The organism is Paenibacillus terrisolis (genome assembly GCF_056171975.1).
Genome location: NZ_JBKFGG010000027.1, coordinates 1 through 57,671, shown reverse-complemented (window position 1 = coordinate 57,671; position 57,671 = coordinate 1). Strand labels below are relative to the sequence as shown.

Genomic DNA, 57,671 nt, shown 5'->3' with positions numbered 1-57,671 from the left:
CAATTCTTTCCACGGGAGTTTTCCGAGGTCCTTTTCGGCATAGATCGGAATTTCCAAGCCATTTACGATCAAGCTGTTATCGCTATAATCAATTTTTTCGGCATAATGTCCTTGCGTTGTATCGTGCTTTAGCAAATGCGCCAGCATTTTAGGGCTCGTAAGATCATTGATGGCCGCAATGCGAAATCCTTCCATATCAAAAAGCTGCCGAAACGCCAGCCTCCCGATTCTGCCAAAACCGTTAATTGCAATATTGATCTCCATCCTGATATAACCACCTTTCTTTGTTTTCGTCCTTATTATATCCCTGTGGTTTTTGTGATACACTGTCATAAAAGAAGTATTTGACTATACTATCTGTCAGGTGAAAATCATGCCGCAAGTGGATCGCCACAAAAAAAGAACGCTGAAAATCGAATTTGTCGCCGCCGAGGATTTTGAGTCTCTTCCCTATCCGGAGCGGTTTACTTTAATCTTTATTACGTCCGGAAGCATATCCGGCTCGCTTAATGAGCGCCCGATATCCGTTTCTGCCCCGGGGATTCTTTGTTTGTCCAAAGACGATAAGCTGCAGATTTCCGATAAACATAACGTCTTCGCGCAATCGTTTAGCTATCATCCTGATTTTCTGAACACCATCCGGATTTCCGAAACGGAAGATTATTTTCCGGCTAATCTCAAAATACAATCGGGCCTTTCGCTTTTTCAAGGCGGCTCTACTCGCACCGCAGTACCACATGTAACCGAAGAAGCCTATCCGAAATTATTTGAATGGTTTTTTGTGCTCGGAACGGAAGTCTATGCGCAAAGCGATGCGCGCTGGGTGTGCAGAATCAAAAAATACCTCATTCAAATACTGGGTTTGCTTGAGGATTTGAACCGCCAAAGCGAACAATCGCCTGTGGATTTGGTTTTGGAATATATACACACCCATTATCCCGATAAAATTATTTTGCAAGATTTAACGAATTGTGCGCATTTGAACCGCGTGTCTCTCAACAAAATGTTTCAGGAAAGATGCGGGAGCACGGCGATGGGCTACTTGCTGTCGCACCGCTTGAAGGTTGCGGGGGATCTTCTCTCTCATACAGACATGAGCTTAAATGACATTGCGCGTTCCACCGGATTTGAGTATGACACTTATTTCATCAAACAATTCACGGCTAAAAGAGGACTGTCTCCTACAGCCTATCGGAATATTTCCCGCAAGTTCTCTACGGCCCAATAAGGGTTAAAGGAGAGCCGATCAAGCGGCCCGGAATAAACGAAAAGAGGATATCCAAAAGTCATCTATGCTGGCTTTTGGATATCCTCTAAAATTTATCACAAACAACAGAGCAGAAATCCCCTGCCAGATCGAAGCCAGATTCCGGACCGACTTCGAGGATTTGCGTCAGAACAAATGGTCTGCTCTGGTCAACGATCCCCAAACGAAGCATCCCTGCGACACTCAAAATAGCAGTCTTATATGGCCTTATTTCCACTGAGAGGCCTCATTCTGAATGAATAGCGCCGTTTTATGGCTTTATTTCTTCAGAAGAGTTCCTTTTCCCCTCGCTTTTGGATGTTTTCCCGAAATACGACCATTTTGTACTGCTATTTTCGGGAAAATGCGGTTTTCGAGAAACCGCCGCGCGCGGACCTGCGCACCGTGCATCATGGGCTATTCGTTTAATTCCCTTGGCTCCCTCTTCTGGAACCTCCCGGCCTTATCCAAAAGGTTCATCAGCGCCGGGAACAAAATCGGCAGCATGATCAAGCTCAGAAGCGCCAGCCCGATGATTACTCCAATGGCCACTTCGATTAATGTGACCACGCCGGACGGCATCAGCGCCGCAAAGGTTCCGCCCAAAATCACGGCCGCGGAGATGACGACTCCTCCGATGTTTCTCGAGGCCATCGTAATGGCGTGCGTGGGGCTTCCCTCAATCTCCCGGTACCGCATCATCAGGAAGATGCTGTAATCCACGCCGAGCGTGATGATCATAATGAAGGTAAAGAACGGTACGTTCCAGCTTAAGCTGTCGACGCTTAGCGGCGTGGTGGCGATCAGTTCATTGACGCCAAGCGCGATGTGATAGGTCAGATATAAAGAGCCGATGATGAATACCGGCGGCCAGAAGGAACGCGTAATGAGAATCAGCATGATCCCGATCCCGATCAGCATGATGGCGGATGTTCGATCGAAGTCTCCCCCGGCAATGTCCTGCAGATCCAGGTTTTGCTGCGTTACTCCTCCCAACGCGAGTCTGGCATCCGCGAGCTCCGTCCCCTTCAAAGCGGAATCCAGTTGGGCGTTCAAATGATTAACCGTATCCATGGCTTCTCTGGAATAAGGGTTCGATTCCAAAATGATGGTGATTTCTGCGGTTTTCCGGTCTTTCGACATATACGTATCCAGCGACTGCTGAAAATCCTTGCCCTTCAATACATCTTCGGGGATATAAAAGCTTTGGGATGCCGCGGATTGACTCAGGTTATCCAGGTAATCCGACGCCGAATCCAGCCCTTCCGAAATGCTGGCAAGTCCTTCCGTGCTTTGGCCCAGCCCCTTTTTCAGCTCATTCATTTTGCCTTGCAGGCCTTGCAAGCCGTCATACAATTGCTGTTGGCCGCTGCCGATTTTCTCGAGCCCCGCTTCGACATCCGAGGTTTTGGCGGCAATTTGGCCAGAACCTTTGGCCCCGCTGGCTAACCCCGTTTGCAGCTTGTCGGCTCCAGCCTGAAGCTGATCTACGCCGGCAGTGACCTGCGTCAATCCTCCGCTGATCTCCGCCAAAGAGGTATTCGCTTCTTTAAAACGGTCCATTGCCGAAGCATATTGAGCCGTCAGCGGATCCATCTGCGTATACAGCTCGTTTAGCTGCTTCTGGGCCGCCGCGGCAATGCCGAGCACTTTTTGTACATCGGCGTCGCTCGCCACAGACGGATTGTTGCGTACGACATTCGTCATACTAGCCTCAATTTGCTCGTAGCCGTCCATGGCGCCTTTGATCGAGGTTTTCATAGTCGCGAACAATTCACTATATGAACCAAGGCCCTGCTGGAGTTTGCCGTAACCTTGCTCCAATTGCCGGGTTCCGGCAGATAAAACTTGAATTTTTTCCTTTAATGTCATTAATCCTTCCGAAAGGGATGCCGCTCCGGACGTACCGCTGTGAAGCCCGGCCGTCACTTGGTTCATCGCTTTTTCCAAGGCAGAAACGCCGGTTTTCAGCTCGGCGGTTCCATCGATCAACTGCTCTACATTGCTTAGATCCTCCGTGGATTTAAGCTGGTCGGTAACCGATGACAGTCCGTTTTTGATCGTCCCGACTCCCTCATTTGCTTGCCCAACCCCGTCGCCTACTTTACCGGATTGATCGTTAATGTACAATTCGTCGATTTTCTCCCCGGTTGGACGGGTAGCGCTGTACACCTTGGAAATCCCGTCCGATTTGGAAATTTTACCGGTCAGTTCGTCTAGCGCCTTAAGGGTTTCCTGATTATCGAGCGGACGATCCGCTTGAAGCACCAGGGTGACCGGCGCAGAGAAGCCGGCGGCAAAATGTTGGTCGATCACGTTAATCCCCTGCTTGGATGGATAGGAATCTCCGACTTCAGCCAGGTCGTCATAAGCGAGCTGCTTGCTGTAGCTAAGGAAAAACGGAACACTTAAAGCTCCGACAAGAACGATTGCGACAAACGGCCGCAGCACCGACTGGCGAGACAGGAAGCTCCACAAGCGATTATCCGCATGTCCGGTGAATTTTTTGGACGGCCAAAACATCTTTTTGCCAAGCAAAGTCATGAAAAAGGGATTCAGCGTATTCAGCACAATAATCAGAATGGCGACCCCGAAAGCTACGGCCGAGGTGGCTTGATACAATCTGAATTTGGCCAGCAGCAGGACCAAAAAGCCTATAAATACGGCAAGCCCGCTGTACAAGACCGTTTTGCCGGCCGTTTTGAACGTCACTTTTACGGCGGACAATACGTTATCTTGTCTGTTCAACTCTTCTTTAAACCTGGTGTATAGCAAGATGTTGTAGTCCGTGCCTACCCCAAACAATACGACGACCATAAACACCTGCGTAAAGTTGGAGAACGGATAATCGAAGCTTCCGACCATATGTCCGATGATAAATAAAGATACCAGATACGACACGCCAACCGTTAACAACGAAATAAGCGGAATGATCGGGGAACGGAAAACGATGACCAAAATAACCAAAATGAACAGGACGGCAATGACCTCGGTTTTTTGGACTCCGGTCTTAATGGAATCGCTAAAGTCACTGACGACCAATGAAGCCCCGGTCAAATACGTATGAACCTCGGGAATTTTGATGATTTTGTTGAGATCCTCCGCGACTTTATTAACCGGTCTGTTCTCGTCTCTCGTTATGGTGATATTCGCCAGAATTGTCGTCTTGTCCTCGGAGACCAGGCGTTTGGCCTGCTCCTCCCCGTCCAGATAAGTAACGATCTCATTTAAGCGCAGCTCCGATTGTTTGGCTTTCAGGTCCTCAAGCACCCGGTTGATTTCATCCTTTTGCGAATCGCTGAGCGCCTGCTTGCTGCCGCTGTTAAAGACCAGAACAATGGATTGCTCCTCTTTTCCGCTTTCGCTCATTTGCTTGATCATGGAGGATGCGGCGCTGCTCTCCGCCGTTCCCGGCAAAGAGATTTGTCCCTTATCTCTCACCAATTGGTCGAAATCGGGCATATTCAGTAAAGCGACTACCGTGACGAGACACCAGACAATAAAAGAAAGAGTTCGGGCATTCAATAGCTTTTTCAATGTTCACGACCACCTTGATGTAAGTTAGGAATGAATATTCATTCCGTATATAATAAAGATCAATGTAAATTGATCGAATCGTCGAGGGTATTCACTTCCTCATAGGGGAATGAATATTCATTCCTCCTACGCTATAGATCCAGGTTATTGGATCCTTACCGCATTCCAGCAGCAGTCTTCGAGCTCACTAACGAGCTCCGGAGTTTCCACCAGTATACCTTTGCGAAAAATCTCGGACATTTGAAGAAAAGCGCCAAACACGATGGAAATCAGCGCCGGCGTCGGGAGCGAACGAACTTGCCCCTCCTGCTGTCCTCTGGCAATGGTAGCTTCAATACCGGATAGAAAAGTGCTCATAAGCGATTTGTTCTTCTCATCGAAATATAGCTCGTTTCCGGTTGTGCAAATAAACTTCAGTCGATATGGGTCCGCTTGGCCAAACCGAAACAGACCGCTGAATAGATGATGGAAGTCTTCTCGAACCGATCTGCCGGAATCAGGTTTCCCCAGTTCCAGGGCCTCCGAAAATTCAAGCATGCACTTTTGAAATAAACTGTTGAGCAAGACTTCCTTGCTCTCAAAGTAACGGTAAATCGTGCCTGCCCCCACTCCCGCCAAATCGCTGATCATCGGCATGGTAGTCGCGTCAAACCCGCGCTCGGCAAACAGCTTTAAGGCCGCATCAAGGATTGCGTCTTTCTTGCTCACGGTCGCCATATGGTTACACCCCTCAAACGGAATGACTATTCATTCCGCAACTAAACCCATTATATATCGTCAAGTTTAAAAATCAAGCCCTTCAGAGAATGTCGGCAAAAAATCGGGAATGCAACCGGTAGTACACATATACCAGCGCAAACGCGATGAGATAAGATACCAGCGTCCACCCGACATTCCAACCGTTTCCGTATTCAATCCGCCCCAGGCTGACAATGCAAAATTCAATGCCGGTCAAGATCATGGCAAACAGGATCACCTGAAACAAATCGTTGAGACGGAAACGTTTGATGCAAAAGATCATCAGACTGGCCACAATCGGGTAAAGTCCGAGATTAAAGGGAATGGTCGTGACAGATTCCAAGTTTTTGGGATGCAAAATCCACCAATGCTTATAGATGCCGATATCGTTAAACAAAAGCGACAGCAGCCCGGCAACCGGGAATACCGTTACCATCGTCGTTTTGTCGTATTTTATCAAAAAGAATCCGGCGATCCAGGGAATCAAAAATCCGGCTACGATATTAAACAGCAAAATGCCTCACCTCAAATAGCAGTATGCCCTCCTATCCATATGGCGATAACCGGCGTTTTCACAAGTTTATTGGCTTTTGACAATTTCCGATACTGAAGCTTAAAATAAAAAGTGAACGAATAGTCTTTATTTTTTGGAGGAGATTCACATTCGCAAAGGAGAAAAAACCAAGCAATTCGTCATCGAAAAAACGTCTTTGCTATTCAACCAGCACGGATATTTGTCTACCTCTCTTGCCCAAATCACGGATGCGACCGGCCTGCAGAAAGGCGGATTATATAATCATTTCAAAGACAAAGAAGATTTGATGATGGAATCTTTCAATTATTCCTGCGCTTCGGTGAGTGAGCAGATTGAGGCGTCCCTGGCTTCAAAGCCAACCTCCCTCGAAAAGCTGCTTGCGTTTATCGATCTCTATACCGATCTCGATTATCCCGGCGGTTGTCCGATCGTTAACGCCACAGTCGAAGCGGACAACGTTTCGGGCCCTCTTTTCCGAATGGCCCAGGAAGCCATGAATCGCCTGCTGGCGAGACTTGAAGGGATTATAACCACAGGGATCAGCAATAGCGAATTTCGCTCCGAGGTCAACGCAAAAGACGCCGCGTTATTTATTCTTTCCGCCGTCGAAGGCGGACTGATCATGCGAAAGCTGTTCCCCTCCTCCTCACCCATCGAAACCGTCAAGAATCAGTTGTTCCAATACGTTAAGGCGCTTCAATAAAAATGGGCTTGAAACGAATAAAGCCGGCCCCCCCTAAGAGGGGACGCTCGGCTTTGCTGCGATGTTAGCTCATTCGGCAATCAGGGAACCCTTCTCCCATTCCTTAACTTCCTCGATTCTCCGGCTTAAAGCATCGCGAATGCCGTAAGTAGCAGTCGCACCGACCGGAAAATGAAGCGGCGGCTGCTCACTGTTGACCATGGCGATGATGGCTTCAACCGCTTTGCTTTGGTCCCCTTTTTTCACTTGTTCATAACCTTGATAGAAGGCATCATACACTGGGGTGTATTCCGGTTTGGGATTTGACGTTTTTCTGGATTGCCCCATAAACTCGGTCTGAAAAACGCCGGGTTCTACGATCGTTGTCTTGATGCCAAAAGGCGCAAGTTCCGCTGCCATGGCCTCGGAGAAGCCTTCCACCGCGAATTTGGAGGCGGCATAGACGCTGAAGGCGGGGATCGCCCAAACGCCAAAGACGGACGAGAGGTTCACGTAGTGCCCCGATCCCTGGCGTTTGAAGAACGGCAAGGTTTCGCGGATCACGTCAAGCATCCCAAAAACATTAACGTCGAATTGGTTGTGAATCTGCTCGTCCGTATATTCCTCCAGCATGCCAAATAACCCGTAACCGGCATTGTTGACGACGATGTCGATTTTTCCGAACCGTTCTACGGCCTCCTGAACCGCGGCTTGAATTTGCCCTTTATTCGTAACGTCCAATGCGGCGATATGTACCCGCTCGGGCGCTCTTTCCTTCAGATCGGCAATGGAATCGATATTGCGCGCCGTGGCCACGATTCGATCCTCCGTTTCCATCAGCTGCTCTACGAATTGGCGACCAAAGCCGGATGATGTTCCGGTGATAAACCAAACTTTGCTCATCGAACCCACTCCTCACAAATTTAGATTGTAACTTCTATTCTTTCAAAAAAAGACAGACCGTTCATTTTTATTATATATATAGGATATCCTGCCGTCAACTTGATGCATGAAACTTCCAAATAAAAAACCGCTCAGGGTCGATTCGGAACCTGGAGCGGTTTTAACTTAAAGATTGCAATCGGAATCCTTTAGGAATGGGGCGATCATGTCGGCGCTCGAAAGAATCGGCTGTTCAACCGGAAAGCGGACGGCGAGTTCAGGATCGTTGTGCGCTATAGCGCGTTGAGGTCGGGATCAAAGTAATTTCGAATATTTCATGCCATTAAGAAAAAACTCTTTTCTCAAATTGCTTACTGTGCAGATCTTTATAAACCCCGTTCCGGGATAAAAGCTCCTCATGCCGCCCTTCCTCTACGATGGCTCCGTCCTGCACGACGAGAATTTTCTCCGCAGCCATAATCGTCGATAGCCGGTGCGCGATCACAAGGCTTGTCTTGTTCTTCAGGAGCAGGTTCATCGCCTGCTGAATATAGAACTCCGACGCGGTATCCAGCGACGAGGTCGCCTCGTCCATGATGATGATCGCCGGATCTTTGAGCAGCACCCTTGCGATGGAGATACGCTGTTTCTCTCCGCCGGACAGCTTGATCCCGCGATTGCCGACCACCGTGTCGTACCCGTCCGGGAACTCCATAATGAAATCGTGAATATATGCCGCTTTGCACGCCGCCACCATTTCATCGTAGCTGGCGCCGCTTTTCGCGTACAGTAAATTCTCGCGGATCGTGCCGTTAAACAGATAGCTGTCCTGAGTCACAAGCCCGATCTGGGAGCGCAGCGATTCCAGCGTCATGTCGCGGATATCGGTGCCGCCGATCCGGATCCTGCCCGAATCCATCTCGTAGAGACGCGGAATCAGGTTGGTGATCGTCGTTTTCCCCGCCCCGCTGGGGCCGACGAGCGCCGTCATAGTACCTGCGGCGGCGTTAAACGAGATGTTGCGGAGGATTGGTTTATCTTTTTGATAATAAAAATGGACGTCTTCAAATACGATATCCTGCTGCGCCAAATCCTTAGGACGAGCTTCCAGACGATTCACGATAAGCGGTTCCATATCGAAATAATCGAAGATCCGTTCAAAAAGCGCCGCCGACCGGTTGATCTCTACGTATAGATTCGTGAGCTGGTTAAACGGACCGTAAATCCGTCCCAAGAGCGCTACGAAGCTGATGATCGCCCCTACCGAAATTTCACCGTGAATGAAGAGGTATCCGCCGTACAGGTAAATCATCATGGGGCCTACGCTTGTAAAGGTCGACAGCAGCATGAGGAACCAGCGTCCCGCCATCGATTCCCGGATTTGAAGCCGAGTCGACTCCGCGTTGACTTTTTGGAAGCCGGCGTATTCCTCTTTTTCCCGGGTGAACAGCTTCATCAGCAGATAGCCGCTAAGACTCAGCGTTTCCTGGATGATTTGGTTTTGCTCCGACATTTTCTCTTGCGTTTCCTTGGCGATTTTCCAGCGCACCCTGGCCATTCGGCGGGTCGGTACAATGCTGAGCGGCACGATAATAATGCCGAGCAGCGCCAGCTTCCAGTTCATATACATGAGGGTCGCCACCGTGGTGGAGAGCACGAACACATTGTTGGCAAAACTGACGACCGTGCCGCTGAACACGCTTTGAATTCCGGAGATGTCCCCGGTCATTCTTGTAATGACCTCCCCCTGCTTCACGGCCGTAAAAAATTGCAAGGGCATCTGCTGCAAATGGCGGTACATCTGGTTCTTCAGATCATAAACGATGCTTTGCGAGATATACGAATTCAGGTAGCTTTGCAGAACGCCGAACAGGCTTGCGGCGAGTGTCGTCCCGAGCGATGTGAGCACGAGGATCGTAAGCAGGCGCAAGTTTTTATCCGGGAGCGCATGATCGACGATTTGCTGGATGAAGATCGGGGGCAGCAGTCCGAGGACCGAAGTAACCAGCAATATGAGCAGCACCAACACGGTTTGCCGCCAATATGGCTTGAAATAGCGGAAAATACGCATCAGCATCGCTTTGGAGATGTCGGGCTTTTGCGCCCCTTCATCGAATTTTATCCGGCCGAAGCCGGGAGAGCCGTACATTCTTGCCATCAGGATCACCCTTTACGTCATCTTCCGAGATAGGTATTTTTCATAAATGCGAAAGCAATTTCTGGTGCAATGACAGAAGAGAATCGATTTCTTCCGGTGAAAAATGCCGCAAAGAAGCGGCCAGCGCCTGAATGGACAAGGTCTCCCGGCCGTGGCGCGAATACAGCTCTTCCCCTGCCGGAGACAGGTACAGCTTCGTTTCTCTGCGGTCCTGTTCGGAAATTTGCCGGATCACAAGTCCTTTATCGACAAGCGCGTCGATCTGCAGACTGACCCGGCTTTTGGCGAACACCAGCCGCTCCGTGATTTCCTTTTGCGTCTGGCCCGGCTTCTCCCGTACCGCTCCCATAATCAAGAGCTGATTGACGGTCAGTCCGATATCGGCCGCGCTTTGCTGAGCCAGCTTCGTAAGATGCCGGGTAACGGCGAAAAAGGAATGGTAAACCTCCTTAATTTGCTGTTTGTCAGCCATAGGAAAATACCGCCTTAATTAGTTTCTATCGTGAACTGTTCCTAACGATAACTAATTATAGCGGCACTTCAGTTAAAGATCAAGATTTGGATCTGCGAGCGGTTCCACCAGCATCTCGCTCCGCAGTGTCTCCCGCTCAAGAAAGGGATGCATATCCTCGACCGGCCGGTTGACGGCGAGTTTGGGGACGACCGTCGTATCCCTTTCCAAATCAACGTTGACAAGCGCGCTTCCCGGGATGGTCAGCGCCGTCGCCAGCTTTTCCCTGGCCCCCTCCCAGCCCCGTATCCGCAGTGCCGGAATGCCGTACGCCTCAGCCAAGCGGACGAAATCGGGACAACTATAGCCATCTACCGTTGATTGCTGACGCCCGTTCATGTACAAATCCTGAAATTGCCGGACCATACCTAGATGGCGGTTGTTCATGACGATAATTTTGATCGGCAGCTTAAGCCGGACAAGGCTTTGCAGCTCCTGGATATTGACCTGGAAACCGCCGTCTCCGGCGATGACGATCACTCTTCGCGGGGGATCGGATAACGCCGCCCCGATTGCCGCAGGCAAAGCGAAGCCCATCGCCCCCATGCCGCCCGAATTGATCAGCCGCCCGCCTTCTTTAAGCCGCAGCGACTGACTGGCCCACATCTGATGCTGACCGACGTCGAGCACGACCGTATCCTTTTCTCCGAGAAAATCGGAAATAAACTCCATGAAGCGGTTAGGTTCGATAACGCTGCTTCCCGGCCGCGGAATTCCGCCGCTTGGATACCTGGCTTTGGCGTTCGCAATCCGCTCCCGCCAGACTGCGTAATCGGGCAGCGCAGACTCGGACTCCGCCAGTTCAATCATGAGACCGAGCAGAAACTCCTTAACGTCCATACGAACAGGCAGCTCGATGTTCATTTTATTCTCGATTCCGGTGTCTTCGATATCGACGTGGATTTTTACGGCTCCGCGAGCAAAGGTGTCCGGCCTTGTTCCCGTTTGCCGGGTATCCAGCCGGGAGCCGAGAATAAGCAGAACATCGCAGTTGGCTGCCGCAAGGTTGCTGTAACGGTTGCCGTATGAGCCGATCAGGCCGGCGTTTAAGGCATGTTCGCCGGGCAGCAGGTCGAGCCCCATCAGCGAGCCAACCATCGGGATGCCGGTTATTTCGATGAACCGGCGCAGTTCTTCCTCGGCATGAGCGGCCCGGATTCCGCCTCCGGCAAGGATGATTGGCCGCTCCGCCGTCCGAAGCAGCGCAAGAACCCGGCGCAGAATGTCGGACTTCGCGGTCTCTCCTTCACTGCCTGAACCGTCGTTGGCCGCATCAGCCTCTTCCGTGTAGCCGACCAGCTGCTCGGGATCGATTTCGGCACGCTGAACATTCATCGGAATGTCCAGCAGCACCGGACCCGGCCGACCGTGACCGGCCAGGAACACCGCCTTCTCCAGCTGGTAACGGATTTGCCCCGGGTTAAGCACCATTTCGGCATATTTCGTAATCGGCTTGACGATGCTGACGATATCCGTCTCCTGAAAGCCCTGCTGACGGATCGGCTTATCGAATTTGTATTCGTACGTATTTACCTGCCCTGTGATGAAAAGGCAAGGAACGGAATCGAAATAACAGCTGCCGATCCCGGTCAGCATGTTCAGTGCCCCCGGCCCGCTTGTGGCCATGGCCACGCCAAAAGCGCCGCCCGCCCGGCTGTAGCCCTCCGCCGCAAAGGCGGCCGCCTGCTCATGATGCAGAGAAACGCAGCGGATGTCCTCTCTTCCGTAAGTCGAATCCAATAGATGCACGATCGCGCCGCCGGCCATTTCGAAGATATGGTTCACTCCCTTCCGGCTCAAAAAATCAATAACGTAATCCGAAAGTTTCACGGTTCTCCTCCTTCCAGCTTATACGTTTTTTCTCCCGGTATTTATTTAATGTCATTAAATTCATTTTCCGCATACTCGCGAATCTGCCGCAAACAAACTTCCTTCATATCCGCACCGCCTGTAAAGGCCAGGTACCATTCGACCGTCCGCCGCAGCGCTTCCTCGACATCCCACTTGGGCCGCCAGCCGAGCCGATTGCGCGCTTTGGAACTGTCCAGCTTGAGAATTCCGGCCTCATGCGGTTTCGGACCGCCGTCGACGCGGATCCTGATCTTTTGCCCGCATAAGCCGTTGAGCTCTTCCGCGATCCACTTCACATTTCGGGTGCTTTCCTCATTCGGGCCGAAGTTCCAGCCCTCCGCGAACTCGTCTCCGCGCTCCAGCATCGCCCGGGCCAGCAGCAAATAGCCATGCAGCGGCTCAAGCACGTGCTGCCAGGGGCGAACCGCTTCCGGGCTGCGTAAAACAACATCTTCGCCAGCCAGCACGGATCGCATCAGGTCCGGGACGAGCCGGTCTTTGGACCAGTCTCCTCCGCCGATCACGTTACCCGCCCGTGCCGTGGCCAAGGTAAGTCCATGCTCTGCGAGCTTCTCCGGCGGGAAAAAGCTGCTGCGGTATCCCGCCACCGCCAGTTCCGCGCAGGCTTTGCTGCTCGAATACGGATCATGCCCGCCAAGCGGGTCATTTTCCCGGTAACCCCAAATCCATTCACGGTTTTCGTAACACTTGTCCGTCGTCACCGTCAGCAGTCCGCGCACGTGCCTGCCGTTGAGCCGATTTAGACGGACGGCCTCCAGCACGTTGACTGTTCCCTGCACATTAACCTCGTAGGTTTCCGCCGGAAATTCATAGCTGGATCTCACCAGAGGCTGAGCGGCCATATGAATAACGATTTCCGGCTGCTGCTCCTCGATCGTGTGCCGCAAATGCTCCCGGTCGCGAATGTCGCCCATGATCGACGTCATCGACTTTTGCAGTCCGCTGAGTTCAAAAAGATTCGGCACCCCGGTCGGCGGAAGTGCATACCCGGCCACATGGGCCCCAAGCTCCTGCAGCCAAAGGCACAGCCAGCCGCCCTTAAAACCCGTATGACCGGTGATCAATACCTTTTTGCCCCGCCAAAAGGACGAATCCGTCAGCATCAGCTCCCCTCCTTCTTCCAAGGGGCTTTGCCGGACTGCCACAAGCTTTCCAAATAATTGCGATCGCGCAGCGTATCCATCGGATGCCAGAAACCGCGGTGATGATAAGCCATCAGCTCGCCGGATGCGGCCAGGCTTTCCAGCGGCTGCTGCTCCCAAACCACCGAATCCGCTTCGATCAAGTCGAATACTTCGGGCTGAAGCACGAAAAATCCGCCGTTTACCCAGCCTCCATCCCCGTGGGGTTTCTCCTCGAAGCCGTGTACCTTGCCGTCTTCCGCCAACTGCAGCGCTCCGAACCGTCCCATCGGCTGGACCGCCGTGATGGTGGCCTGTTTGCCATGGGACTCATGAAACCGGACCAGTTCGCCGATATCGATGTCCGCCAACCCGTCGCCGTAGGTCAGCATGAACGGCTCGTCGCCGACATATTTGCGGATGCGGCGGATTCTTCCGCCGGTCATGCTGTCTTTGCCGGTATCGACCAGCGTGACCTTCCAGGCATCGTGATAACGGTTATGAACCGTAAAATCCTTGGTTCCCGAGCCGAAATCGAAGGTCACGTCCGAGCCGAACAGATGATAATGCGCGAAATATTCTTTGATTGCGTTCCCTTTGTAGCCCAGGCAAATGATAAATTCCCGGTACCCCTGCGAGGCGTAAATGTTCATGATATGCCATAAAATCGGCTGATCCCCGATCTCGATCATCGGCTTGGGCCGAAGCGCCGTCTCTTCGCTGATACGCGTGCCGTAGCCTCCGGCCAAAATGACTACCTTCATATCGCTCCTTCCTTTCTCAGCAACCGGTGAAGCGTATCCGCGGCGTAGGCCAGCATCTCCTCCGTTAAACCGGGGTATACACCGATCCAGAACGTGTTTTCCATGATGATATCGCTGTTCGCGAGTTCCCCGACGACCCGGCAATGAATTCCTTTATAAGCGGGCTGGCGCAAAAGATTGCCGGCGAACAGCAGGCGCGTACCGATCCGGCCGCGTTCCAGCTCCTGCACCAATTCGTTGCGGGTGAGCGGCGAATTGGCCCGTACGGTAATCGGGAAGCCGAACCAGCTTGGATCGCTGCCGGGCGTCGCCTCCGGAAGAATTAGCGTATCCTCCAGCGGCCGCAGCGCGTTCTTAAGGTATGCAAAGTTGTGCTTGCGCCGCTCGATGAACTCCGGCAGCTTGCTTAGCTGGGCTACGCCGATGGCCGCCTGCATGTCGGTGACCTTCAGGTTATAGCCGATATGGCTGTACGTGTATTTATGGTCATAACCAGCGGGAAGATCTCCGAACTGCATGCCGAATCGTCTGCCGCAGGTATTGTCCTTACCCGGAGCGCACCAGCAGTCCCGACCCCAATCGCGAAACGATTCGACGATTTTTTTGAGCCGAGGCGAAGAGGTCAATACGGCTCCGCCTTCCCCCATCGTAATATGGTGCGCCGGATAAAAACTGACGGTAGCCAGATCTCCGAAGCTTCCGGCTTTCCGTCCGTGGTATAAGCTGCCAACCGCATCGCAGGCGTCCTCGATCAGCCACAACCCGTATTTGTCCGCAATTTGCCGAATCTCCTCGGCCGGAAAAGGATTGCCCAGCGTGTGGGCGATGATGATCGCTTTGGTCTTGTCGCTGACGGCGGACTCGACCCGCGCCGGATCTACATTGTATGTTGGAATCTCAACATCCACGAAAACCGGTACAAGCCCGTTTTGAAGAATCGGGTTTACGGTTGTCGGGAAACCGGACGCTACCGTAATGACCTCGTCCCCGGATTGTAGTCTTCGTGCCCCAAGCTGAGGCGAAGTCAAGGCGGATAAGGCTAACAGGTTGGCGCTGGAACCGGAATTGGTCAATATGGCGTAACGGTGATCCATGAACCGGGCGAATTCCTGCTCGAACCGCCTGGCGTACCGGTCTGCCGTTAAATGAAAATCAAGCGAGGCATCAATCAGATTGATCAACTCTTCGCTGTCCGTTACTTTGCCGCTGACAGGGACATAATCGATTCCCGGGCGGTAGGATGCGGACGGCTGCTTCTCCGAGTGATATAATGCCGCAAGGTCCAAAATCTGCTTTCTTCGTTCTCCTTCTGAAATCGTCATCCGCTGCGTGCCTCCTATTAACGTAAAACTATTTTTATATCAGCATATGTTGTCTCTCATTCCATGTTCGGACTCAGTAGAATCATTTCCGAACGGATATCTTCTTCCGTCAGTCCTTTCCCAAGGAAAAGGCGCAGCATGGACTCGCAGCCCTTCAGGGCTGCTTTCCCAAGACGGAATCCGTCCGGCTCGTTATTCTCTTCGATAAACAGACTTCGGTTCACCACGCAAAATTTAGGGTTGAACGCCGCGAGGATGGCATACTGCAGATATATCAGGTTAAGCGAAGCATCATCGGGGAATAATTCGAGCTGCTCTACTTGTGAGAGACTCTCCCTTTGCAAGATAATTCCTGATAAACGGGTGGACATTAGGGGAGATGCTTTCAGAAAAGCGCGTATTCCTTCGTCCGTATATTCCTGTCCGTCGTTATTACGGGCTTGAATATGAATAATTCCGCAGTCGCGGTGGCTCCGCACGGCTTCAGTCAGCGCCAACAGCGCTTCCGGCGTGAAGGCATCTCCGTCGGCTTGCAGCATGACGAACTCGCCTGCGGCAAGCCGCATCGCATGGCGGATGTTTTGAACCGTCCCGATATTTTCGGGATTACGGAAGTATTTTAAGGCGGGATACCTGTCCAGATAAAACTTCATCACTTCCGGAGTCCGGTCGGTTGAAGCATCGTCGCACACCAGCACTTCGATCGCGGATTCGTTTCCAAGCTGGCTAAAAATGGAACTTAAACAGCGGTCAAGGAGCTCGCCGCGATTATAGGCCGGGATACAGATGGCCAAAAGCGGCGAATGGCCTTTCCGTTTTAGAACGTCTGGCGCTTTGCCCGTGTCGACCCATCTGCCCAGAGCCGGAACGTAAACCTGAGTTATCCTTGCCGGAACCCCGTCGACGGCGCAGAAATCGGGAACATCCGATTCAACGACGCTGCCCTGGCGTACGATGCTGCCCTTTCCGATGCGGATGCTGCCGGCTATGATCGCGCCGTCTCCGATTTGCGCGAAGTCCCCGATTTTGACCTCCCCGGTGGAACCGATGATTCCTTGGGTCGTAACCGGCTTACCGGTATTGCGGTATTCATGATCCGTGTCGGAAATACAAACACGCCTGCCTACGGAGACGTTCGCGCCGATTTCGATCCGGTTCACGGCGGACAGGATCAGGCCTTCCCCGAAGCTGCAGCCGCTGCTGATCGCAATTTTCGGCGCAGCTCCCGTTCCTTTGGCGATGATATTAAGCCAGTATGGTGCCCGCATCGTAACGCCGCTGCCTACGGATATTTCCTCCGGATAAAGGAACTGGCCTCCCTCTTCAAGCAAAGTGTTCGCGCCGAATTGAAAAAAACGGGAAGCGGTTTGCGAGTGGATGGATATCGGCATAAGCTAGCCTCGCTCCTTTCTCAACATTTGCCGATGTCTGATGGATATGATCGCTTCCAGGGCCTCGGCAAAATAGGGCTCGTCATGATAGCACTCCACAAAAATTTGCTCAAATCCGGCCGTATCCGATAGAACTCCGGGCTCAGTGATCCGTCTGAACCAGGGAATAATGTAGCCGAAGAGGGTGCGCTTTTTCTCCCGGCTTAAATCCTCTTCCGTGAGCCCTCTACCGATGAAGTAGCGTAAAATGGACTGAAAGCTGCGGAAAACGACCTCTCCAAAATTGTATTTGTCCGTGGAATTGCCGGCGTACGTAAACATGCTGTTGTTCATGATGCAAAACCGCGGGTTGCGCGCCAGAATCGCGTACTGCAAATACAAATGATTGTAGCAGGACGAAAGAAACTTATCGGGCTCTTCAACTTGTTCCAGATCCGTACGGCGAAAAATCGTCGAAGTGATAAACGTTCCGTAAATGGACGTTGCTTCAACATACGCCTGAAGTCCGCTCTGAACGCTGATTTGGCCGTTTCCGTTCAACACATTGATATGGATAACGCCGCAATCCGCATGGGAATGCACGAGATTAAGCAGCGGGAGAAGCGTTCCGTCCACATAAAAATCGTCATCTCCCTGCAGCTTGACGAATCTCCCGCGGGCCAAATTCATGACATGATAAATATTCGGATCGGCTCCTACGTTGGTCTCGTTTCGGCTGTACCTCAGATTGGAAAATATATCGGCATACCGCCCGGCTACCTCCGAAGTCGCATCGGTAGACGCATTGTCCGACACGATTACCTCGATCAAACTGCAATCGCCGATCTGCGAATAAATCGAATCCAGCAGGTGCTGCAAATGCGGCGCCCGATTGTAAGTCGGGATGCAAATCGACATCAACGGACAGGCACGCCGTTCGGCCAGCATGGCCCTGGCTTCGTCTTCGCAAGGCACGTCTTTCCACTGTCCTGAAGCGGGTTCATAGATTTGCACGATCGTCGCCGGAGCTCCCGAAACAACGCAATAATCCGGGACGTCGGAAAATACGACGCTGTTCGGTTTAACCACGCTGCCCATGCCTACGTTCACATTCCCCATCAATACGGCATTGGCGCCGACCCAAGCTCCTTCTTCAATGACGATCCCTTGGCGTTCCGCGTTTGGGGAAGTTTCCGGCAGCGGAATTCCGACAGAAAGAAAGTCTTCGGCTTGAATCTTGTCGCTCATATAAACATGCGGACCGATCAGGACGTTTCGTTTCAAATGGACGCGGTATTCGGCGAAAATTCGGAGTCCCGGATTGATTTGGCAGCCGTCGCCAATCGTAATGACGGGTATTTTTAAGCCTGCTTGAGCTCTCGCCTCCAAACGATAGGGTGAACGAATGAAAATATCGTGGCCGAAAGCTATTCTCTCCGGACCGATAAACTCTCCATGGTCCTGGATGTAGGTTCGTTCGCCAAAGCGCAAAAACTGTCCCGCCAGCTCCGGCGTAATGTAGGAAATCATGGCGAATCTCCCTTCTCTTTTAATAGATTCGATAAATCATAGTATTCAAAAGCATCGAAAAAGTACGGGCATTCCCGCGTAAAGGGCAAGGCTGCGAATGGAATGGCCCTTTCTATGCAAAAGAGCCTACGGCGAATGAGATGCCGCAGACTCTTTTAAGCTGAAGAGAAGGTTATCTGTTGTCTTCGATTGAAGCGAGACTGTTGTTCTCCGACAACGTCGTCGTCGGATCGTAGGGCGCTCCCGTCACCGTGCCGACAAGCAGCGCGATGTCCGTTGCGTTTTCCGGAATTCCCCAGGAATTGCCCGAGAAGACAAAGATCGCACGGTCCACTACATATCCGCGAGTGTTATAAACTGTATTGTTCACGATATGGCCCGTCGAATTCGGATTTAAATACGCCGACTGTCTGAGTGAAAAGAAAATGTTGTCCTGGACGATCAGGTTCATCACATTTCCCTGCGTGAGAAAGCCGCGATTAACGACCCAGGTATCCGAAGGTCCGGCTTGCGGCGGCCCGAAAATGACATTGTCCAGGAGTTTGTGGTTGCTGCCCGCAAGCTGAATAAACTCTACGGCAAAAGGCGCACTGCTGGTTATTCTGAAGCCTTCCATGGTAATGCCGCTGGTCGTGATCAAAAAGGCGATAACGGCGGCTTGCAACTGTATGACCGTATTCGGATAGCCTTTTAACGTGATGCCCGTTTTGTTGACCGCGATGGTTGTCGTCACGGGGTAGGTTCCTCCAAGCACATGAACGGTACCGGTCGGCTGCACCGCCGCAATCCCTTGCTGAATGGTGCCGAATGGAGCTTCCTGAGTTCCGTCTCCGCCGGTCGCTCCGGCAAGAACGAAGACATCAAACGGATTGGGCTCAAAAGTTCCGGTAGGACCTGTCAGGCCGGTTGCCCCGGTAACTCCCGTTGCTCCTGTGGGTCCTGTTGAACCCGTAGCACCCGTTGGACCGGTCGCTCCAGTGCCGGTGGCGCCCGTTGAGCCCGTTGGACCAGTGGGTCCGGTGTCGCCTGTGGCTCCGCCCGAAGGCCCCGTCTCGCCTGTCGGCCCGGTAGCGCCTGTTTCCCCCGTTGGGCCTGTGGGTCCCGTCGGACCCGTTGGTCCGGTTGGTCCTGTGTCGCCTCCGGGTCCTCCACCTGGCCCGGTAGCGCCCGTAGCTCCAGTATCTCCAGTGGCACCTGTTGAGCCGGTAGCTCCGGTAGTTCCGGTCGCACCTGTTGAGCCATTGTCGCCGGTAGCCCCAGTGGACCCGGTGATGCCTGTAGGTCCAGTCAATCCAGTGATTCCCGTTGCTCCCGTGTTACCTGTAGCCCCGGTCGTGCCTGTGGCTCCGCTCTCTCCCGTTACACCTGTTGGCCCCGTTGCTCCCGTGTCGCCGGTAATGCCTGTGGCTCCGGTATCTCCAGTTGCACCTGTGGGCCCGGTGGGTCCTATCGAGCCAGCGTCACCCGTTGGCCCAGTCGTGCCTGTGGCTCCAGTGTCTCCCGTTGCACCAGTCACCCCGGTAGTACCCGTCGCTCCGCTCTCTCCCGTTACACCTGTTGGCCCCGCTGCTCCCGTGTCGCCGGTCACGCCAGTTGGCCCTGTAGCGCCCGTTTCCCCTGTCGGGCCGGTGGGTCCTGTTTGACCCGTTGCTCCAGTAGCTCCTGTCGGACCAGTGACTCCCGTGTTGCCCGTTGCACCGGTCGTACCTGTTGTTCCTGTTGGACCAGTAACTCCTGTCGCCCCAGTGGTCCCGGTCGCCCCGGTGATACCCGTTACTCCACCCGTCGGACCTGCCGGCCCGGTAGGTCCCGTTGCCCCGGTGGGGCCGGTAGCGCCCGTTCCCCCGGTGTTCCCCGTTACTCCGGTTGCCCCCGTAACCCCTGTGGCTCCTGTCGGTCCCACCGCTCCGCCGGTGTCTATGAGCATGGCGACATCGTCAATCAAGATATCCGCCGTAGATGCTTGCGGAAGATTGTTGATCAATATGAAAGCTTGCGAGGTTCCGGGCGGGGCAGTTCCCGTTGTTTGGTAGATTTCCAGCCAGGTTCCTTCGGCAGCGTTGGGTATCCGATCTATGGGCACATTCGTAAACAGACCGGTTCCCAAATTAACGAATGCGCTGTTGAAAAAAGTAACCTGAATCGTTACGGCTGCCGCCGGCAGATCGCCGTCTTTGGCCAGAGAAACGAAGAACTCGTACGATTGGCCCGGAGCGGCTGGCGCAAACTGCGAAATAAAGGAAGTTAGCCCGTTCCCTTGCAAGCTGACCGAAAAATTGCCCGAATGCGAGAACTGGTTCGTAACGGTTGCATTGGATGCAACCCAAGGAGTAAGCGTTCCGGTTTCAAATCCTCCGTTGACTATCATGTTTTGAATAGCCATTTGCTTTTACAACCTCCTTTCTACGTTAATGAATTGAATTCTCCTTATTTGAAGAAGACTTGATATTATATGACTATTAAAAATAAATAGGAACGTCGGATGACGGCGGTCAAACCTACAAATTCGGCTGCGGCGGCCCGAAGTCTTTAAAACTATTGGATATAACTAGAGGCTGAGATACGCATTGTGCAATTCTCCCATTTTAAGGCGATACATGTGGTTGATTTCACGAAGCGGAATGAAATACACTGTGAAAAAGAACAAAGATATCTCGAAATGATCCATACATAGCCTTAAACATAAAGCCGGAGGAAGGAATATTGCCATGGCTACAGAGAGTCAACGCCGCACTCTGCTTATGATTACGCCTGAGAATCGCGAGATTAATGCGTTCAGAACTGGACAGCACAACAATTTCACCCAACTGACCATGCCCTATTTGGCCGGATTTGTTCCTGAACCGTTCGATATTACGCTGATCGACGAATACAGACAGAATGTTGTTTTCAAGCGATATGATTTGGTAGCGATCACCGTCAATACGCCAAATGCTCCCCATGTGTATCGCATGGCCGAACGTTTCCGGGAACTGGGATCCTGGGTCGTCTTGGGCGGGCCGCATGTCACCCTGCACCCCGAAGAAGCGGCCGCCTTCGGCGATACGGTGGTTGCGGGAGAGGCGGAGGAAACCTGGCCGCGTTTTCTGCAGGATTTTCTGAACGGAACGCCGCAGAACGTGTACAAATGCGGAATCGCTCCCGAGCTCAAGAACCTCCCCCTTCCGCGCAGAGATTTGATCCGCGGCCACCGGTTCACAAGCGGAGCCGTGATCGCTTCGCGAGGATGCCCGCATCAATGCAGCTATTGCTGCCTGAAAAAAATATACGCGGAACGCTTCCGCACCCGCCCCGTCCCCGAGGTGATCGAAGATATCCGCCAGGTTCGAAGCCGGTATTTCGTATTTTGGGACGATAACTTTTTTGCCGATCCGGCCCATACGAAAGCTTTGCTCAAAGCCATGATCCCCTTGAAAAAGAAATGGGCTGCGCAAGTGACCGCCTTCAGCTGCGCGGATGAGGAACTGCTCGCCTTGGCCCGGCAAGCCGGATGCCTCTATCTGTTTTTGGGGCTGGAATCTTTCTCGGAGCAAGGTCTGCGCGATGCCAATAAGCGGTTCAACCGCATCGATCAGTACCAGGATATTGTGGATAAGCTCCACCGCCACGGAATCAGCGTTCAGGCCGGCGTCGTGTTCGGCTTCGACTCCGACACACGGGCAACCTTTGACCATACGCTTGAGGCCTGCGAAAAGATAGGGATCGACGGCGTGACCGTCAGCATATTGACGCCGTATCCGGGCACTCCGCTGCACGATCAGTACCAGCTTGAAGACAGGCTGCTTCCCGTAGACTGGTCTGCCTACAACGGCAAAACGCGGGTGGCTTTTATCCCCAAGCAGATGTCGGGAGAAGATCTGCTGAAGGGCTACGATCATTTCCGGAAGCAGTTTTATTCTTGGAAAAGCATTCTTCGCAGGCTGGCCAAATCCAGGGCCAATTTCCCCTACGCGCTGCTCATGAACCTCGGTTACAGAAGAGCCTTTTTGAAATACCAAAAACATAAAATTTGAAATTGACAGGAGGTTTGCTGACGAGTAAGATGATTACATACCATTCTTATCGGATTAATCTATAATCATGAAATGGCTGAAGACTTACTCTGCAAATGCGATGGGTAAGTCTTTTTTTAGAAAGGAGACGAACATCAAATGAAAGAAATACCGATGTTTTACGTCAAAAGTAATCAAACCGGCATCGTCATTTCGGTCCTCCTCTTGTTCCTGTTCCGGGAACCGTGGATCGCGGCCGCTCTCCTTGCGCTGCAGTTGATTGGCCTGCTTACGAACGGCCGCTGGAATTTGTTTGTACTGGTGTCCAAAGCGCTGTTCCGCTTCGATGTGAAGCGGTTCGGATTTCAGGCTGCGGAGCTGCAGAAATTCAATAATGTGCTGGCGGTTTCGTTCTTAGGCTTGTCGGTGATCGGCTTCCTGCTAGGTTGGACCATTGCGGGTTATGTGTTTGCGGGGTTTCTCTTAGCCGCTGCAGGTGCGGCGCTGCTCGGCTACTGCGTCGGCTGCACGCTGTATTTCTGGGTCAAGCAAATCAAGGCGGGTCGAAGACCGGCGTTTTGGGGCGCCAAATCCGGCAAATAAGGAGAAGCGGCTGCATATCCGCTCCCAATAGCGGAAATCTTAACTTTGTATAAAAAGCAAAGCCAAGCATCCACATTGGGAGGTAATTGGGATGGACAGCAAACGCGCCAAAGAAATCGTTTCATCGCCTTCGATGATCGATGTCACGTATGATGGAGTTCCCGTCTACATTCAGCATGTAGATGAACATAAGGAAATGGCCAGAGTTTACCCGCTCGGTCAACCGGAGCATGAGCAGGATGTCGCTTTGACCCGGCTTAACGAACAATAAAAAAACAGGAGGAGATGAGCGAACATCTCTTCCTGTTTTTTTACTTAAAGCAGCAAATTGCTGCATAAAGTGCAATATTTTTGACTCTATCAGGCCAATGCAGCCCATTATGTTGTAATAAGTACAACATAATACAGCTGTTTGGTGGAAAACTGGATTGTTTGAGCTCAAATTATTGTATTTGATACAACATTTCCGGCCGTATCGCGAAGTGATGCCGAAATTGTTGCATGAAATACAATATTTCCGGCCGACCTGCCCGATCTCCTGTTAGTCAAGCCTCCTGCCGAAGCCTGCTGTTGAATAACCCTTGCAGATTAGACGGATAAGGCGGGCCAAAGCTAACTATTCACTTTCGACGATATTGCCAAAACATTTTGTGCTTTTCCCTTTTACCGGCTGACGGCGGCATGCATATATCCGGGAGCCTCGTCCCAGGGAACGGAGAAAGCTTGTCCTTTCGAGCAAAAAATGGACAGCGAAGTATAGGCCGGATCGGCGTTTTTGTCGTAATTTTTGCGCCGGATAATCCCTTCCCTTTGATGGCATTCGGCATACCCGCCAAACTTGAGCGAAATCGCTCCTTTGCCGTGCGTCATGGAGGCAAGCTCCGAGGCGTAATCCATAAAGGTGGCTACCGGAGCCACGCCAATGATCGTCGCTAGCGTTTCCGTCGTTTCCGGCGGCTCGAAGCTGCCGTGCGCCTGCTGAATATCGGTCATCACTTTACCCAAAAATTCAAGCTCGACTTTGATCTTGAACCGGTAAACCGGCTCGAGCAGCACGTTTTCGGCTTGCTCCAGACCTTGCCGCAGCGCCCGAAACGCCGCCTCCCGGAAATCCCCTCCGGTCGTGTGCTTGTTGTGCGAGCGGCCGGTCAGCAGCGTGATCCGCATATCGCAGAGCGGCGAACCGGTCAATAGTCCGTGATGCTCCCGCTCCAGCAAATGCTGGCCGATCAGATTCTGATAACCCACCGCCAGATCGTCGGGATGGCAGGCGTTTATGAATGTTATTCCGCGGTCCCTTTCCGCCGGCTCCAGCTTCAGATGCGCCTCGGCGTAATGACCCAACGGTTCAAAATGGCCGCAGCCGACCACCGGACCTGCGATCGTCTCCTTGTACAAAATCTCCGGCGGACCAAAGGTCACCGGAAGTTTGAAGCGTTCGCGCAGCACCTGCTCCAATATTTCCAGCTGAATTTTTCCCATCACCTGGATATGCAGCTCCTGCAGCTGCTCGTCCCAGTTCACGCCAAGCGTGGGATCCTCCGCGTCCAGCAGCGCGAATACGGCAAGCACCTCTTTCAGATGCACGGGAGGCTGAAACAGCACCTTGGATTTCAGCGCCGGAACAAGCTCGCTGCGACTGAAATCCTGCTGTTCCCCTACCCCCTCCCCGGCAGCGACCGAGGTGATTCCGGTCACCGCGAACAACTCGCCGGCATGGACCGTTTCGGCTTGAGTAAACCGTTGTCCGTTATACTTGCGAATGCCGGTGACCTTTTCCGATTTTCGCTCTGCCGCTGGCCCGTACTCCAGTTCGTTTCTTACCTTGAGCTTCCCCTGCAGCGCCTTGATAAACGTAATCCGGGTCCCCTGTTCATCGTGGCGGATTTTATATACTCTCCCGGCAAAAGGAAGCGAATCGTCGTATTCGGTGACAGTCAAAGCGTCCAGTTTACAGAGAAACGAATCGATTCCGATATCGAGCAGCGCCGAGCCTTGCATGCACGGGAATACGCGGCCCGCCTGAATCAGCCCGATCAGAGCTTTCTTCCATTCGTCCGGTCCAAGGCCGCCTTCCAGATATGCCTCAAACAGCGCATCGTCCCGCTCTCCGAGCCAAGCTTTGAGGTCATCATCAATGACTACCTCGTCGCCGCATTGGGACAAATCAAGCACGTCGCCGCTTAACTGGCGGCGGATTTCTTCAAGGACACGATCCGGATCGGCGCCCGTGCGGTCGGTTTTATTGATAAAGAAAAACGTGGGAATCCCGTGCGAACGCAGCAGCTGCCAGACGGTTTCCGTGTGGCCCTCGACGCCTTCCACCGCGCTGATGATCACCACCGCATAATCCAGCACCTGCAGCGAGCGTTCCATTTCGGCCGAGAAATCGACATGGCCCGGCGTATCGAGCAGACAATAGGCCGAATCCCCGAAGGACATTTCCGCCTGATCGGCGAAAACGGTGATCCCACGGGCTTTTTCAATTTCGTGGCTATCCAGAAAAGCGTCTTTATGATCGACCCTGCCCCTGCTGCGGATCGTTTGGGTGTGATAGAGCAAGGCCTCCGCGAAGGTCGTCTTTCCCGCGTCGACATGGGCGAGCAGCCCGATCGTTTTATACATCGCAAAAATGCACCTCTGTTATCCAAAACTTTACCTTCGATTAAAGCACAAAAATCCGGAAGGCGGGCATTTTTTTCAAAACGTCCCGCTTCCGGATGTACGAATTCTTAAAAAATCAGTTCTTAAAGCTGTGAATCGGCGCCGGAATCCGGCCACCGCGGTCGATGAACGGCGCACAGTTAAAGGAGTTCACCGGCATCACCGGCGCATATCCAAGCAGCCCGCCGAATTCGACCATCTCGCCGACGTCTTTACCGATGACCGGGATGATGCGTACGGCCGTCGTTTTGTTGTTGACCATGCCGATCGCGGCTTCGTCGGCGATAATGCCGGAGATCGTTTCCTTGCTCGTATGGCCGGGAATGGCGATCATATCCAGGCCTACCGAGCAAACGCAGGTCATGGCTTCCAGCTTTTCGAGCGTCAATGCTCCCCGTTGTACGGCTTGGATCATGCCGTGGTCTTCGCTAACCGGAATGAACGCACCGCTCAAACCGCCGACATAGGAGGAAGCCATTACGCCGCCTTTTTTCACGTTGTCGTTCAGGATAGCCAGCGCTGCCGTCGTGCCTGGCGCTCCCGCCTCCTCCAGACCCATCACCTGAAAAATTTCGGCGATGGAGTCGCCGATTTCCGGCGTTGGCGCCAGCGACAAATCGATAATGCCGAAAGGAACCCCCAGCCGCTTGGAGGCTTCCTGAGCGACCAGCTGGCCGACGCGGGTGACTTTAAACGCCGTCCGCTTAATCGTTTCGCACAAGGTTTCGAAGTCCTTGCCTTTCACTTCTTCCAGCGCCCGTTTCACCACACCGGGGCCGCTGACGCCAACATTGATGACGCATTCCCGTTCGCCTACGCCATGGAACGCGCCGGCCATAAACGGGTTGTCCTCCACGGCGTTGCAGAATACGACCAGCTTGGCGCAGCCAATGGAGCTCCGGCCCTCGGTACGCTCGGCCGTTTTGCGGATGATGTCGCCCATCAGCTTGACGGCGTCCATGTTGATGCCGCTGCGGGAGGAACCGACGTTGACGGAGGAGCACACGCGCTCCGTAACGGCCAGCGCTTCGGGAATGCTGTCGATCAGAATCCGGTCGCCGGTGGTGCAGCCTTTTTGTACAAGCGCGGAGAAGCCGCCGATAAAGTTCACGCCGACCTCTTTGGCTGCTTTATCCAGCGCTTCCGCTACCGGCACGTAAGAATCGGTTTTGAGCCCGCCGGCCGCAATCGCGATCGGCGTTACCGAAATTCGTTTATTGACGATCGGCACGCCAAACTGCTTCTCCAGGTCCTCGCCCGTTTTGACCAGCTTTTCGGCCGAACGGGTGATTTTATCGTAAATGTTCTGATTGAACACCTTCAAATCCGAATGGGCGCAATCCATCAAGCTGATCCCCATCGTAATCGTCCGCACGTCCAGATTCATTTCCCGGATCATGGAATTCGTTTCTTGTACCTCTACGCGTGAAATCATGATGTTTATCTCCCTCCCCTTAGATCCGGTGCATAATGTTAAAAATATCCTCATGCTGCAGCTTGATTTCCACGCCAATGGACGCGCCAAGCTCCTGCAAATTTTCAACGAGGACTTCGAACGATTTCGATGGCGCGGAAATGTCGACGATCATCATCATGTTGAAATAGTCCTGCACGATCGTTTGCGAAATATCCAGGATATTAACGTTGTTCTCGGCTAAATACGTACACACTTTAGCAATGATGCCGACCTTGTCTTTTCCCAGTACGGAAATGATTCCTTTCAAAGATGGTTCCCCCTTTTATTTGCTTTCTCTGCCCGTCGTTCTTCGGACGAATCCGTTCTGATTATTATGGCAAAAGTAACGAAAATCTTCAATGAGAGTTTTTGATCACAAAAAAAGATTTGCCCTTTGGCGGATTTCCGCAGGACAAATCTTCATAATCTCTTCAAATGAACCGGTGCGTTGATAAGCCCAAGCTATCCTCGTACTGCTTTTTCAATAAAGCAAACAGGACGGCATCCACGAACTGGTTTTTTTCAAAAAAACATTCTTTCAAATATCCCTCTTCGTGAAACCCCGTCTTTTCGAGCAAATACCGGGAACGAATGTTGTCGGGATCGATGAAAGCTTCAATCCGGTTGAGCCCTAGATCCTCAAAACCATACCGCAGCACTTCCTGCAGCACTTCGCTCATCACGCCTTGCCCCCAGTATTCGGGAGTCAATTCGTAGCCGATTTCGGCTTTGTAATTTCCTTTGGACCAGTTATGAAACCCGCAGGTCCCGATCACCCGGTCGTCCTCCGACTTCACCGTAATTGCCCAGCGGAATCCCCTTTTCTCCAGGTAACGCGTATTCCAGGTCTGGATTAACTCTTCGGCCTGCTTCAGCTCAACGAAGCTCTCCAGATCGTAATATTTTGTTACCTCGTCCTTGGAAAAATAGTGAAACAAATCTTTTGCATCTTCCGGGGTCAGGTTCCGCAAAATAAATCTTTCCGTTTCGAGCTGAGGAAACCATTTCATGCCGACCGGTCCTTTCCTATAGGATCAAATTACCTTTATTATAGGGGAGGACCGGCGCCAAAAGATAGTCATTAGGTACGCACGCGTTGGACGGACCCGGCGCTTGCTCAGGATTCGGAAACGACGGTAAAGCGGCGGTTCAAGTGCTGCGGATTTTCGATTTCATCGATGACCGCGATGGCGTAATCCTCATAGCTGACATAGCTTTCCCCTTTGGAGTTCACCAGCAGCTGATCCAGGCCCGCTTGATAAGAACCGGTGCGTTTGCCGAGAGCAAACACCGCGGACGGGCTGAGGAAGGTCCATTTAACCCCTTCGGATGCTTGCAGGTTTTTGAGGTTTTCGGCCGCCGCGGAAGCCGCCGGCAAATACTCGGCCGGAAAATCCGGAGTATCGAGCACCCGCAGTGTTTTGGCTTCGTCGACGTAAAGACTGCCGGCTCCGCCTACGACGATTAATCTCGTGCTTGGCGCGCCTTTAAAAACTTCAATCAAGCTTTTGCCTGCGTCGATGTGCAAATGATCCTGTCCCGGCGCGGCGTTAAACGCGTTGACAACCACGTCAAACGGCTTTACATCCTCCGCGGTCAAGGCGAAAATATCCTTTTCGATAACCGGAATATCTTTAAACTCCAATTTGGAAGCATCGCGAACGATCGCCGTCACTTCATGCCCCCGGTCCGTTCCCTCTTTGATAATCCGGCTCCCCGCCTTGCCTGCCGCCCCAATTACCGCAATTTTTGCCATGTTGATAACCTCCAGTTTATTCGTTTTTTTAATTGATGAGTACCCGATCGAGATTACGATTCCACTGCCAGCTTAATGCCGATTTGGAATGGGTCGGCAAAACTGAGCTCGTGATCTTCCCTGACGTACGGCAAGCCCGCTTGAGAAAGCCGCTGTTCCACAGATGCCAAGGCAGGGTCATCCGGCAACGTAATGCTGAAATACCGCAGTCCCACCGCATCTTCCGGCGCTGGCGGCGCACCTGCTCCCGCCCATAAGTTTAGTCCGATATGATGGTGGTAGCCTCCCGCGGAAATGAACAAAGCAGCCCCGCCATAATGAGCGGTAACCTCAAAGCCTAAAATGTCGGTGTAAAATTGCTTCGCTTTCTGCAGGTCGCCAACGTGAAGATGCACGTGCCCGATCCGGGTTCCTGCCGGAAGCCCCTTCCACTCCGCTTGCGCGGACACGTCCAGCAGCCCTTCTACATCAATAGGATCGGTGCCCATAACATATTCGCCATGGGCGTTTTTCTTCCATGTTTCCCTCGGGCGGTCGGCATATATTTCAATACCGTTATTGTCCGGATCGTTCAGATACAACGCTTCGCTGACGAGATGATCCCCTTGCCCGACGGCAATGCCGTGCTTGGCCAGGTTGCGCAGCGCTAAACCAAGCGAGGGCCGGTCCGGAACAAGAATGGCAAAATGATATAAACCGGACACCGTCCGTTCCGGCAGGACGCGAAAACGCTCATCTTCTTCGAGAATGAGCAAGGCCCGTTCCCCATCGGCCGAGAGTTCCGCCACGTTTCCGTTTTGCTTCATCGGCTTTAAGCCGATGACCTCCCGGTAAAATGGCACGGATTTCTCCAAGCTGCGTACCTTCAACCGCACAGTGCCGATTTGCGCGTCCGCATGAATGGTTGTCGTCATAAGGTTCTCCTCCTTTACTATTCTTTCCTGCTATTGCCTGAATGCTCTCTATTTTGAAGCGCAATCTGGTTGTAATCAAGTTAATTACAAGTTAACCTGTAATCAGTATAGTTACATGTAATTCGATTGTCAATCGTCAATTTAAAAGATGCCGAACATCTCCCATTTTTGCCAAGTTACTTTGGGCAACAAAAAAATGCCCTGAAAATCAGGGCATTTTAATGAATCGTCAATGCGGATAACCCGTTTACACCGTTTCCTTGGATAACACGTCTTCGACGATATCTTGAAGCGTAACGGCCTCCAGCGTTTTCTCCATCGCCCTTTGGGCGAACGTGAAAATCGGCTCGATGGCCTCCTGAATGTTGCGGCCGACCGGGCAATCCGGATTGGGTTTGTCGTGTACGGCGAACAAGCCATCCTCCTCCACCACATGGACGGCCCGGTATATATCAAGCAGCGTGATCGCGTCCAAATCTCGGGCAAGCTTGGCGCCGGCCACGCCCGGACGGGCTTCGACGAGCCCCGCTTTATTCAGCATGCCCATGATGCGGCGGATGACCACCGGATTCGTATTTACGCTGGAAGAGATATACTCCGAGGTACTGACTCCGTCCTTGTTGATCTCAAGGAGGGACAAAATATGAATCGCAACGGCAAATCGCGAACTGATCGTCATGCTCAAGTCCATCCCCCTTCATCTCTTCTTGTAACAATATTAGTTACAAACAAGTCGGATTGTCAATAACCCTTGTTACATACCCACGATCCGCATCCATCCCCATTAACGGCCGTCCAGCAAATTACCCAGCCCGCCGAGCAGGCTTCCTTCCTCTTTGCGTCCCGTGTAGCGCGAAGCGGAGATCACCCGATCTGCCATCCGGCTGAACGGCAGCGATTGGATCCATACTTTCCCCGGACCGCGCAGCGTCGCAAAGAAAAGCCCTTCTCCGCCGAACAAAGCGGATTTAACGCCTTTCACGAATTCGATATCGTAATCGACCGAAGCCGTCATGGCAACGAGACAGCCGGTGTCAAGCCGCAGCACTTCACCGGGAGCCAGATTCTTCTCGATGATCATCCCGCCGGCATGCACGAAAGCCAGACCGTCGCCTTCGATTTTTTGCATAATAAAGCCCTCTCCGCCAAAAAAGCCCGTTCCCAGCTTGCGCTGAAATTCGATGCCGACGGAAACGCCTTTGGCGGCGCAAAGAAACGAGTCTTTTTGGCAGATGATTTTGCCGCCAAGCAGCTGCAGGTCCAGGGGCACGATTTTGCCGGGATAAGGGGAAGCAAAGGTGACGCCCTGGCGGTTATAACCCGCATTGGTGAACACGGTCATAAACAAACCTTCTCCGGTCAGCAGTCGTTTGCCCGCGCCCATCAGCTTGCCCATCAAACCGCCACCGCCCTGATTGCTCCCGTCGCCGAAGATCGTTTCCATTCGGATGTCCGGATCCATCATCATGAAACTGCCCGCTTCCGCGACAACGCTCTCTCCCTGATCCAAGTGAATTTCCACGCATTGCATTTCGTTCCCCATGATCACATAATCGATTTCGTGTGCATTCATCCGCTTAACCTCCGCAATTTTATAAATTTATGATATGAAATAGTTCGTTTTTAAACCGTCCGGCTGCATTTACCCTTTAAGAATCGAGCTGATCACGGGAAATGAGATCAAGTTTCTTACCTGGTATACGTTGGCTACCGAATCCGGATGCTCCCCGATGATTCCCCCTTGTAGAATCGCGGCGCCAAATCCTCTTTCCCTCGCTCCGTTAAAGGTAAAAGTCACGCAGTATTCGGCGGCAAACCCGCAGGCGATTACAAAATCGGTATCCCGGTCAAGCAGCAGCTGTTCCAGATCCGTCTTCCAAAAAGAGTTGCTCCATTCCTTGGTGACGTGAAGGTCGGTTTGGGCAATTTTGATTTCGGGAACGACTTGAAAGCCTTCCGATCCGGGTTCCCCCGCCTCCAAATCCTGAATAATCACGACAGGACGATCAGCCCTACGAAACAGGTCGGCCGTATAGTTGATGTATTCGCTTACTGCCGGAATTTCCGCCCGCGACCGGGGGTTTAATGTAAACAAGCCATTTTGCAAATCGATAATCAATAATGCGGGTTTCATAAATCGCTCCACTCTCCCAAGGAATATTTTGCCTCATCTGTTCCATTATACACTGTCCCGGTGTTCTATTTAAGATGAGTTAAGAAGCGCTTGTGGGGCAGCCGTATGAAACATTCTTCCGATCGCTGTTGTTCCTGGATTTCTTGAATTAATTGCCCATTGTCTTTCTTTTGTTCAACTTAAATAATTTGCCGCTTAGAAAATTGTTGACCCTCACATTAATGTCAGGGTTTATAATAGCTTTACTCTCGGAAGTTCCCCTAAGGAAAGAAGGTGAGGACGGAGTATCATGAAAATCGGCGAATTATCGAAGGCAACCGGCGTCAGCATCCGCTCGATTCGTTATTATGAACAGCTGGGGCTGATCTCGTCCAATCGGCTCGAAAACGGGTACCGCGATTATCACAGCTTGTCCGCCGAGCAGGTGAAGACGATTCAGTTCTATTTAAGCCTGGGTTTAACGACGCAGCAAATCGCCGGCTTCCTGCAGTGCGTGATGACCAGCAAAGAAGCGTTTTGCCGGGAAGTTATGCCCGTTTATCGCGGCAAGCTTCGGGAAGTGAACGAACAAATCGCCACTTTGTCCGCCATCAAGGCCAATTTGGAGGAGCGGATCGCGTTTATGATTCAAGAAAATCCGGAATGGGAGGTTTTACAATATGACGATGAAAAGAATAACCAGTGAAAACGAGTTTACCCGGGAACTAGCCTCTTCAGGGCTGACCCTTGTTGATTTTGACGCCCCTTGGTGTCCGCCTTGCAAAGTGCTTGGACCCCTTCTCGAGGATCTGCATGAGGAGCTTGGCGGTGAAGTAAACCTTTTGAAGGTCAATACCGATGAGTTGCCGGAGCTGGCCTCCACATATGGGATTATGTCGCTGCCGACCGTTATTTTCATGAAAAACGGCAAACCGCTCGAGAAACTGATCGGCTTGCGCCCCAAAGATGCGTATACCCGCTTGATTGACGAGTTCCGGCTCAGCGATACGGCTGGCGGCGCCCAAGCCTAAGACTAACGCAAAACGGCACTTTCCCATAAACTTTCAAGGAGGGAAGTGCCGTTTTTTTAAGGTTTCAGTACCACTTTGATGCAGTCCTCTTCTTTGTCATTGAACACTTTGTATCCGTGCTCGCCTTCGCTTAGCGGCAATCGGTGCGTGATAATATCCGTCGGGTCAAAACGTCCCGACCGGATTTGCCCGAACAACCCTGGGATCAGATGAATGACCGGAGCCTGGCCCATTTTAAGCGAAATGTTGTGTTCGAACAGATGGCCAAACGGAAACAAATTGTAGGTTAGCCCATACACGCCGGTCACTTGAATAGTACCGCATTTACGTCAATGACCACGTCCGCTCCGCCTTTCGTAATCTCCTTAAGATGCTGCTCCAGATTGGAAATTTTCTCAAAATTAAAAGTTTCAACGGAGTTGGTGCGCTTGGCATGCTCCAGCCGATATTCCAGATGATCGACGGCAATGACGCGTTTCGCGCCTTTTTGCCAGGCAAATTTTTGCGCCAGCAGTCCTACCGGTCCGCAGCCAAGAATGATGACGGTATCCCCTGGTTTTACTCCTCCGTTTTCTACACTCCAGTACGCGGTAGGAACAATGTCGGACAGGAATACAAGCTTCTCGTCTTCGATCTCCGCTTCCTTTGGGATGACGAATGGTACAAAATTGCCGAAGGGCACCCTGAGCAGCTCAGCCTGTCCCCCGGCATAATCCCCGTTGCGCGCGGAATAACCGAAATATCCGCCCGTTTCGCGAGTTTCGTTGGCATGATCACATTGGCTTTCAAGCTGATTCCGGCAATAAAAGCATTCACCGCAAGCCACGTTAAACGGGATGATCACCCGGTCCCCTTTTTTCACTTCGGTGACATCCCGCCCCGTCTCTTCAACAATCCCCATGGGCTCGTGTCCTATAATATAATCGTCGTACATGCCCAGAATCTCTCCGTTATAGATATGCAGATCAGAGCCGCAAATCGCGGTTGTGGTAATTCGCACGAGCACGTCATCGTCTTTTTGCAGTTTGGCGTCGGGCATCTCCTTGAAGCGAACTTTCTTTTTTCCTTGGTAAGTAATGGCCTTCATACCTTTCACATCCTTGCGCATTTACCTTCATTGTGCGTATGTAGAAGATGAATTATGAAATTCAGGCATAAAAAAATACCGGCTGCGCGGGATGATAAGCTCACGCAAGACGGTATTTTTATCGTTCTCGTTTAGTCATAGACCAATATGCCGCGAACCTGCTTCGCCTGTTCGATAAACGGTCCTTCCGACAGGTTGTTGAAAGCCAGGTGAGTTGCCCGCAAGCTGAGCAGCTTGTCGCCCGGAGTCAGGCCGAAAGCTTGCCATGTCGATAACGGGAGCGCAAAGTACTGATTGCTATTCAAGTATGTCCAGCAAAAGGTCCGTTCCTTAAAGGTAATCGTCTGCCCTTCGGGTATCTTAAATTGTTGAAGCTGTGGGATGCTGGCGAATACGGTGGCGAGCGGTGAATTGGCGATCAGCTCCTTGCATACGACGCTGAATCCTCTCGTTGTATTTCGCCCTGTCATTAGGATAATGTTCGAGTCCGGTCTGATATTGTATTCCTGCAGGGCTTGATCGGGCAGGTAAAAAGATCCGTCAGGAAGTATCTTACTCCATGCGTAAAAAAACTTCCCGCATTTGGCATTTACTGCCATGATTTATCATCCCCCGTGCGAAAATTAATCTATTTATTAGATTTATCATCGCGCAAGCAGAGGGGCTATCGATATGATTTTGATCACGATTACAAGGCATTTAGGACGCTTTGGGTAATTATTCCGTTATTTCCTCCGCTTTACTAACCACAAAGATTTTATAGGCCTTTATGACTATGATTTTAAGCATCATGTAAAGCGGAATAGCCAGGATCATTCCTAAAATCCCCATGAAATCGCCGGCAATCAGGAGCAAAACGATGGTTGTCAGCGGATGGATATTGATCGTTTTTCCGTATATATACGGTGAGATCAAATTGCCTTCGATTTGTTGGGCAATGACCACGATGACGATGACCCAAATCACCATGGACGGGGAAACGGTAAAGGCCACGATGACGCACGGAATCGCGCCAAGCAGCGAACCGAAATAAGGAATGAAATTAAACAAAGCCCCCACAATCGCAAGCAGCAGCGGATAAGGCAGTCCGATCAGCCAAAAGCCGATGAAGCTCATGACGGCAAGCAGCATGGAACTGATCATCCGTCCGGCAATAAAGCCTTTCAGCATATTGTCGATATCGTGGATTACCCGTTCCCCGTCCTTCCGGTACCGTTCCGGCATCATCCGAACAAGCGCCGGCGTAACCCGCTGATCCTCCTTGAGCATGTAATACAGGAAAATAGGCACCGTACCGACCACAATGAAAAATCCGTTCAGGAACGTGAACACCTGCGATAAATAACCGGTCACGGTTTCAACCAGCGAATTCACGTATTCGGTCACTTTGTCCATAAGCTGAGTATTACTCTGATCCGCAAACATGGAGAAATAGCGGTTGTTCCGAATGTCGTTCATTTGCGTTTGAATTCCGGCAATCAGTTTTGGGACGTTGGCCATGAACTCCGTAACCTGCTTTTGCAGCGGCGGCCATACGACCATGAAGAAAATTGTGATCACTCCGGCAAACATGCAGTAAATCAGCAGAATGGCCAGCATCCGGTTCAATTTGCGGCCTTCCAGAAAGTGAACGATCGGCCGCAGTAAATAATACAAAAATCCGGAAATCGTGAGCGGTACGATTAAAATCTGAACCAAAGTCACAATGGGATTAAAAATGAAGTTTACCTTGTGCAGCAAAAAAATGATGGTAAGCAGCAAGATGATCCCCAGCGAGATCTGGTAAAACGGTTTCTGCAGCAAAAACGCCTCCTCCTTTCCTCTTGCTGTAAATAAGATATGTATCTATATAAGTTGAACCAAAGATTGAATACGTATAACGGCAGCGCCCAGTTACTTTTTCACTGGTTCAACATAAATAGTCCAGTTTTCCCCTCTACTGTCCTTCACGCCTCAGGCAGCGTGTCCAGCGCGGCATCCAGCAGTATATCGAACCACTCGTCATCCTCTTCAATACGGGCATCCACGGTTAGAAGCTCTTCTTCATCTCCGGATTCGCCGGCGTAATTCAGGCTGTAATCCCATTCCTGGCCCTTTTTGCTGAAAAACGTAATTTCGTAACCTACTTTGTGAAATTCCACCTCGAATACGGTTTTGCCGAGATAGGTTCCGTCGGCCTCCTTGCGCATCTGGGCTTCTTTAATGATCATCTTCATTCGAAAATCTCCTTTTCAGGTTCAATTCTGCCTTTATTGCAATATCGTACCATGTTTTAAATCAATATCAAACGGTGCGGATTACAAAAACCAACAAGAATATTGTATGATATAGAAATAACCATTTCCAATGACGGAGGAGAAAAAATGAGCGATTTTCAAAGCAAGCTGCAGAAATATGCGGAATTGGCGGTCAAAATCGGAGTCAACGTGCAAAAAGGTCAAAACCTGATTGTGAACGCGACGATCGATTCGGCCGAACTGGTGCGCTTGATAGTAAAACAAGCCTATGAAGCTGGCGCACGCTTCGTAAAAGTGAATTGGAGCGACGACACGGTTACGCGGCTGCGTTACGACCTGGCTTCGGACGATTCGTTTCTGGACGAACCGAAATGGTACGCAGGCGAGATGTTGGAATTGGTGGAAAACGGAGCGGCCGTCCTTCATGTCATTTCATCTGACCCGGACCTTTTGAAAGGCGTGTCTACCGATCGTTTGACGAATCACCAAAAAACGTACGGCAAAGCTATGAGCAAATACCGCCAATACCAAATGTCGGACAAGTTCAGCTGGTCCATCGTGGCCGTTCCGTCGCCAGTTTGGGCAGACAAAGTTTTCCCGGATCTTCCCGAAGATAAGCGTGTTGAAGCTTTGTGGGAAGCCATCTTCCGCACCGTACGGCTGGATCAGCCCGATCCTGTTGGCGCATGGAGACAGCATATCGAGAACCTGAAGCAGAAATCCGATTATTTGAACGGCAAGAAATACAAGAAACTTCACTACATAGCGCCGGGCACCGATTTGACGATCGAGCTTCCGGAAGGCCATCTTTGGGTAGCCGCGGAAAGCATCAACGCCCAAGGAAACACGTTCCTTGCCAACCTGCCGACCGAAGAGGTGTTTACCGCACCGCACAAGACCGGAGTTAGCGGCAAAGTGTCCAGCACCAAACCGCTCAGTTACCGCGGAACGATCGTAGACCGTTTCACTCTTACGTTCGAAAACGGACGAATCGTCGATTATACGGCTGAAGTTGGCGCGGATGTGCTGAAACAGCTTGTCGAGCTCGACGAAGGCTCCCATTACTTGGGCGAAGTAGCGTTGGTTCCCCACGGGTCGCCGATTTCGCAATCCGGCATTTTGTTCTACAACACGCTTTTTGACGAAAATGCCTCCAATCACCTTGCGATCGGCAATGCCTATGCCTTTAACCTGGATGGCGGCAAATCGATGACTCCCGACGAGCTTGCGCAGCACGGTTTGAATTCCAGCTTGGCGCACGAAGACTTTATGGTCGGCTCCGGCGAAATGGACATTTTCGGAATTACCGCCGACGGCAAGGAAGAACCTATTTTCGCAAAAGGAAACTGGGCATTCTGATTTAAGCTCCGACGTTAAAAAGCCAAACCGCGTTCTCTCCCCTTCAGGGATTAACGAGGTTTGGCTTTTCCTTTGCCCGCATCGCTTCATCTAGAAAACTTATGTTATGCGCCAGCCTCCTCCAGAGGCATAAATTGCTGCTTGATCAATTTGACGCGTGAAATTCTCTTGTTGTCGGTTTCTTCCACCACATAGGAGTAGCCGTCGTATTCTACGAACTGCCCGACCTGGGGCGGCAAAATGTCGATTCGGGAATATAGCCATCCGCCGATCGTGTCGTAATCCTCGGAATCCAGTTCAAAGCCGAACCGGTCATTGATCGATTCAATCAGCATCAAACCGTCGATTGAATAGGTTTTATGGTCCAATTGCTCGATTCCCGGACGTTCTTCGTCAAATTCGTCCTGAATTTCACCGACGATCTCTTCAACGATGTCCTCCAGCGTCACCATGCCTGAGGTCCCGCCATACTCATCGATCAGAATGGCAATCTGCGTTCTTCCCCGCTGCATGCGTTTCATTAGATCGCTGATCTGAATCGATTCGGGAACGGCCATAATCGGTCGAATCAGGCTGCGATAGTCCGGGTTATTGGACCGAATCAAGTCTTTAATATGAATGAAGCCGATAATATGGTCTTTGTCCTGGTTGCACACCGGATACCTGGTGCGAGTGCCTTCTAAGGCAATTTCAAGATTTTCTTCCAGCGTATGCTGGGTGTATAAACAGATCATTTCTGTTCGGGGAATCATAATTTCCCGGGCCGTTGTATCGGCAAATTCGAAAATATTGTCCACCAGCGACATTTCCGTGCTGTCGATCAGGCCGCTTTCGCTGCTCTCTTTCATCATCACCCGAATTTCCTCTTCCGTATGAAGCGAATCCTGCTCGGATACCGGCGAAATCCCGACGAGGCGGAGCAGGGAAGCGGACAAGGCGTTAAGCACCCATATGAACGGAAACATCAGCCAAGAGAAGATTCTCATCGGCCAAGCCGAAAGCATGGCCACCGTCTCGGCTTTGCGGACGGCAATCGTTTTGGGCGCGAGTTCGCCTAGCACGATATGGAATGTCGCAATCAGAATAAATGAGACCGTAAGCGAAACATAATATACCGGTTTTTCTCCCATTCCCGCCAGCTCAAAAAGCGGATACAAAAGCCTCGCGACCACCGGTTCTCCCAACCAGCCCAATCCAAGCGAGCTGAGCGTAATTCCCAGCTGGCATGCCGATAAATAACCTTCCAGATGATTCATCAGGCCTTTGGCGACGACGGCGGTCTTTCGTCCTTCTTCAGCTAAAGCATCGATCCGGCCGCTTTTAACTTTTACGATCGCAAACTCGGCCGATACGAAAAAACCGTTCAGCAGAACCAGCAGAATCATTAGTCCCACGTAAAACAGACTCGGTAAAGGGTCACTCAATACAATTCCTATTCCCGCTTGCTCAGCGAAGAATAGGTGCACCTCCTTCGCGGTTGAAAATGATATTGATGTTTATTGAATTCATATATGGTTAACAGCGTCAATTCCCCAATGGATTCAACTCCTTTTCTTGCATAATCATGCATGTCAGAATATCTTCACTTATTTATATTATTATACACTACACAGTCAAACGATGTCGTATGACTGCGATACATGCTAACAAGCCAATTCATTTCCAATGCAAACAACCCCCTTTACGGATAATGGGGGTTGTTTGGAAGACACTCCGGCATTACCATCTTGCCGCAGGCGGCGACCCGATGGTTCCGGGATATTGATAGACAAGCGGTTCGTCGAACGTGGCGTAGTCCAGATTTACCATCAGCAGGATGGTGCGCTGGCCGGTGGCAGGATCGCTGATGATAATATGGTCGCGGCCGGCGGCTTCCAGAACGCCTTTGAAAATTTTCGCGTTCCATTGGGAGTTGTTCTCGTAGGTCATATAAAACGTTCCGACTTTCCCCAAATTTAAACGCAAAATGTTTTCGATATAGGACTGTTCATAGGTCGGGATCGGCGTCGGCACCACGGTTCCGCCGGGCGTCATCGGGCTGCCGCTTGGCATTTGGGGCGGTTGACCCGGGTAAGTACTCCCGCCTGCGGGATGATAGGCGGCGGGCCTGAACGGCTGATTAAACATGAATAAATTCCTCCTTTATTCGGTGTTTTAATAAACAGCAGGGCAATCTTCGGGTGTTGGCGCAAAGAAGCAGTGCGCCTTATAGCGTCCGGTATTCTGCTGATTGTACCAGGTAGCGGGACAGTCGCCGGCCGGCTTAAAAAACCAAAGCGCATTGGAGCCGGGACGTATCTTTTCCCCGTTTATGACGCGCCGCGCCAGGCGAATCTCCGAATCGCGCGCGCTTTGATAGAAGTATCCCTTTGTTGTGGCTTCAAAACCGCCGGGCGATTGGAAAACCATCTGGTTCATCAGCCGGATATCGCGGAAATCAAGGCAGTTCCCCAGGATTCGGTTGACCCCAACGTTGCCGACCAGCAGCATGCCTGTTTCTCCGTCTCCTTCCGCCTCCGCTCTCATCAGACGGGCCAGCAGCTTGACGTCTTCGGAATTCACTTTTATGACAGCCAAATCTCGTTCCTCCTTCCATCCCTGACTGAACGCTATATTGTATGTGCGATAGCCTATCCTCGTGTCTCTCCGGCGGAAAAAATTAGGCAGGAGCTGGAATTTTTCGCCTCGGTTTGAAAGCCTTTGCAATAGTGAACATTTCGTGTCTATTTCTATGGACGCGCTTTCACGAATAGCATATACTGTAAATGAATAAGGTAAATCTTTGGCTTCATAACACCTTTTAGGAGGTTCCCACCATGAGAATTGCGGTTATAGGCGGCGGCCTGGCCGGCTTGACGGCTGCTGCGTACTTATCGGGCAATACGGAAACTCAAGGTACGGTATTTGAACGAAGCCCGCAGTTGGGCGGCCGAGCTTTTACTTATGAGAAATCGGGATTTACTCTGAATTATGGGGCACACGCAGTATATGGCATCGATAGGCACACCTTGCAGCACATGGAGCAAGAGCTTGGTCTCAAGTTCCAAAGCAAGCAAGTGGATAAACGTAAAGTCATGTATGCCAAACATGGGCGCTTAACCCCCGCTCCGCTCGACTTCGTCAATATCGTCAAAACGGACGTGTTGTCCGCCATGGAGAAAATGAGATTTGTCGGCGAAATTGCCGCGGTGATCAGCAACCTTCATCAAGTCAAACATCACCGCACGCTGGGCGATTACCTGGATCACTCGCACGCATCCTCCGACGTCAAAGAGCTTTGGTCGCATCTCGTTTGCTCCAACTTCTTTATCGCCCCTGAGGATGCCAGGAAAGTATCCGGCGAAGTGATTTCCGAATATTATCACAATCTGTTTCTTTCCCATAAACCGGTGAACTACATTTTGGGGAGCTGGGCGACAATCACCAATCAGCTGATTGCGAAGACGCAGCTAAGTCCGAATTGGGAGATTGCGGTGAAAGAACCGGTGGAATCGATCGCCATGGCGGATGGAAAATTCGTACTGCAAACCAAAACGCGGCAGGAACAGGTTTACGATCAGGTCATCTTCGCCATGCCGGTTCAGCAGGTGGCCAAGTTGCTGGAGAACTCGCCATGGATGCCGCAGCTTGAACCGTATAAGGACAATACGTCCACCGAGGTGCTGGTGTATGATATCGGTTTTTCCAAAGTGGTCGCCCGTCCTTTCCATTACATCAGCGATATGGATAATAAGCTGTTCATCAGTGACGTTTCGGCGACCGATCATACGGTGGCGCCTCCGGAAGGCCAACTGCTGCAAGGAATCGCCTATTTGAACGATGACTTCCCAGATGAAGAGCAAAAGAAGCAATATTTAGAGAACAAGCTGCAGCAAATGGAGAAATTATTCGATACCTATTATCCGAACTGGCGCGATGCCGTTGAAGTCAAGCGGGTCTCCAAAAAAGCGATGGTCGCTAGCGTCAAAAACATTTACGGCAACAAGCTGCTTCCAAATCGGCTGCAGGACGTCCCCTTTTATTTCTGCGGGGACGGCTGTCAGGGCAAAGGCGAACTCGCCGAGCGCGCCTTTTCAAGCGGGCGGGCCGTCGCTCAGGCCCTGCTGTCGGAAAAAGCCGCAGTGAAGGCATTTTCTTAATTTTATGCACAACAAAGAGCTGTCCGAGGGACAGCTCTATTCTTTTGAACATTTTCCTCTATAGGGAGCCCCGGTAATCGCGGTATTCCTGCAGCTCCGTTACGTACGTTTTCCGGATTCGCTCGAAGCCTTGATATCTGCTGCCTTGGAAGGTTAGCTTTCCCTCGTCCCCTTCCGCGCATTGACCGTATTCCTGGCCGGTTACGACGAATTCCAGCCGATCCCCGCTTTCCACCTCAAACGTTAAATAATACTTCGTGTCCGAGCGATTTACCGAAGTATCCGTATCGTGCCGATGGGAGACCTCGGTCCGTTTGCCGACAATAACGGAGGAAACGCTGAGAAGCGGTTTCCTGTTATTGGCGATTCCGCGAAAGAGGCCGCCGGCGGCGGAAACCAGGACAATCCCCAACAAAACGACAAATAGAACCGGCAAAGCCGTGTTCATGACGCCGAACATCTCCGTCAAAGACTCCATGCATCCCCCTCCTTATAAGAGGTAGTTTCCAGCCTCTGTTGTTCTCTCCCTCAGGCTTATGTATATGCCGGCCTAAACAAAACTTGTTATTCACCGGACCGTTAAATTATGTCAATCTTGTCCTAGAATTTTGTAAATACAAAAAACCCCGGTTCCGAGTTGCGGAGCCGGAGGTTATATAGAATCATTATCTATGACGTATGAATTATGCATAGTAACTAAGCAGCAATTGGCGGGTTTCTTCAGCACCGTCGGTTTCAACTTCATCCAAGCCTTTTTCGGCCCAGCAAGCTTTGCACATTTCTTCATTCGTGCATTCGTGAGCGTCATCGCAAGTATAGCAGAATTGAAGGTAGTTGCGGGTTACCGTGTCTTGAATTGTCGCTTTCATTTCGATCCACTCCTTGGTTGGTTTGGAGCGCCGCTCCTTTGTATTTGTTACCGTCGTTCCTTACAAGTTAAATATATCACAAAGTTTGAGCAACGCACGTGATAATTTTCACAATATGATGAACGTCACAAAAAAAGTGTCCTCATGGACACTTTGTCTAATAGAGGGTTCTGACTGTTAAAATACGCTGAAGCATCTCAGCCAGCCTATATAAAGGAACAAAAGGACGCTATCGGGCCTGTATCGCTCGTTTTGCGTGAAATAGAGGCCAGAAAGGGCGTTATTTTCTCGAAACGCCGGGAAATCACCGCTTTTGGCACCGTTTGCGCATCAATAAGGCCCTTTTATGCCCCTATTATCGCAGGGCGCGCCGGAATCCGGAAAATAAGACCGTAACATGCCGCTATTTTATTCAGGTTTATGAGGCTTATGAGGATGAGGCACCTTCAACAATTAATTACAACACCTGCCAGCTTACTCCCCCGTCTCTCGTTTGCAGCAGCAAAGAGCGATTTTTGTCTTCTTTGCCTACCAACAGCCAGCCTACCCGGGATGAGAAGAACCTGAGTTTGACGACTTCGGGATAATCCGCCATGATCTCCGTTAGCTTCCTGCTTTCGGGCAGCGGGTTCCAGTCGGCTCCCCGATCGACCGTATGATAAACGGTGGAATCCAGGATCGTCCACCCCTCCTTGTCGTTCAAGAAGGTCGGATTCAGCTTTTCGTTGATTCCGGTCTGCCAAGACAGCCGGAAAGGCACCACGGACCAGGTTTGCCCGGAGTCGCTGGTGAAATAACCGTTGAATTTCGTGGAATTCCCTCTGCTGCACCCAACCGGAATCCAGCCCGTTTGAAAATCGTACGGGAAAAAATTAAGGCTGCCGACCGTAAAACTGCTGCAGGTGCTGTATTTGCCCAAATTGAAAAACTCGGATTTTTCCGCCCAGCTTTGGCCTCCGTTTTTCGTGGCGTACAGCGTCGGAAGCCCCGCTTTTATCGCGCTGACGAAACCGTTTTGCTGATCGACAAACGCCATGGAAACCGGATAAACCGAATTAGGGATAACCGGAGTCAGTTTACCGCTGCCAACCGGCTGTTCGCTGCTCATGATCTGCTCCCAGGTCGATCCGCCGTCTTCGGTCACGAACAATGTTTTTCCTTCGCGATCGGAATCATCGTTGGCCGTGAGAATCCATCCGCGGTCCTTATCCGCGAAATACATGGCCGAGACCTTGTCGTTACCGGCGAAAGAGGCGACCTTCCATGTGGTCCCCCCATTCGTCGTATGCAGCACGATCGAATCCCCGGAGCCTGCCGCGTTGCGGACAATCCACCCGTGGTCGGGATCGATGAAATAGATGTCTTTGCCGTATACGGGCGTGCTTGGGAACTGAACCGTGGCCGCAGGAGAAATATTCGTCCATGTTTTTCCGTTATCTTGAGTAATATACAAACGGAGCTCGCTTCTTGTGTTGCCCCAAGCAAGTCCGGTTGACGCGCTGAGCAGTTGAAAATCCGTCAACCGGGTCTGAATGAGGTACTTATTGGAAGGTTCGGCGGAAGGAGTCGCCGCGGTCTGGCTGCTGTTCTCCGAGGACTCCGGGTTAAGCACGGTTATCGTCTGCCCTTCTTCAGGCTGCTCGGCCTTTGCGGTGGGCGGCTGTACGGGTTTAGGAGGCTGCTCTTCGGAGCAGGCCGTAATCAGAAGACATGCCACAAGAAAAATGCCGGTTAGCTTGCCCCACAATCTCAAGAGTGAACTCCCTCACTTTCGCGCTTTGCGCATCTGACTGTCTATTGCTGATGTCTATGAAAACCGATGTCTACTATTATACCATAGGTCGAATTAAGAGGTCACAGCCTCGGATCCTTAGCGAAGTTGACGGAAAAATGCTGCTCTGGCTTATATACGGCGAAAGCGTATCCCTGCTTCTCCAAATATTCGATGACTTGAGGCAGAACGTTCACGGTTTGCGCTTTCTCATGCATTAAGATCACTTCGGTTTTGCGGTGGGTCTGGCGTTTGATTTGCTGCATGATCCGGTCAGGATAGTCGGGATATTCCCAATCGTCGGAATCCACCGTCCAATCCCACATTTTATAGCCGGCTGCGGCAATGTCGTCCCGAAAGCTTTTGGTGACATCCGGCTTACTGCCGTAAGGAGCCCGAATTAACCAAGGCGTAACGTTGATGATTTGCTCCACCAGCTTTTGTTCTTGGGCGAACTCCTTGAGAAAAGTTGCGGAGTTGCCGGATTCGTACAGTTTTTTCTTGCTGTGGGTCATACTGTGCAATCCTATGTAGTTGCCGGCTTTCGCCACATCTTTAACGCTTGATTTATTGGCGGAAAGCTGGTTGCCGATCATAAAAAAGGTGGCGTGAATTTTATAGCGGCCCAATATTTTCAAAATCTGCTCCGTATACTTGCTCGGTCCGTCATCAAAGGTCAGATAGACAACCTTAGTTACCGCTGGCTTGACGGGAGGAGCGGACTGGTTCGCTCCGGGAGCGGTCTTCGTAGGCGGATTCGATTTGAGGACCTCGGTGGCCGGTGAACCGCTTGGTTTGTTGCTGTTTGAGTCAAGGTTCGTTTTTGGTACATCCTTGTTTTGGGATTCCTCGTTTTCGGACTCCACTTGATCGGAATCGACGGTTTTCCGACCCTCGGTGACGGCGGGCGTTGCTTCTTTATCGGCAGATTGGACCGGATTTCCTTGCCCGGTTACTGCCGAAACAACGGAGCTTTTGGAGCTTGAGTTAAGCTTCGTCTGAACGGCCACCGCTTGTTTGGACTGCGATTCGGTTAGTTTGGGCGGAAGCATTGCCGACGAATGTCCTCCCGATCGGCCGCTTAGGACCGTCTGAACGGCCGCAGCCGTTAAAATAATGGAAAGCGTAGTCAAAATCAGCGCGGAGGATATGATAAGCTTCGTGCTCAAAGGCGTTTTCGAACCGGTATTCGACGGCTTCCGGTCTTTATCTGCAAGGTCTGGGTAAGGCATCTCTTTCACCATATTCCTCTCTCTTTTCATATTACTAGAATAATATAAAGTGAGAGATTCGTCCTTACAGAATGGTTACTTGCCGGTTACAAAGTTCTCATTCCGCAAATAGTTTACATAACTTTAATTACGTAAACATATTGATAAAATCTTAAATTTCCGCATTTTACTTTAAATTTTGATGGTTTCGTGTACAATAAAGAAGAATTTATACATATTCGCTTGGATGGGGAGCAAAAGCCCCTTTCGAACGCGGATTTCGGGATTAAGAATCCCGGCTGTGGCGTAACCTAAAGTTTGGAGAATACACTCAAGGAGATGAAAAGAAATGAAAACCCGATTGCGTCCCAGCAGAGTGGTCATTATCGGAACCGGTGCGGTCGGTTCGACGACGGCCTACACTTTAATGCTTAGAGAGCGCATTTCAGAGCTTGTTCTGATCGATATGAATAAAGAAAAGGCGCTTGGCGAAGCGCTTGATATGAACCATGGCCTGCCATTTACCGGCGGCGTCAAGATTTGGGCGGGCGATTACAGCGATTGCGCCAATGCCGACATCATCGTGATCGCGGCCGGCGCTTCCCAGAAACCCGGGGAAACCCGCATCGATCTGCTTAAGAAGAACGCTTCTATTTTTGAGAGCATCATCGGCGAAATCGTCAAATATAACGATCATGGCATCATTTTGGTCGCAACCAATCCAGTTGATATTTTATCTTATGTTTCTTTGAAAAAGAGCGGCTTTCCGTCCAACCGGGTCATCGGCTCCGGCACGATTCTGGACAGCGCCCGCTTCCGATATCTGATCGGCCAGAACAAGAAGATCAACCCGCGCAGCATTCACGCCCACATCATCGGGGAGCACGGCGATTCGGAGCTTCCGCTCTGGAGTCTCGCGAACGTGGCCGGACTTGGACTGGAATTTTCCGATGAGGACCGGGAAGAGATCTTCAACAGCACCAAAAACGCCGCGTATGAGATCATCAACGCCAAAGGCTCGACCTCCTATGCGATTGCGCTGGCGCTCGACCGGATCATCGTTTCGATTTTGCAAAACGAAGGCTCCGTCCTCAACGTCTCCACCCTGCTCACCGATTACAACGGCGTATCCGACGTTTATCTCGGCGTGCCGAGCATCGTTGACCGCAGCGGCGTTCGCGGCGTGCTTGATCTGGAACTGAGCGATCAGGAACTGGTTCAGTTCCAGCAATCGGCGAACAAGCTGAAAGCGGAACTCGCCAAGCTGGATTTGTAATTCGAAAAGCCCGATCCTCGGATGGTTTAAACCAGCCGGTGAATCGGGCTTTTTTGTAACGACATGATTAACGCTATTAATTACCCCTCAAAATGGCGGTAAATCATCGTCGTCTTCGACTTTCTTCTCCAGAATCCGCTGCGCGACCTCTTCGAAAGGATCGGGCTGCAGCAGCTCTACCGGGGAAAAGGCTCTATCGAATGTGAAGGAGTCCCCTTCGAGGATGACCGCGTAACGCCCATTCAATCTGGCGATATGGATCTGGTCTCCGAAATCGGCGAGCCGTCCCTTGACCAGCGTGTCTCCAATGCGAAATTTGAGCTCGATTTCCGGCTTGATCTCCACGATCCGCTCCGCGGCTTCGGCCACCTGCGCCGGCTCCCATTTGTCCTGCAGATCCCGTTTTTCGCTCGCCGCCCACAGCTCCAGCTCTTTCTCGACCTGCTGGCGTTCCTCCTGGCTCTCATCCGGCCATTTCGTTTCCACATACGTCTGTACGAACTCCATAACCTGCTCGTTAACGATTTCCGGAATCGACATTTCATAGGTCACGAATCGCAGAAAATCTTCAAAATACTTGGCGTGGGAGGACTGATGGATTTTCAGTTCCCACTCGTCAACCATGCCTTCTTCAAGCATATGGGGATACTGAATGGACTTCATGTTCCGCGCGCTGATCGCCATCTCGACCTGACTGATCAAGCTGCGCTCATCGGAAACTCGGGCGATCTTCGGTTCAAAATCGCATTTGAGCACGAAAATAAACGGATCCTCCGAATATTTATCAAGCTCGGCTTGCACGACGATCAACGCCCCTCCGCGTACCGAGCTCGCGTCCAGATAACCGCGCACGAGATCATCGCAGGCGTTTTTGAAATCCTCTTTGTCCTCCGCCGCCCTCAAACGGGCAAACATGTTGAAATTCGGGTTGCTGTCCAGTTCATAGCCCGGCTCGACGATAAAACGCCCGATTTTGGTGGGCGCCTGCTCAACGGCCGGATTTTTCTCGACCTTTCTTTTGGCGATCCGGTTGAATTCCCCGTCCAGAAACGGTTTGATCTCGCTGTCCAAATATTCGTAGCCGTCCAGCGTCTGGTAATGCTTGTAGTTTTTGCTGATCTGGCTTTCCTTCCCGTCCGCCTGAATCACGAAGAAAGATAAGTGCTTTACGTTAAATTTCATATGCGGGCAAACTCCTTTTACTAATCAACCTCATGGTGACAAAACATAACGATTCATTATACCATGCCAAAAGAAAAATCACCCCAACCTTTGCGGTTCGGGGTGACTATAAGCCGTACGGCGCCGACTTTTAATGATGGCTTTCCGCCAAATCGACATGTTTGACGTGCTTGTGGTTAACCAGAATGAACAGCACCGCCACGCAGACAAAACCTGCGCCAACGATAAACGGCACATGCGGATTAAACCAGTCCGCCAGCTTGCCGGCCAGAAACGGCGCCACCGCGCCTCCCAAAAAGCGCAGGAAGCTGTAAGCAGCCGAAGCCGTCGATCTTTCGACCGGAGACGCATTCATCACGGCTGTCGTGATCAGCGTGTTGTTATTGCCAAGCAGCGCGCCGGCAAAAATCACCGCGGCGATGACCACCCATAAATGCGTGGTCCAGATACCGATGACCAGCAGAACCAGGGCAAAAATGGACAACATCGCGCACATCGATTTGATCGTCCCCCACCGTTCCTGGAGCTTCGGCGCCATAAACACCGAAGTGACCGCCAGCAAAAGGCCCCATCCGAGAAATACGAAGCCCAGTCCGTGTGCATCGAGATTCATGACGAACGGCGCGTAAGCTAACAGAGTGAAAAATCCGAAATTGTAAAAGCAGGCCGTCATGCCAAGCACGACGAGGGAACGGTATTTCATGGCTCGAAACGGAGCCAGTACCGAGGTGTGCCGGATTCCCTGCCGCTTCTCCGACCTCGGCATGAGCAGACTCAGCGCGATAAAAGCGATAACCATCAGTGAGGCAACGCCCAGAAACGGCCCTCTCCAGGAGATGGCGCCAAGCCAGCCTCCCAGCAGCGGCCCCACCGATATTCCCAAGCCTACCGCAGCCTCGTATAAAATGACCGCTTTGCCCGTCCCGTTCTTGGACAAAGTGACAATCGCCGAAAGGGCGGTGGCGACAAATAAGGCATTGCCCAGTCCCCATCCCCCGCGGAGTCCGATGATCGACCAGATGCTGTTCGACAATCCGCCGGCCGCAGAGAAAATAGCGATGATGACAATACCGGAAAGCAGAGTCCGTTTGATGCCGATTCTGGAGGAAATCGCCCCGGTTATGAGCATTGCCAAGGCCATGACGGCGTTATAGCTGGTGAACAGCAGCGTCACTTCGCTTTCGGAGGCTTTCAGATCCTTGGCAATAGCCGGCAAAATCGGGTCCACCAGCCCCAAGCCCATGAAGGCGATGATAGATGCGAAAAACACGGCCCATACGGCTCTGGGCTGCTTCAGCAGGCTGGATTTTGCGGAATCCTCCCCGGCGAGTACCCCATCCGAAGACAATGATGAGGAGTTTGAAGATGAAGAAGATGTGGATGGCATGGAAGAACTCCCTTCAGGTATGAAATTTAATGCGATTACAACAGCGATTTGAACGAATGCCGGATCACATCTCCGCGGCTGATGATCCCGACGAGCACTCCGTTGCGCTCAACGGGAAGCTTTTTGATTTGTTTCTTGCCCAAAATCGCGGCGATATCCTCGATATCTTCATCCCAGGATACCTTGTACACTTTTTTCTTGCCGATTTCCTTGACGTTCAAATCAAGCAGCCGCTTGGCGCGTTGTTCAAAGGCCTCTTGATCGCCCTTAAACACGGCAACGAAATACACCGAGTCTACGACGACATCGCGGTGTTTGCCGATATAGCGCATAACGTCGCCGTCACTGATATAAGAAACGATTTCGTTTCGCTCATTGACGACAGGCAGGCCGCTGATCCGGTATTGGATAAATCTTTCAATAACCGAGCGGACCGTGTCGGTCTCTTTCACCTTATAAACGGGGCTGATCATGATTTCATGCGCTTGCATGTGAATCCTCCTAAATGGTTTCTGAATAAATCATAGCTTTCCGCAATAACTAGTTGTATGATGAAAGTATTGCGTTTGTATTATACAACTACTTCCCCTATTCTTGTCAATCATATGTTATTGACAGTATGCCCGCGATTTTAAAACGAATCGGGTATATGGTACGATATGCTAATAAAAAGTCTTGCTGTGAGGTACCTTTCATGGATGAACAAGCCCTGGAAACTATTGAACTCGAAATCGCCATTTTGTATCGCCGGATCACCTCGATTTCCACGCCGAAAAAAATCGGCAATCTGGATCGGTCCGCTTATCTTCTGCTTCATCAAATCATCGCTCACGGGTCCGTTGGCGTCAAAGCGCTCGCGGATGAATTCCATCTCGACATCTCCACGGTAAGCCGGCAAGCCGCCGCATTGGAGCAAAAAGGCTACGTCGAGCGCCAGCCCGATCCTTCGGACGGAAGAGCCTATTTTCTACAAGTCACGGACCTTGGCAGAAAAGATTATCTCGCCTATAAGCAAGCGCGGATGGATCAAATCCGTTTGCGTATCGAGAGCTGGAGCGACAAGGAATCCCGGACCTTTGGCGAACTGCTGAAAAAGTTCAACCGTGCGACCCTTTGACTTAGTTAACATAATATTTGTTATGACAACTTTATTCGGAGGTACTTGCTTTGAATGATTATGACCTGCCTGTGGAAATTATTGAACGAGCTTCTACATCAAGAGGAGAAATTCAGCTTCAGCGTAGAGGCGAACATTTTGAAATCATCAGCAACGGAACCTTTTTAATGGCGACCTATAACGGTGAATCCGAGCGGCTGCTGGTTCGCAGCGCCCTTGAGAAGACCGATAATCCCGGCTCGGTGCTGATCGGCGGGCTCGGCGTCGGCTTTTCGCTGCAGGAGGCCCTGCTTGATCCCCGCGTCAGCGAAGTCACCGTCATCGAAATTGAGCAAAAAGTGATCGAATGGAACCAGGACGTCCTGTCCCCGGTTTCTTCCAATGCCTTGGCCCATCCCAAAACAAAGCTGGTGCACGCGGATCTCATTGCTTGGTTAAAGGATACCGGCGAAATGTATGATTTGATCTGCCTTGATATCGACAACGGGCCCGACTGGAAAGTGTTCGACGGAAATGCAACGCTGTATGATGAACACGGCTTGACATCGCTTTCGGCGCGCTTGCGTCCGGGCGGATGCATCACTTTTTGGAGCGCAACCCCTTCTCCGGAGTTCGCCGAACGGCTGAAAGCCTTTTACGGGAACGTGCAAATTCATGAAGTTTCGCAACCCCACGGCGATCCGGATTACATCTTTCTCGTAACAGTATAGTTCTCTGCCGGAGGTGGCGTGAATGAACATTCAAAAAAGCATCGACCGCAAAAGGCTGGATGAGAAGCTGGTCTCCATGCCTTGGTTCGTGCAGCAGTTTATCGATTACAAGCTTCCCGATCTCTCTCCTTCTACATTGCTTGAGTATGTGCGGGATTACGAGCAGTTTTTTGGCTGGCTGCGCGCCGAAGGGCTGTCGGTCGCCGAGACAAACGCGCAAATTTCGCTGCAGGAACTGGAGGTCCTTCATATGGAGAGCGTCGTCGGCTATCGCCTGCATTTGATGACGCGGACGGAAGGTACGAATTCCAAAACGACGGTTTCCCGCAAAATGTCCTCCCTTCGTTCCATGTTTCATTATTTAAGCCAAATTGCCGAAGATGAGAATTTTTATCCTTTGCTTAAACGCAATATTATGGCCAAGGTGGAAATCAAGCGGATTCACAAGCCAAAGGATACGGCCGCCAAGCTGAAAGGCAAAATTCTGGAGGAAGACGAACTGCTTGAGTTCATCGGTTATGTCGCGGAAGGTTACGGCCGGGAGATTCAGGACAACAAGCAGGCTTTGTACGCCTATGAGTTGAACAAAGAACGGGATGCCTGCATCGTCAGCCTGATCTTGAATTCCGGACTGCGCGTTTCGGAAGTGGTGAATTTGAACATCGCCGACCTTGATTTGGCTAACAAGCTGGTCCATGTTTTCCGAAAAGGGCATAACGACGAGTCGTTCAAAACCCCGGTGTATTTTCGAGAACAGTCCAAGGAAGATCTAGCCCACTATTCAAACCTCCGTCAAACCAGGTACCGCACGCCCAAACGGGAAAAAGCCCTGTTCGTAGCCATTCCCAACGGGCAAAAAGAAGGCAAGCGGATGACGAAGCGGGCCATTCAGGCGATGATAATCAAATATGCCAAACGGTTCGGCAAGCCTTATCTGACCGTGCATAAGCTGCGCCATTCGTTTGCCACCGATTATTATCTGCAGAACGATATCTACAAAACCAAAGAGCAGCTCGGCCACGCCTCTACGGAGACAACCGAAGTATATGCTCATTTGACCGATAAAACGATGTCCGAAGCCATCGAGCGCCGGGTTGAAACCGGAGCGTAAGCGGGTAGCTCGTAAGGATCCCTCCCGGCCTACAAGCCGGGAGTTTTTTGCTGTGCGGAAAGAAACTCCGACAGGATAAAACCGGCGATTTCTTTGACTTCATCAAAGCTAAAACAAGGGACGGCAGCTTCGGAGGCCAAATTGCCGGTTTCTTCTTCCCCCTTTTCCCCGCTCATCACCGCGCAAATTTCACTTAATTCACTTAGCAGCGTTTTATCCTCAGGCCCGCGAAGCAGCAATATTTTCGGATAGGCCTCCCGCTTGAATCCTTCTACCAGGATGAGGTCGTAGGAAGAAAAGCGAGCGACGAGCTCGTTTAGCGCCGCATCCCGTTCTTCCACCACGGCCGTCCGCCACGGAGAAGTAATGGCCGTAGCCGCCGCTCCCGATTGGCGGAGCTTGAATGTATCGGTTCCTTCCTGATCTCCGACAAATCCGTGTACGTCATGTTTGATGACGGCGACCTTAAAATTCATGACCTTAAATATCTCCAGCAGTCGGGAAATCAATGTTGTTTTCCCGCTCTTTTTATAACCGACAATTTGTACGACTGGCGGCATCCTTTCATCCCCCTTCACGATCTTAGCAGTTAAAACCGGCTGCCCGGAAGTCTTATAACGGTGACTGTTTCCCCCGCTTCCCTGCCTTGATGGGACGGCGGAATCACAATCAGGACATCGCTGTCTTTGATGGTGATCATCACGCTGGATTCGTCCAGCGCAGCGGGATATGCAAGCAGTTTTCCGCTCTCCGCTTTTAGACTGCCGCGCACAAACCGGGTAAAATTGTTCACCTTCTTAAAAGGAAACGCCAGTTCGGCTTCAAATTGTTGCAAAAACGGATTAGGAACACCAAGTATGGTCCCGATAGCCGGCCTTACGAACAACTCAAAGCCCACGAAGCAGGCGCCCGGATTTCCGGACAACGCAAACAGCAGCTTTCCCTGATGCACGGCGGCCGTGGTCACGCTGCCCGGACGCATCATCACTTTGTTAAAAAGCATTTCCACTTGCCCGCCGGAAACGAGATCGGCCATAATGTCGTAATCTCCGACCGACACACCGCCGGTCGTAACCACCAAATCGTAGCGTTCAAAAGCTTCCCGAACTTTGGCCTTCGCCAAGTCCAGATCGTCCTCGATCGCTTCGAGGATATGCGGCTCGCCTCCGGCCATCCGGATCTGGCTTGCCAGCATGTAAGTGTTGCTGTTGCGGATTTTGCCGTCCTGAAGCGGCTCATCCACCCGAAGCAGCTCCGAACCGGTAGCAAAAATAGCGACCTGCGGCCGTTTCATAACAGGTACATAATGAATGCCAAAGGTGGCCAGAACGGATATTTCACCTGGTGAAATTTCTTGTCCACGCCGCAAGATCAGATCGCCTTCCGCCAATTCAAAACCCATCGGCGTAATATTGCTGCCCTGTCCGATTTCACGGATCAGGCGAATATGGGGCTTCCCTTCCCGCTCAAAAGCTTCAGTCATTTCGAACATGACGACCGCATCGGCTTCATCGGGAACTTTGGCGCCCGTCATGATCCTAGCCGCTTTCCCGGGGGTCAAGGCCACCTTCGGCAGGAAACCGCATGGAATTTCATCCACGACCTCCAGCTCAACCGGCTGAGTCCCTGTGCAGCCCGTCGTGTCCGCGCTGAGGATCGCATATCCATCCATACCCGAGCGGCGAAAATGCGGATATGGATGAGGAGCCGTCACATCTTCCGCAAGAAATCGGCCTTGAGCATCCATTAAGGATACCCATTCAAACTCGCCGCGGACGGCGTATGGTAGTACTTTTGCTTGCGCATCCGGTACGGACAGCGCTTTTCGGTGAAATTTTGAATCGGTTTTTGCCGGTTGTTCATTATGCATGAGTATATCCTCCGTCATTTATTGCGTGAAAAGGGCAAACGTATGAAATGTTCTTGCCGCATCACTTTTCATTACTCCAAAATAATTATCGCGCCTTTATTTGTTATAGCGTATTTTGGCACAAAAAAGAAGCAGAACCTGTCCGTTCTGCTTCTCGATTATAGGGTTTCACGGCCCGGCAACGGCGCGGACAAAAAGTCGTCCATCAACCGGTCGGTTATTTGCGAAACCGTCTTGATTTCTTCTTTGCTTAGATTGTCGTAATGGATGCCCATGACGACCGTAACCGTTCTCCCGAGCGCCGCGGCGGCGCGTTCCGCCAGTTTGCCGCTTAGGACATGCTCCTTGTGCTCCGGTACCGCCGACGTCTGAACCTCAATCGTTCCGTTTGCAGCATAAGCGGTGGAAGCCGCTCCGATATGGGCCACCCCTCCGGTGATCACAAGCAGCAGATCGCGGCCTACCTCGAGAGGTTCCAGTTTGATGTCGCTAAAATCCATTTGTCCATCCTCCTTTTGCTTTAAGAGAGATGTCCCTATTTTATAGGATTCCGCGGATTTCGTCCAAGGAGTTGATGCCTTCCTTGCGCATAAAGGCTTCCAGGTCGTCAACCAGCTGCTGTCCGGCCCGTAAATTAACGAAGTTAAAGGTCCCCACTTGGATCACAGCGGCCCCTGCCATAATAAATTCAATGATATCCTCGGCGCTGCTGATGCCGCCCATGCCCATGACCGGGATCGATACCGCTTGGCTCACCTGATGCACCATGCGAAGGGCGATCGGCTTGATCGCCGGACCCGAAAGGCCGGCATACAGATTGTCAAACACGCTCCGGCGTTTGTAAATATCGATTTTCATCGCCGAGAACGTGTTGATCAGCGAGACGCCGTCGGCTCCCTCTTCCTCGCACATCCGCGCCATGTCGACGATATCCTCCGCGTTTGGCGATAGCTTGACGACTAGCGGCAGGGAAGTCGTCGCCCGAATTTGCTTCACAACTTCGCGGGCGATGTCCGTTTTAATGCCGTAAGCCATTCCTCCGGCCTTTACATTGGGACAGGAAATGTTAAGCTCGATCATGTCTACGGCCTGACGTCCGTCATGCTTGCGAACGACCGCATCCTCATGGATCAGCCTGGCTCCTTCGACGTAATCTTCGAGCGTGTTGCCGCCTAGATTCACAATCCGGGCCAGGTCAAGCTTTTCCCATCGAATGCATTCCTCGCGCAGAAAAGCGCTGATTCCCGGATTCTCCAGACCTACGCTGTTCAGCATGCCCGAAGGGGTCTCATAAACCCGGATCCCGTCATTTCCGGCCTTGGGCTGAAGCGTCAGACCTTTGCCCGAAATTCCCCCAAGCCGGTTGAGGTCATAAAACTGACCGTATTCTTTGCCGAACCCAAATGTGCCCGATGCCATGACTACCGGATTTTTAAAATGAACTCCGGCAATGTTGGTAGACAAGTCGATCATTCGAACACGACCTCCTCCGCAGGGAATACGGGGCCGTCGGCGCAAGCCTTTTTTCGCCCGTCTTTATATTTTACGCTGCATACGAGACAAGCTCCGATACCGCACGCCATCCGGTTCTCCAGGGAAACGTACACCTTCGCCGCCGTGCCCGAAGCTTCCTGTTTGCGCTGCACTGCATGAAGCATCGGATGAGGGCCGCAGGCGATAATCGTGTCATAAGCCCGGAAGTCCACTTGATCCAAAATGATTCCGCCGATATCCACGATGACGTTTCCGCGCGAAGCTTTGCGAAATTCCTCCGCCATATAAGCTTCGCGGCTATAGCCGAGATAAACGTCCGCGTCCGGAAACGATCTCAGCGCGTAATAAAAGGGCGCTATCCCGATGCCGCCCCCGACAAATGCGGTTTTCCCTTGGGGTTCGGCAAACCCGTTCCCGAAAGGTCCTTCCAGCTCAATTTGTTCCCCAGGCTGCAATCGCGAGAAAATGCCCGTTCCTTCCCCTGCAACCAGATATAAAAATTCAATCCGGTCTTCCGTAAGATCAAAAATGCTAAGCGGTCTGGACAACAGAGGATACCGATCCCATGCGCGAAGCATGTAGAACTGCCCCATTTTTCCGGTAAATTGACCGCCTATAGTCAGCTTAAACACACCCTGCGCAACTTGTTCATTAGATAAAATCTCCGCCATTTGCCCACCTCTTTCCTATTTCTGCTCCATCAAAGAAACCATGTTTTCGGAAGGGACGTCTGTGACTTTTTTTACAAACGCCATCCGGTTCACGAATTTAATAAATTCACAGGAATCGGGGCATACCAAATCATGACATGTTACCCGAACAAAGGAGAGTAATGAAATGCCCAATATGATGCGCCGATGTTTTATTACTACATTAACGCTTGCGATACTTTCGGGTATAGCCGGCGGCAATGCCTGGGGGACTCCGGCGTCCGGCACGAAAAAACAGGATTCTTCTCAGGAAACGAAACAGGGTACGAAATCGGATACGAAGCAAACATCGGCCAAACCGCTTGATCTCGGAGAGCTGCGCCGCAAATATTCGGAAACGTTCAAATTCCGGGGACCCGAGGTCAAGCAGGTGGCGCTTACCTTCGACGACGTGCCTGACCCCCGATATACACCGCAGATTTTGGACATTTTAAGCAAAAACGGTGTGAAGGCTACTTTCTTCGTAGTCGGAAGCCGCGCGAAAAAACATCCGGCTCTCGTACGCAGAATCCACCGTGAAGGCCATATGATCGGCAATCACTCGTATTCCCATCCTTTATTCAAAAACCGCTCCGTAAAGCAGTTTCAAAGCGAAATACAGCGCACGGAGGTCCTTGTCCAGGGGATCATCGGCTATAGGCCGAAGCAGATTCGTCCGCCTTACGGCGAAATCAACGAGGAGCAGGTCAAGTGGGTGAAACGGCACGGATACAAAGTGGTGAATTGGAATGTCGATTCGCAGGATTGGAGAGGACTGGACAAAAATAAGGTGAAACAAAATGTCATGCGCACGGTCGGACCCGGCTCCATCATCTTGCTCCATGGCGGAGGCGGCACCACTTCCGATCTGCGGGGCAGCGTACAGGCGCTGCCGGAGATCATTCAGGAGCTGCGGGCCAAGGGATACCATTTCGTGGACTTGTCGGAACTGCTGAAGACGACCAAATATAAATAAAAAGAATATATAAAAAGAATATCGAACTCAATCCGCTCTTGTCCGCCGCTTGGGCTCATTAGAAAGAACCAGAAGGATGCCAAGCGCTCCCAAATGCGTTCCTCGCTTCAATATTCTTTTTATTGCAAATGGAAGGGGGGGTCCCAAAATTGCTTGGGACACCCCCTAAAATTTATCATAACAGCAGAGCAGAAAAAACCGGCCAGGTACCGGATCGACTTCGAGGATTTGCGTCAGAACAAATTGTTTGGTCTGGTCTACATTGTCCTGGCCAACGATGTCCTCAAAACACCTCATTCCTTCATGCTTAAAATAGCGGTCTTCGTATTATCAGGTTAGCCAGAATTTCTGGTTGGCCTTTTTTTATGGTCGTTTTACGATGGAAGTGG

General features: G+C 51.5%; 55 protein-coding genes and 1 pseudogene (1 of these 56 running past the window's edge). 14 read left to right on the top strand and 42 right to left on the bottom strand.

The features are described from left to right. Window positions 1-264, bottom strand: the beginning of a protein-coding gene (gene gap / locus ACI48K_RS19455) for a type I glyceraldehyde-3-phosphate dehydrogenase (RefSeq protein WP_475029288.1). 738 nt of this gene lie to the left of the window's left edge; the window shows 264 of its 1,002 coding nt (coding positions 1-264); its start codon is at window positions 262-264; its stop codon lies off the left edge, out of view. Window positions 265-373: 109 nt separating this feature from the next. Between gap and ACI48K_RS19450 the strand changes: the two genes are divergently transcribed. Further along, the gene (locus tag ACI48K_RS19450) at window positions 374-1,228 is read left to right on the top strand and encodes an AraC family transcriptional regulator (protein ID WP_475029287.1); all 855 of its coding nucleotides are present in this window, start codon (window positions 374-376) and stop codon (window positions 1,226-1,228) included. 435 nt (window positions 1,229-1,663) lie between these two features. On the opposite strand, the gene ACI48K_RS19445 is transcribed toward ACI48K_RS19450, so the two are convergent. From ACI48K_RS19445 to ACI48K_RS19435, 3 genes are all read right to left on the bottom strand, one after another. After that, window positions 1,664-4,783 carry an MMPL family transporter gene (locus tag ACI48K_RS19445; protein WP_475029286.1) on the bottom strand — a complete coding sequence of 1,040 codons (3,120 nt, stop codon included), beginning with the start codon at window positions 4,781-4,783 and terminating at the stop codon, window positions 1,664-1,666. A 144-nt stretch (window positions 4,784-4,927) separates the two neighbouring features. Continuing rightward, entirely contained in the window at window positions 4,928-5,500 is a 573-nt protein-coding gene (locus ACI48K_RS19440; RefSeq protein ID WP_475029285.1) for a TetR/AcrR family transcriptional regulator, read from the bottom strand. A gap of 82 nt (window positions 5,501-5,582) precedes the next feature. Next, window positions 5,583-6,035, bottom strand: a complete 453-nt coding sequence (locus ACI48K_RS19435; RefSeq protein ID WP_475029284.1) for a CBO0543 family protein — start codon at window positions 6,033-6,035, stop codon at window positions 5,583-5,585. A gap of 133 nt (window positions 6,036-6,168) precedes the next feature. Between ACI48K_RS19435 and ACI48K_RS19430 the strand changes: the two genes are divergently transcribed. Further along, window positions 6,169-6,759: a TetR/AcrR family transcriptional regulator gene (locus ACI48K_RS19430; protein ID WP_475029283.1), complete on the top strand. Its 591-nt coding sequence runs from the start codon at window positions 6,169-6,171 to the stop codon at window positions 6,757-6,759. A 69-nt stretch (window positions 6,760-6,828) separates the two neighbouring features. On the opposite strand, the gene ACI48K_RS19425 is transcribed toward ACI48K_RS19430, so the two are convergent. The 10 genes from ACI48K_RS19425 to ACI48K_RS19380 all read right to left on the bottom strand — a co-directional run bounded on the left by ACI48K_RS19425 (window position 6,829) and on the right by ACI48K_RS19380 (window position 20,651). Then, on the bottom strand, window positions 6,829-7,641 hold the full coding sequence (locus ACI48K_RS19425) for an SDR family NAD(P)-dependent oxidoreductase (RefSeq protein WP_475029282.1): 813 nt from the start codon (window positions 7,639-7,641) through the stop codon (window positions 6,829-6,831). Window positions 7,642-7,963: 322 nt separating this feature from the next. Continuing rightward, window positions 7,964-9,778, bottom strand: a complete 1,815-nt coding sequence (locus tag ACI48K_RS19420) for an ABC transporter ATP-binding protein (protein ID WP_475029281.1) — start codon at window positions 9,776-9,778, stop codon at window positions 7,964-7,966. A gap of 40 nt (window positions 9,779-9,818) precedes the next feature. Next, window positions 9,819-10,250, bottom strand: a complete 432-nt coding sequence (locus ACI48K_RS19415) for a MarR family winged helix-turn-helix transcriptional regulator (protein ID WP_475029280.1) — start codon at window positions 10,248-10,250, stop codon at window positions 9,819-9,821. Between the two features lie 72 nt (window positions 10,251-10,322). Continuing rightward, window positions 10,323-12,119 (bottom strand): thiamine pyrophosphate-binding protein, encoded by a 1,797-nt coding sequence (locus ACI48K_RS19410; protein ID WP_475029279.1) that lies wholly within the window; start codon window positions 12,117-12,119, stop codon window positions 10,323-10,325. 41 nt (window positions 12,120-12,160) lie between these two features. Continuing rightward, on the bottom strand, window positions 12,161-13,264 hold the full coding sequence (gene rfbG, locus ACI48K_RS19405) for a CDP-glucose 4,6-dehydratase (protein WP_475029278.1): 1,104 nt from the start codon (window positions 13,262-13,264) through the stop codon (window positions 12,161-12,163). After that, window positions 13,264-14,046 (bottom strand): glucose-1-phosphate cytidylyltransferase, encoded by a 783-nt coding sequence (gene rfbF, locus ACI48K_RS19400; protein ID WP_475029277.1) that lies wholly within the window; start codon window positions 14,044-14,046, stop codon window positions 13,264-13,266. The genes rfbG and rfbF overlap by 1 nt, the downstream gene beginning before the upstream one ends. Beyond that, a complete protein-coding gene (gene rfbH / locus ACI48K_RS19395) occupies window positions 14,043-15,368 on the bottom strand; it encodes a lipopolysaccharide biosynthesis protein RfbH (protein WP_475029276.1) in 1,326 nt (441 codons plus the stop codon). Before rfbH ends, rfbF begins: the two co-directional genes overlap by 4 nt. Window positions 15,369-15,424: 56 nt before the next feature. Beyond that, window positions 15,425-16,759 (bottom strand): glycosyltransferase, encoded by a 1,335-nt coding sequence (locus tag ACI48K_RS19390; protein WP_475029275.1) that lies wholly within the window; start codon window positions 16,757-16,759, stop codon window positions 15,425-15,427. Window positions 16,760-16,762: 3 nt separating this feature from the next. Beyond that, a complete protein-coding gene (locus tag ACI48K_RS19385; RefSeq protein WP_475029274.1) occupies window positions 16,763-18,268 on the bottom strand; it encodes a glycosyltransferase in 1,506 nt (501 codons plus the stop codon). Window positions 18,269-18,440: 172 nt separating this feature from the next. Next, window positions 18,441-20,651, bottom strand: a complete 2,211-nt coding sequence (locus ACI48K_RS19380) for an NTTRR-F1 domain (RefSeq protein ID WP_475029273.1) — start codon at window positions 20,649-20,651, stop codon at window positions 18,441-18,443. Between the two features lie 325 nt (window positions 20,652-20,976). Here ACI48K_RS19380 and ACI48K_RS19375 point away from each other — a divergent pair, with 325 nt between their 5' ends. From ACI48K_RS19375 to ACI48K_RS19365, 3 genes are all read left to right on the top strand, one after another. Then, on the top strand, window positions 20,977-22,281 hold the full coding sequence (locus tag ACI48K_RS19375; RefSeq protein WP_475029272.1) for a B12-binding domain-containing radical SAM protein: 1,305 nt from the start codon (window positions 20,977-20,979) through the stop codon (window positions 22,279-22,281). Window positions 22,282-22,419: 138 nt separating this feature from the next. After that, a complete protein-coding gene (locus ACI48K_RS19370) occupies window positions 22,420-22,863 on the top strand; it encodes a DUF4395 family protein (RefSeq protein ID WP_475029271.1) in 444 nt (147 codons plus the stop codon). Between the two features lie 91 nt (window positions 22,864-22,954). Then, window positions 22,955-23,134 carry a small acid-soluble spore protein H gene (locus ACI48K_RS19365; RefSeq protein ID WP_475029270.1) on the top strand — a complete coding sequence of 60 codons (180 nt, stop codon included), beginning with the start codon at window positions 22,955-22,957 and terminating at the stop codon, window positions 23,132-23,134. Window positions 23,135-23,526: 392 nt separating this feature from the next. Here the strand turns inward: ACI48K_RS19365 and ACI48K_RS19360 are convergent, their stop codons facing one another. The 9 genes from ACI48K_RS19360 to ACI48K_RS19320 all read right to left on the bottom strand — a co-directional run bounded on the left by ACI48K_RS19360 (window position 23,527) and on the right by ACI48K_RS19320 (window position 31,787). Beyond that, entirely contained in the window at window positions 23,527-25,488 is a 1,962-nt protein-coding gene (locus ACI48K_RS19360) for a GTP-binding protein (protein ID WP_475029269.1), read from the bottom strand. A 115-nt stretch (window positions 25,489-25,603) separates the two neighbouring features. Further along, the gene (locus ACI48K_RS19355) at window positions 25,604-26,962 is read right to left on the bottom strand and encodes a DUF711 family protein (protein ID WP_475029268.1); all 1,359 of its coding nucleotides are present in this window, start codon (window positions 26,960-26,962) and stop codon (window positions 25,604-25,606) included. Between the two features lie 19 nt (window positions 26,963-26,981). Beyond that, the gene (locus ACI48K_RS19350) at window positions 26,982-27,251 is read right to left on the bottom strand and encodes an ACT domain-containing protein (RefSeq protein WP_475029267.1); all 270 of its coding nucleotides are present in this window, start codon (window positions 27,249-27,251) and stop codon (window positions 26,982-26,984) included. Between the two features lie 163 nt (window positions 27,252-27,414). Then, window positions 27,415-27,993, bottom strand: a complete 579-nt coding sequence (locus ACI48K_RS19345) for a GNAT family N-acetyltransferase (RefSeq protein ID WP_475029266.1) — start codon at window positions 27,991-27,993, stop codon at window positions 27,415-27,417. Between the two features lie 107 nt (window positions 27,994-28,100). Then, complete coding sequence (locus ACI48K_RS19340; RefSeq protein WP_475029265.1) at window positions 28,101-28,739, bottom strand: NAD(P)-dependent oxidoreductase; 639 nt, start codon at window positions 28,737-28,739, stop codon at window positions 28,101-28,103. A 53-nt stretch (window positions 28,740-28,792) separates the two neighbouring features. Then, window positions 28,793-29,653 carry a VOC family protein gene (locus ACI48K_RS19335; RefSeq protein ID WP_475029264.1) on the bottom strand — a complete coding sequence of 287 codons (861 nt, stop codon included), beginning with the start codon at window positions 29,651-29,653 and terminating at the stop codon, window positions 28,793-28,795. A 247-nt stretch (window positions 29,654-29,900) separates the two neighbouring features. Continuing rightward, window positions 29,901-30,332, bottom strand: coding sequence for an Rrf2 family transcriptional regulator (locus ACI48K_RS19330; protein WP_475029263.1), 432 nt, complete (start codon window positions 30,330-30,332; stop codon window positions 29,901-29,903). Window positions 30,333-30,437: 105 nt separating this feature from the next. Continuing rightward, window positions 30,438-31,226 carry a TIGR00266 family protein gene (locus ACI48K_RS19325; protein WP_475029262.1) on the bottom strand — a complete coding sequence of 263 codons (789 nt, stop codon included), beginning with the start codon at window positions 31,224-31,226 and terminating at the stop codon, window positions 30,438-30,440. A gap of 69 nt (window positions 31,227-31,295) precedes the next feature. Next, the gene (locus ACI48K_RS19320) at window positions 31,296-31,787 is read right to left on the bottom strand and encodes an isochorismatase family protein (RefSeq protein ID WP_475029261.1); all 492 of its coding nucleotides are present in this window, start codon (window positions 31,785-31,787) and stop codon (window positions 31,296-31,298) included. A 289-nt stretch (window positions 31,788-32,076) separates the two neighbouring features. On the opposite strand from ACI48K_RS19320, the gene ACI48K_RS19315 reads away from it, so the two are divergent. Both ACI48K_RS19315 and trxA read left to right on the top strand, forming a co-directional pair. Then, on the top strand, window positions 32,077-32,472 hold the full coding sequence (locus ACI48K_RS19315; protein ID WP_475029260.1) for a MerR family transcriptional regulator: 396 nt from the start codon (window positions 32,077-32,079) through the stop codon (window positions 32,470-32,472). Further along, window positions 32,447-32,797 (top strand): thioredoxin, encoded by a 351-nt coding sequence (gene trxA, locus ACI48K_RS19310; RefSeq protein WP_475029259.1) that lies wholly within the window; start codon window positions 32,447-32,449, stop codon window positions 32,795-32,797. Before ACI48K_RS19315 ends, trxA begins: the two co-directional genes overlap by 26 nt. Before the next feature lie 56 nt (window positions 32,798-32,853). Here trxA and ACI48K_RS19305 read toward each other — a convergent pair. The 4 genes and pseudogenes from ACI48K_RS19305 to ACI48K_RS19290 all read right to left on the bottom strand — a co-directional run bounded on the left by ACI48K_RS19305 (window position 32,854) and on the right by ACI48K_RS19290 (window position 36,100). Further along, window positions 32,854-33,884 (bottom strand): annotated as a pseudogene (locus tag ACI48K_RS19305) (alcohol dehydrogenase catalytic domain-containing protein). A 131-nt stretch (window positions 33,885-34,015) separates the two neighbouring features. Continuing rightward, window positions 34,016-34,483: a hypothetical protein gene (locus tag ACI48K_RS19300; RefSeq protein WP_475029258.1), complete on the bottom strand. Its 468-nt coding sequence runs from the start codon at window positions 34,481-34,483 to the stop codon at window positions 34,016-34,018. Window positions 34,484-34,601: 118 nt separating this feature from the next. Beyond that, complete coding sequence (locus tag ACI48K_RS19295) at window positions 34,602-35,687, bottom strand: AI-2E family transporter (RefSeq protein ID WP_475029257.1); 1,086 nt, start codon at window positions 35,685-35,687, stop codon at window positions 34,602-34,604. A gap of 143 nt (window positions 35,688-35,830) precedes the next feature. After that, window positions 35,831-36,100 carry a hypothetical protein gene (locus tag ACI48K_RS19290; protein WP_475029256.1) on the bottom strand — a complete coding sequence of 90 codons (270 nt, stop codon included), beginning with the start codon at window positions 36,098-36,100 and terminating at the stop codon, window positions 35,831-35,833. Between the two features lie 147 nt (window positions 36,101-36,247). Here ACI48K_RS19290 and ACI48K_RS19285 point away from each other — a divergent pair, with 147 nt between their 5' ends. Beyond that, window positions 36,248-37,480 carry an aminopeptidase gene (locus tag ACI48K_RS19285; protein WP_475029255.1) on the top strand — a complete coding sequence of 411 codons (1,233 nt, stop codon included), beginning with the start codon at window positions 36,248-36,250 and terminating at the stop codon, window positions 37,478-37,480. 104 nt (window positions 37,481-37,584) lie between these two features. On the opposite strand, the gene ACI48K_RS19280 is transcribed toward ACI48K_RS19285, so the two are convergent. The 3 genes from ACI48K_RS19280 to ACI48K_RS19270 form a co-directional block, all read right to left on the bottom strand. Further along, complete coding sequence (locus ACI48K_RS19280) at window positions 37,585-38,904, bottom strand: hemolysin family protein (RefSeq protein WP_475029254.1); 1,320 nt, start codon at window positions 38,902-38,904, stop codon at window positions 37,585-37,587. Between the two features lie 295 nt (window positions 38,905-39,199). Next, the gene (gene gerQ, locus ACI48K_RS19275; protein ID WP_475029253.1) at window positions 39,200-39,607 is read right to left on the bottom strand and encodes a spore coat protein GerQ; all 408 of its coding nucleotides are present in this window, start codon (window positions 39,605-39,607) and stop codon (window positions 39,200-39,202) included. A 27-nt stretch (window positions 39,608-39,634) separates the two neighbouring features. Next, complete coding sequence (locus ACI48K_RS19270; RefSeq protein ID WP_475029252.1) at window positions 39,635-40,057, bottom strand: cell wall hydrolase; 423 nt, start codon at window positions 40,055-40,057, stop codon at window positions 39,635-39,637. 239 nt (window positions 40,058-40,296) lie between these two features. On the opposite strand from ACI48K_RS19270, the gene ACI48K_RS19265 reads away from it, so the two are divergent. Next, window positions 40,297-41,619, top strand: a complete 1,323-nt coding sequence (locus ACI48K_RS19265; protein WP_475029251.1) for an FAD-dependent oxidoreductase — start codon at window positions 40,297-40,299, stop codon at window positions 41,617-41,619. A 58-nt stretch (window positions 41,620-41,677) separates the two neighbouring features. Here ACI48K_RS19265 and ACI48K_RS19260 read toward each other — a convergent pair whose 3' ends face one another. From ACI48K_RS19260 to ACI48K_RS19245, 4 genes are all read right to left on the bottom strand, one after another. Then, window positions 41,678-42,097: a DUF2500 domain-containing protein gene (locus ACI48K_RS19260; RefSeq protein WP_475029250.1), complete on the bottom strand. Its 420-nt coding sequence runs from the start codon at window positions 42,095-42,097 to the stop codon at window positions 41,678-41,680. Window positions 42,098-42,302: 205 nt separating this feature from the next. Next, window positions 42,303-42,488: a hypothetical protein gene (locus ACI48K_RS19255; RefSeq protein ID WP_475029249.1), complete on the bottom strand. Its 186-nt coding sequence runs from the start codon at window positions 42,486-42,488 to the stop codon at window positions 42,303-42,305. Between the two features lie 457 nt (window positions 42,489-42,945). After that, a complete protein-coding gene (locus ACI48K_RS19250) occupies window positions 42,946-44,241 on the bottom strand; it encodes a VPS10 domain-containing protein (protein WP_475029248.1) in 1,296 nt (431 codons plus the stop codon). Between the two features lie 101 nt (window positions 44,242-44,342). Next, complete coding sequence (locus tag ACI48K_RS19245; protein WP_475029247.1) at window positions 44,343-45,503, bottom strand: polysaccharide deacetylase family protein; 1,161 nt, start codon at window positions 45,501-45,503, stop codon at window positions 44,343-44,345. A 316-nt stretch (window positions 45,504-45,819) separates the two neighbouring features. On the opposite strand from ACI48K_RS19245, the gene ACI48K_RS19240 reads away from it, so the two are divergent. Continuing rightward, window positions 45,820-46,746 (top strand): L-lactate dehydrogenase, encoded by a 927-nt coding sequence (locus ACI48K_RS19240; RefSeq protein WP_475029246.1) that lies wholly within the window; start codon window positions 45,820-45,822, stop codon window positions 46,744-46,746. An 87-nt stretch (window positions 46,747-46,833) separates the two neighbouring features. Here ACI48K_RS19240 and ACI48K_RS19235 read toward each other — a convergent pair whose 3' ends face one another. The 3 genes from ACI48K_RS19235 to ACI48K_RS19225 form a co-directional block, all read right to left on the bottom strand. Beyond that, window positions 46,834-47,928 (bottom strand): DUF3900 domain-containing protein, encoded by a 1,095-nt coding sequence (locus ACI48K_RS19235; protein WP_475029245.1) that lies wholly within the window; start codon window positions 47,926-47,928, stop codon window positions 46,834-46,836. A gap of 130 nt (window positions 47,929-48,058) precedes the next feature. Beyond that, entirely contained in the window at window positions 48,059-49,315 is a 1,257-nt protein-coding gene (locus tag ACI48K_RS19230; protein ID WP_475029244.1) for an MFS transporter, read from the bottom strand. Window positions 49,316-49,350: 35 nt separating this feature from the next. Then, window positions 49,351-49,806, bottom strand: coding sequence for a CBS domain-containing protein (locus ACI48K_RS19225; protein ID WP_475029243.1), 456 nt, complete (start codon window positions 49,804-49,806; stop codon window positions 49,351-49,353). A gap of 203 nt (window positions 49,807-50,009) precedes the next feature. On the opposite strand from ACI48K_RS19225, the gene ACI48K_RS19220 reads away from it, so the two are divergent. Genes ACI48K_RS19220 through xerS form a run of 3 tightly spaced genes read left to right on the top strand, consistent with a single transcriptional unit; the run spans window position 50,010 to window position 52,253 of the window. After that, window positions 50,010-50,432: a MarR family winged helix-turn-helix transcriptional regulator gene (locus ACI48K_RS19220; RefSeq protein WP_475029242.1), complete on the top strand. Its 423-nt coding sequence runs from the start codon at window positions 50,010-50,012 to the stop codon at window positions 50,430-50,432. A gap of 50 nt (window positions 50,433-50,482) precedes the next feature. Further along, window positions 50,483-51,142, top strand: coding sequence for a spermine/spermidine synthase domain-containing protein (locus ACI48K_RS19215; RefSeq protein ID WP_475029241.1), 660 nt, complete (start codon window positions 50,483-50,485; stop codon window positions 51,140-51,142). 22 nt (window positions 51,143-51,164) lie between these two features. After that, a complete protein-coding gene (xerS, locus tag ACI48K_RS19210) occupies window positions 51,165-52,253 on the top strand; it encodes a tyrosine recombinase XerS (RefSeq protein ID WP_475029240.1) in 1,089 nt (362 codons plus the stop codon). Window positions 52,254-52,282: 29 nt separating this feature from the next. Here xerS and mobB read toward each other — a convergent pair whose 3' ends face one another. The 5 genes from mobB to ACI48K_RS19185 all read right to left on the bottom strand — a co-directional run bounded on the left by mobB (window position 52,283) and on the right by ACI48K_RS19185 (window position 56,288). After that, a complete protein-coding gene (gene mobB, locus ACI48K_RS19205) occupies window positions 52,283-52,813 on the bottom strand; it encodes a molybdopterin-guanine dinucleotide biosynthesis protein B (RefSeq protein ID WP_475029239.1) in 531 nt (176 codons plus the stop codon). Window positions 52,814-52,842: 29 nt separating this feature from the next. Further along, a complete protein-coding gene (locus tag ACI48K_RS19200; protein ID WP_475029238.1) occupies window positions 52,843-54,123 on the bottom strand; it encodes a molybdopterin molybdotransferase MoeA in 1,281 nt (426 codons plus the stop codon). A 158-nt stretch (window positions 54,124-54,281) separates the two neighbouring features. Continuing rightward, on the bottom strand, window positions 54,282-54,623 hold the full coding sequence (gene lpdD / locus ACI48K_RS19195; protein WP_475029237.1) for a prenylated flavin chaperone LpdD: 342 nt from the start codon (window positions 54,621-54,623) through the stop codon (window positions 54,282-54,284). Between the two features lie 40 nt (window positions 54,624-54,663). Next, complete coding sequence (locus ACI48K_RS19190; protein ID WP_475029236.1) at window positions 54,664-55,596, bottom strand: dihydroorotate dehydrogenase; 933 nt, start codon at window positions 55,594-55,596, stop codon at window positions 54,664-54,666. Continuing rightward, window positions 55,593-56,288 carry a dihydroorotate dehydrogenase electron transfer subunit gene (locus ACI48K_RS19185; protein ID WP_475029235.1) on the bottom strand — a complete coding sequence of 232 codons (696 nt, stop codon included), beginning with the start codon at window positions 56,286-56,288 and terminating at the stop codon, window positions 55,593-55,595. Before ACI48K_RS19185 ends, ACI48K_RS19190 begins: the two co-directional genes overlap by 4 nt. A gap of 166 nt (window positions 56,289-56,454) precedes the next feature. On the opposite strand from ACI48K_RS19185, the gene ACI48K_RS19180 reads away from it, so the two are divergent. Then, window positions 56,455-57,282, top strand: a complete 828-nt coding sequence (locus ACI48K_RS19180) for a polysaccharide deacetylase family protein (RefSeq protein ID WP_475029234.1) — start codon at window positions 56,455-56,457, stop codon at window positions 57,280-57,282. Window positions 57,283-57,671: the final 389 nt, after the last annotated feature.

Coding starts and splice junctions, on each gene's coding strand:
- ACI48K_RS19450 (WP_475029287.1), top strand. CDS start 374: ATGCCGCAAGTGGATCGCCACAAAAAAAGAACGCTGAAAATCGAATTT.
- ACI48K_RS19440 (WP_475029285.1), bottom strand. CDS start 5,500: ATGGCGACCGTGAGCAAGAAAGACGCAATCCTTGATGCGGCCTTAAAG.
- ACI48K_RS19425 (WP_475029282.1), bottom strand. CDS start 7,641: ATGAGCAAAGTTTGGTTTATCACCGGAACATCATCCGGCTTTGGTCGC.
- ACI48K_RS19420 (WP_475029281.1), bottom strand. CDS start 9,778: ATGGCAAGAATGTACGGCTCTCCCGGCTTCGGCCGGATAAAATTCGAT.
- ACI48K_RS19415 (WP_475029280.1), bottom strand. CDS start 10,250: ATGGCTGACAAACAGCAAATTAAGGAGGTTTACCATTCCTTTTTCGCC.
- rfbG (WP_475029278.1), bottom strand. CDS start 13,264: ATGCTGACGGATTCGTCCTTTTGGCGGGGCAAAAAGGTATTGATCACC.
- rfbF (WP_475029277.1), bottom strand. CDS start 14,046: ATGAAGGTAGTCATTTTGGCCGGAGGCTACGGCACGCGTATCAGCGAA.
- rfbH (WP_475029276.1), bottom strand. CDS start 15,368: ATGACGATTTCAGAAGGAGAACGAAGAAAGCAGATTTTGGACCTTGCG.
- ACI48K_RS19390 (WP_475029275.1), bottom strand. CDS start 16,759: ATGCCGATATCCATCCACTCGCAAACCGCTTCCCGTTTTTTTCAATTC.
- ACI48K_RS19385 (WP_475029274.1), bottom strand. CDS start 18,268: ATGATTTCCTACATTACGCCGGAGCTGGCGGGACAGTTTTTGCGCTTT.
- ACI48K_RS19380 (WP_475029273.1), bottom strand. CDS start 20,651: ATGGCTATTCAAAACATGATAGTCAACGGAGGATTTGAAACCGGAACG.
- ACI48K_RS19375 (WP_475029272.1), top strand. CDS start 20,977: ATGGCTACAGAGAGTCAACGCCGCACTCTGCTTATGATTACGCCTGAG.
- ACI48K_RS19370 (WP_475029271.1), top strand. CDS start 22,420: ATGAAAGAAATACCGATGTTTTACGTCAAAAGTAATCAAACCGGCATC.
- ACI48K_RS19365 (WP_475029270.1), top strand. CDS start 22,955: ATGGACAGCAAACGCGCCAAAGAAATCGTTTCATCGCCTTCGATGATC.
- ACI48K_RS19360 (WP_475029269.1), bottom strand. CDS start 25,488: ATGTATAAAACGATCGGGCTGCTCGCCCATGTCGACGCGGGAAAGACG.
- ACI48K_RS19355 (WP_475029268.1), bottom strand. CDS start 26,962: ATGATTTCACGCGTAGAGGTACAAGAAACGAATTCCATGATCCGGGAA.
- ACI48K_RS19345 (WP_475029266.1), bottom strand. CDS start 27,993: ATGAAATGGTTTCCTCAGCTCGAAACGGAAAGATTTATTTTGCGGAAC.
- ACI48K_RS19340 (WP_475029265.1), bottom strand. CDS start 28,739: ATGGCAAAAATTGCGGTAATTGGGGCGGCAGGCAAGGCGGGGAGCCGG.
- ACI48K_RS19335 (WP_475029264.1), bottom strand. CDS start 29,653: ATGACGACAACCATTCATGCGGACGCGCAAATCGGCACTGTGCGGTTG.
- ACI48K_RS19330 (WP_475029263.1), bottom strand. CDS start 30,332: ATGACGATCAGTTCGCGATTTGCCGTTGCGATTCATATTTTGTCCCTC.
- ACI48K_RS19325 (WP_475029262.1), bottom strand. CDS start 31,226: ATGAATGCACACGAAATCGATTATGTGATCATGGGGAACGAAATGCAA.
- ACI48K_RS19320 (WP_475029261.1), bottom strand. CDS start 31,787: ATGAAACCCGCATTATTGATTATCGATTTGCAAAATGGCTTGTTTACA.
- ACI48K_RS19315 (WP_475029260.1), top strand. CDS start 32,077: ATGAAAATCGGCGAATTATCGAAGGCAACCGGCGTCAGCATCCGCTCG.
- trxA (WP_475029259.1), top strand. CDS start 32,447: ATGACGATGAAAAGAATAACCAGTGAAAACGAGTTTACCCGGGAACTA.
- ACI48K_RS19300 (WP_475029258.1), bottom strand. CDS start 34,483: ATGGCAGTAAATGCCAAATGCGGGAAGTTTTTTTACGCATGGAGTAAG.
- ACI48K_RS19290 (WP_475029256.1), bottom strand. CDS start 36,100: ATGAAGATGATCATTAAAGAAGCCCAGATGCGCAAGGAGGCCGACGGA.
- ACI48K_RS19285 (WP_475029255.1), top strand. CDS start 36,248: ATGAGCGATTTTCAAAGCAAGCTGCAGAAATATGCGGAATTGGCGGTC.
- gerQ (WP_475029253.1), bottom strand. CDS start 39,607: ATGTTTAATCAGCCGTTCAGGCCCGCCGCCTATCATCCCGCAGGCGGG.
- ACI48K_RS19265 (WP_475029251.1), top strand. CDS start 40,297: ATGAGAATTGCGGTTATAGGCGGCGGCCTGGCCGGCTTGACGGCTGCT.
- ACI48K_RS19260 (WP_475029250.1), bottom strand. CDS start 42,097: ATGGAGTCTTTGACGGAGATGTTCGGCGTCATGAACACGGCTTTGCCG.
- ACI48K_RS19255 (WP_475029249.1), bottom strand. CDS start 42,488: ATGAAAGCGACAATTCAAGACACGGTAACCCGCAACTACCTTCAATTC.
- ACI48K_RS19245 (WP_475029247.1), bottom strand. CDS start 45,503: ATGGTGAAAGAGATGCCTTACCCAGACCTTGCAGATAAAGACCGGAAG.
- ACI48K_RS19240 (WP_475029246.1), top strand. CDS start 45,820: ATGAAAACCCGATTGCGTCCCAGCAGAGTGGTCATTATCGGAACCGGT.
- ACI48K_RS19235 (WP_475029245.1), bottom strand. CDS start 47,928: ATGAAATTTAACGTAAAGCACTTATCTTTCTTCGTGATTCAGGCGGAC.
- ACI48K_RS19230 (WP_475029244.1), bottom strand. CDS start 49,315: ATGCCATCCACATCTTCTTCATCTTCAAACTCCTCATCATTGTCTTCG.
- ACI48K_RS19225 (WP_475029243.1), bottom strand. CDS start 49,806: ATGCAAGCGCATGAAATCATGATCAGCCCCGTTTATAAGGTGAAAGAG.
- ACI48K_RS19220 (WP_475029242.1), top strand. CDS start 50,010: ATGGATGAACAAGCCCTGGAAACTATTGAACTCGAAATCGCCATTTTG.
- xerS (WP_475029240.1), top strand. CDS start 51,165: ATGAACATTCAAAAAAGCATCGACCGCAAAAGGCTGGATGAGAAGCTG.
- mobB (WP_475029239.1), bottom strand. CDS start 52,813: ATGCCGCCAGTCGTACAAATTGTCGGTTATAAAAAGAGCGGGAAAACA.
- ACI48K_RS19200 (WP_475029238.1), bottom strand. CDS start 54,123: ATGCATAATGAACAACCGGCAAAAACCGATTCAAAATTTCACCGAAAA.
- lpdD (WP_475029237.1), bottom strand. CDS start 54,623: ATGGATTTTAGCGACATCAAACTGGAACCTCTCGAGGTAGGCCGCGAT.
- ACI48K_RS19190 (WP_475029236.1), bottom strand. CDS start 55,596: ATGATCGACTTGTCTACCAACATTGCCGGAGTTCATTTTAAAAATCCG.
- ACI48K_RS19185 (WP_475029235.1), bottom strand. CDS start 56,288: ATGGCGGAGATTTTATCTAATGAACAAGTTGCGCAGGGTGTGTTTAAG.
- ACI48K_RS19180 (WP_475029234.1), top strand. CDS start 56,455: ATGCCCAATATGATGCGCCGATGTTTTATTACTACATTAACGCTTGCG.